Raw genomic sequence first — 56,111 nt, 5'->3', positions numbered from 1 at the left:
CTGCTGTGTCAGCAGCTGAAAGCCAAGAGTGAGACCACCGATGCGGAACCTGGCGCCCGCGTTGTCGTTCTGCTGCCCGTGAATGGGGCGCGCTAAAAGGACAGGTTTCAGTATGACCGGGCGTGCGCTCGATGTGTTGATCGTGGAGGACGAGATGCTCCTCGCGATCGAACTCGAACATCTTATCGAGGAAGTGGGCTGCCACTCGCTCGGCTGCGCCATGAGCTCCGACGAAGCCGTCGATCTCGCCGAGAAGCTGCACCCAGACCTCGCGCTCGTGGACGTCCACCTCAGCGACGGACCGACCGGCGTCGAGGTGGCCCGCAAGATATCGAGCGACTGCGGCGGCGTGGCCCTGTTCATGACCGCCAACGTCAAGCGCCTGCCCGACGACTACGCCGGGGCCTGCGGCGTGATCGGCAAGCCCTATTCCGAGCACGGCGTTCGGACCGCCCTGTCGTACCTGACCTACTGCCTGCAGGAAGGCCATGCCCCCGGGCCCGTCCCGGTGGGCCTGACTCTGGCCCCGGCCTACGCCCAGCTTTGGGGTCTCGGCAACCTGCCCCGGATCGCCTGATGGCGACACCCCCGGTCGCCGCGGTCGTCGGCACGGCCGCCGCCCTGCTGTCGATCACCAGCTTCGCCCCGCAGATCGTCAAGATCTGGAAGGAAAAGGACGCCTCGTCCGTTTCGCTGCGCACCTACATCGTCACGGTGACGGGCTTCGCGTGCTGGATCGTCTACGGGAGCCTGGTCAAGGCTTGGCCGGTGATCGCCTCCAACGCCGCCTGCCTGCTGATGTCCGGCGCGGTGCTGGTCATGAAGTGGCGGTTCGACCACAAGGCCTGAGCCCCCCCTTTTTGATGACAGGGGGGGCGGGGTCCGCTATCGAGGCGCGCCTATTTCCGCATCCCAACTTGCTTGAGGGACAGTCGCCTTGACCGAAGCCGCCGAGGAAGCCGGCTGGGCCACCGCCAAGACCCTGGCCGAGGCCCTGCCCTACATCCAGATCTACGACCGCGAAACGGTCGTGATCAAATACGGCGGTCACGCCATGGGCCAGGAAGACGTGGCCAAGGTCTTCGCCGCCGACGCGGTGCTGCTGAAGCTGCTGGGCGTCCATCCGGTGGTGGTGCACGGCGGCGGTCCGCAGATCAGCCGCATGCTGGACAAGGCCGGCGTCAAGTCGACCTTCGTCGACGGCCTGCGCGTCACCGACGAGGCCACCATGGAAGTGGCCGAAATGGTCCTGTCGGGCGCGATCAACAAGGAAATCGCCAACTGGATCACGCTGGCCGGCGCCGAGGCCGACGTCCGCGGCGTGGGCCTGTCGGGCAAGGACGCCCGGATGATCACCGCCGAGAAGGTGACCCGCACCAAGCGCGATCCCGACAGCAATATCGAGCAGGTCGTCGACCTGGGCTTCGTGGGCGAGCCGACCAAGATCGATCCGCACATCATCCAGGCGCTGCTGACCTCGGAGACCGACTACATCCCGGTGATCGCCCCGATCGGCGTCTCGACCGAGGGCCAGACCTACAACATCAACGCCGACACGGTCGCCGGCGCCCTGGCGGGCGCGCTGAAGGCCAAGCGGATGCTGATGCTGACCGACATCGCCGGCGTGCTGGACGGTGAGGGCAACCTCATCCGTCAGATGACGATCGACGAGGCGCGCGGCCTGATCGAGAGCGGCGTGGCCAGCGGCGGCATGATCCCCAAGCTGGAAAACGCCATCCACGCCGTGGAATCGGGCGTCGAGGCCGTCGTCATCCTGGACGGCCGCCGCCCGCACGCCATGCTGGTCGAGCTGTTCAGCGAACACGGCGCGGGCACGCTGATCTCCCGCTGATGTCGGCTGACCTTTCCCACGTCGACACCTGGCTGTTCGACCTCGACAACACCCTGTACCCGCTGGAAAGCGAGTTCATGGGCCTGATCGAGGCCAGGATGACCGACTTCGTCGCGCGCATGACCGGCCTTCCGCGCGAGGAGGCCCGGGCGCTACAGAAGCGGTACTTCACCGAACACGGCACCACCCTGTCCGGACTGATGATCAATCACGGCATGGAGCCCAAGGCGTTCCTGGACGAGGTGCACGACGTCTCAATGGACTGCCTGGTCCCGGACGCCGCCCTGCGCCAGGCGATCGCCCGGTTGCCGGGGCGGCGACTGATCTTCACCAACGGCTCGCTGGGCCATGCCGAGCGCGTGCTGGGTCATTTGAACCTGCACGACCTGTTCGACGACCTGTTCGCGATCGAGACGGCAGACTACCTGCCCAAGCCGGCCCTGGCGACCTTCGACAAGATCACCAAGCTGCACGCCGTGCGCCCGCCCCAGGCGGCCTTCTTCGAGGACAGCGAGAAGAACCTGGTCCCGGCCGCCCGGATGGGCATGACCACGATCCTGGTCGGGCCGCACGCCAAGGACTCGACCTCGGAACACGTCCATTTCCGCACCCATGACCTCGCCGCGTTCCTGAACGCGGCCCGCCTGCAAGGAAGCCCGCAATGACCGCCGTGAGCCCCCCTTCCATTTCTTTGGCCGACCTCCAGACCGAGATCGAAGCCGCCTGGGAAGCCCGCGCCGAGGTCTCGGCCGCCACCGCCGGCCCGGTCCGCACCGCCGTCGAGGAAGCCCTGCTGCTGCTCGACAGCGGCAAGGTCCGCGTCTCGGAGAAGGTCGACGGCGCGTGGGTGACCCACCAGTGGCTGAAGAAGGCCGTGCTGCTGTCGTTCCGCCTGAATCCCAACACCGTCATGCGCGCCGGCACGCTGGGCGGCGCGGTCGGTCCGTGGTGGGACAAGGTTCCGAACAAGTTCGACGGCTGGGACGCCCCGCAGTTCGAGGCCGGCGGCTTCCGCGCCGTACCCGGCGCCATCGTCCGTCGCGGCGCCCACATCGGCAAGAACGTCATCCTGATGCCGTCGTTCGTGAACATCGGCGGCTATGTCGACGAAGGCACGATGGTCGACACCTGGGTCACGGTCGGCTCGTGCGCCCAGATCGGCAAGAACGTCCACCTGTCGGGCGGCGTCGGCATTGGCGGCGTGCTGGAGCCCCTGCAGGCGAACCCGACCATCATCGAGGACAACTGCTTCATCGGCGCCCGCTCGGAAGTCGTCGAGGGCGTGGTCGTGGGTGAAGGCAGCGTGCTGTCGATGGGCGTGTTCATCAGCGCCTCGACCAAGATCGTCGACCGCAAGACCGGCCAGATCCACATCGGCAAGGTCCCGCCTTACAGCGTCGTGGTCCCGGGCAACCTGCCCGACCCGAACGGCGGCCCGGGCCTCTACTGCGCGGTGATCGTCAAGACGGTCGACGCCCAGACGCGCTCGAAGACCAGCATCAACGACCTGCTGCGGGATTAAGGGTTCCGCACCGCCAGGTGCCAGAGATAGACTCGCCGCCCAACGACTTCGTAGAGCACGCGAAAGCTCGGCGATCGTGGCGTCCGTGGCGATACGACAATGAAGATGTCCCGCCCCTCGAAGGCGGGGCATTTTTCGTTTCCGAAAGGCGTACGACGCAGCATCCATTCGAGATTCTGCACGCCTTCGTCGATGAAGGGGAACTGGCGTTGCAGCGCGAAGACCGCCTCCTCGAAAAGCTCTGAGTGGCTGATCGAGAAAGGCGGTTGATCAGAAGGGTCTCGCACCCGCATGGGCGTTCGCCGTCTCTAGAGCCCACGCCCTATCGGTTTCCGTAATCTCGACCGGCACGAGCTGGAGCGCTGTGAAGTAAGGGATCACCTCACCCAATTCTGCGGCTTCCCAGGCGGCATTGTGGCTGATCTCGCTGATTTGCTTGGCCGTTTTGCCGCGCACGAAATCAGCGACCTCTCGCAAAAGCTCCTGCTCACGGCTTGAGAGCCGGATCGCCGCGAATGGAGCGACCGCAACATAATCCTTCTTGTAGAAGCCGTGATACTCAGCTTCGCGCACGGAGAGGCGTCCTTCGCGGGCGAGTTCGTCCACGGCGGACGTGAGATGCCGGGCGGTCGGACCGAATTTCTGTTTCAGATAATCAACGCCCGTCAGCGGTCTCCCTTCCTCGAGGAAGTTCATCATGTCCGCGAAGTAGAGCATCTTATGAAGCTTCACGTTGCCCAACTCTTCCGGCGGGCAATACGTGGTCAGAAGGAGGATAGCCTCCTTAAATTTCTCTCGGTCGAACTGAACTGGGGTCGCAGGCACGATCATTCTCCGAATCGGAGTTGATGCTTCTCGATTCTCGGCGTCAATGGAACAAAACAAGAACTATTGAACGATCTGTATTGCGCACTCTTGCTGGCAGGTCAAGCACCGCGTTGGAGAGCGCTTCCTAGCGGGTCGCTTCGTGGACCTGGCGCTTGCTGTCGGCCGCGCCTTCCTTGACGTCCTGCTTGAGCTCCGTGCCGGCTTCCTTGGCCTTGTCGCCGGCCTTTTCGCCCAGTTCCTGGGCCTTGTCGGTGGCGTCGCCAGCGGCTTCCTTCAGCTCCGCGCCGGTCTCCTTGGCGCTTTCCTTGATCGCCGTACCGGCTTCCTTGACGTCCGGGTCGTTGGCGATGTTGTGAGCGGCGTCCTTGATGTCGGAGGCGGCGGCTTTCGCGCCTTCCTTCACCTCGGTGGCGTGTTCCCGCGAACAGGCCGCGAGGGTCAGGGCCGCGCCGGCGGCGGCGATCAGCATCAGCTTGGAACGCATGGTCGGGCTCCCAATGGAGGTTCAGTAAGTCGGCTGCATAACGAAGCCCCAAGGCCAAGGTTCCGTCTCGGCCCCCTTGCTCTGGGCTTTGCGTGAAGCCGCTTAGACCGCTAAACCCCCGCCATGCGCATCGCCTTCCTCGGCACCCCGGACTTCGCCGTCACGTGCCTCGCCGAACTCGTCGCCTCGGGCCACGAGATCGCCTGTGTCTATTCCCAGCCCCCGGCCCCGCGCGGGCGCGGCCATGAGCTGAAGCCCTCGCCGGTCCACGCCTTCGCCGAGGGCCTGGGCCTGCCGGTCCGCACGCCGGTCTCGATGAAGACGGCCGAGGAGATCGAGGCCTTCCAGGCCCTGGCGCTGGACGCCGCGGTCGTGGTCGCCTTCGGCCAGATCCTGGTCAAGGCCGTGCTCGACGCGCCGACATACGGCTGCTTCAACCTGCATGCCTCGCTGCTGCCCCGCTGGCGCGGCGCGGCCCCCATCCAACGGGCGATCATGGCCGGCGACCAGGTCACCGGCGTCCAGGTCATGCGGATGAGCGAGGGTCTCGACGAAGGTCCGATCCTGATGTCCGAGCAGGTGCGGATCGACAAGCTCGAGACCGCCGGCTCGCTGCACGACAAGCTGGCCGCTGTCGGCGCGCGCCTGCTGCCCGTGGCCCTGGCCGCCGTCGAGCGCGGCGGGGCGATCGAGACTCCGCAGGCCGAAGAGGGCGTCACCTACGCCAAGAAGATCAAGGCGGCCGAGGCCCGCATCGACTGGACCCGCCCCGCCGGCGAGGTCGACGCCCATATTCGCGGCCTCTCGCCGTTCCCCGGCGCCTGGTTCGAAGCGCCGTCGGACAAAGGCCCCGTCCGCGTCAAGGCCCTGCTGTCGCGTCCGGAAGACCAGGACGGCGCCCCGGGCGTCGCGCTGGACGACGGCCTGCTCATCGCCTGTGGTGAAGGCGCCGTCCGCCTGCTCAAGGCCCAGCGCGAAGGCAAGGGCGTCCAGGACGCCGAGACGTTCACGCGCGGCTTCCCGATCCCCGCCGGAACCGTGCTGGCCTGATGCCCCGCTACCGCCTCCTCGTCGAGTATGACGGCCGGCCCTACAACGGCTTCCAGGCCCAGGCCGTGCTGCCGTCGGTGCAGGGCGCGATCGAGACGGCGGTAAAGGCGTTCAGCGGCCAGGACGTGCGCATCGCCGCCGCCGGCCGCACCGACACCGGGGTCCACGCCACCGGCCAGGTCGTGCATGTCGACCTTGAGAAGGACTGGCCGGCCCAGACCGTGTTCAACGCCCTCAACGCCCACCTGACCCGCGAGGCGGTGTCGATCCTCTCCGCCGAGCTCGCCGAGGAGGGCTGGCACGCCCGCTTCTCGGCCAATGAACGTCGCTACCTCTACCGGATCCTCAACCGCCGCGCCCCGCCGGCGCTCGATAAGGGCAAGGTCTGGCACGTGAAGAAGGACCTGGACGCCGACGCCATGCAGGCCGCCGCGCAAGCTCTGGTCGGCCTGCATGACTTCACGACCTTCCGTGACATGCACTGCCAGGCCAAGAGCCCGGTGAAGACGCTCGACGTCGCCCGCGTGCGCCAGGCCGGCGAGGAGATCCATCTGGACTTCGAGGCCCGCAGCTTCCTGCATCGGCAGGTGCGGTCGATGACCGGGACCCTGGTCGAGGTCGGCGCCGGGCGCTGGACGCCGGACGATGTCAAGGCGGCGCTGGAGGCCAGGGATCGCCGCGAATGCGGACCCGTGGCCCCGGCCGATGGGCTGTATCTGGTGGGCGTGGGGTACGGCGCCTAGTGTCCCGATTCCGAAGTTCGCAAGCGTTTGTGGCAAGCTCCGACGAGCTTCGGAATCGATAAGGACACTAGTAAGTTTATGTTTCTAGTGTGCTTTTTTGGATTTTAAGTTCGCTCAGAGCCTGATCCAAGTGCGGGCGAACTTCAAATCCAGCACACTAGGCGGCCTTGGCGCCCAGCGCCCGCATCCTGGCCAGCCATCGCGCCCGGCCGGCCGGTCCGATCGACTCGACCCCGCCGATGATCGAGCTGCGGATGGGCCGCACGCCGGCCAGCATCAGGATGCCTTTCTCGATCGCCTTCACGCCATGGGCGCCGAAGACCAGGCGAAACACCGGGCCGGGCATGCCCATGGTGACGACCAGGCGCGCCGAGCGGCCCTTGAGCTTGGAGATCCAGCCCCGCTCGCCGATGGCGAAGCCGAAGCCGCCGCGAAACACCTGCTCCAGGAGCGCCTTCAGCTTGGCCGGAACGCCGCCCAGCCACAGGGGAAACAGCAGCACGATATGCTCGGCCCGCTCGATGTCCTGTTGCAGGGCGCGAATTTCGGCCGGCGGCTGTCCCTGTTCGAACTCCGACTGGCCGAGCAGGTAGGGGACATCCATCCCTCCCAGGTCGACGCGTTTCACGGTGTGGCCGGCCTTCACCGCGGCGTCGGCATAGGCGCTCGCCAAGGCGCCGCCGAAACGATCGGGGCTTGGGTCGGGGTGCCCGACCAGGATGAGAATACGCCGGCTCATGACGATCAGGGTGGCCCAGGCGCGAACCGGCGCCCTTGAGCCGCGTCAAAGTCTCTACAGCACCGAGCAGTTGGTGATCTGGCTGAACGCTTCCAGCGCCGCCGTGCCGACGACCGAGGTGCCGAACCGGTCCAACTCCGGCGACCACACCGCCACCGTCGCCTTGCCTGGGATCACCGCGACGATGCCGCCGCCCACGCCGCTCTTGGCCGGCAGGCCGACGCGGTAGGCGAAGTTGCCGACGCTGTCATAGATGCCGCAGGTCAGCAGCAGCGAATTGAGCCGCCGGGTCAGGCGCTCGGGGAACACCGTCTCCTGGGCCACCGGCGAGAAGCCGCCCGCCGCCAGGGGCAGGAAGGCCCGGGCCAGCTGGCGACAACTCATGGTCAGGGCGCACTGGCGGCAATAGGCGGCCACCACGCCCTCGGGCTCGTGGGTCAGGGTGCCCTTGCCGCGCATCAGGCTGGCGATAGCCCGGTTCTGCCAGGCATGGGCCAGCTCCGAGGCCGCCACCGCCCCGTCGATCTCCAGCCGCTCGTCGCACAGGAAGCCGGCGAAGTCCCGGACCAACGCGGCCGGATCGCGCGTGACGTCCAACAGCACATCGGTGATAGCCAGGGCGCCGGCGTTGATGAACGGGTTGCGCGGCGCCCCGCCCTCGGCTTCCAGCAAGGAGAGGTGGTTGAACGGCGTGCCCGACGGCTCCTTGCCGACCCGGGTCCAGGTCTCGTCGCCCAGGCGGTTGAGCGCCAGCCCCAACGCGAAGACCTTGGTGATGCTCTGGACCGAAAAGCCCTCGTCGGCGTCGCCGATCACGTGCTCGCCGCCATCGACCGTGCGCACGGCCATGCCGAACTTGCGCCCCGGCACGGTCGCCAGTTCCGGGATGTAGTCGGCGGCGCGGCCCTTGCCGAAGTGCGGCTTCACCAGCACCGCCACCTCGGCCAGCACGTCGGGGATCGAGAGCGCCTTCATGTCGACGCGCCGGCTCTTAAGCGAAGGCCGCGAAGTAGCGGTTGATCAGCGCCTCGTAGGCGCCCGCCAGCTGGCGGATCTCCTCGACCGGGACCCGCTCGTCGACCTGGTGCATGGTCGAGCCCACGAGGCCGAACTCGACCACCGGGCACAGGGCGCGGATGAAGCGGGCGTCGCTGGTGCCGCCAGTCGTCGACAGCTCGGGCACCCGGCCCGTGGCGTCGCCGACGGCGGCCACGATCACGTCGGTGAAGGCGCCTGGCGCGGTCAGGAAGGCCTCGCCGCTGATCTTGCACAGCGCCTCGACCCGGCCGGAGAAACCCTCGGCGGCTTCGCGGCACTCGCTTTCGATCCAGGCCGCCAGATCCTTACCCTGGTGGGCGGGATTGAAGCGGATGTTGATGCGCGCCTTGGCGCTGGCGGGAATGACATTAGTGGCGGCGTTGCCGACATCGACCGTGGTCACTTCCAGGTTCGAGGGCTGGAAGCCCGTATAGCCCTCGTCCAGCACTCGGCTCTGCAGGCGCGACAGGATGTCGACCATCACCGGGATCGGGTTGGCGGCGCGATGCGGATAGGCCACGTGGCCCTGCACGCCGTCCACGGCGATCCAGGCGTTGATGCTGCCGCGCCGGCCGATCTTGACCATGTCGCCCAGCAGGTTCGCCGAGGTCGGCTCGCCGACGATGCAGTGGTCGATGGCCTCGCCCTCGGCGGCCAGGGCCTCGACCACCTTGACCGTGCCGTCCTCGGCCACGCCCTCCTCGTCGCCGGTGATCAGGAAGCTGATCGAACCGGCGTGCTCTGGGACCTTGCCCACGGCGGCGACGAAGGCGGCGATGGCGCTCTTCATGTCGACCGCGCCCCGGCCGTAGAGGACGCCGGCCTTGATCTCGGCTTCGAACGGACCGGCGGTCCAGGCCGCGTCGTCGCCGACCGGCACCACGTCGGTGTGGCCGGCGAAACAGAGGTTGGGCCTGGCCGTTCCGCGCCGGGCGTAGAGGTTCTCGATCTCGCCGAACGTCATGCGCCGGCAGGTGAAGCCGAGCGCTTCCAGCTGGCGCTGCAGCGTATCCATCGCGCCCGCGTCGGCCGGGGTCACCGAAGGGCGGCGGATCAGGGCTTGAGCAAGCTCTACGGCGTCGATGCTGACGGAAACGGGCGCGGGGCTGGTCATGGTGCGGGGTTTAGGCTTCCCTCCGGCGGGACGCAAACCCGGCAAACTTCTTCCAAGGTCCTTGATGCCCAAGATCGATATCGCCTCGGCCCCGACCCGCGTCGGCACGGCCTATCCCGCGCCGTTCAACGCGCCCTGCCTGCAACGCCATCGCACCAAGCTGGGCGACGCGGTCGGGCTCGACCAGTTCGGCGTCAACCTCCTGCGCCTGCCGCCTGGCGCCTGGTCCAGCCAGCGCCACTGGCACACGGCCGAGGACGAGTTCACCTGGGTGGTCGAGGGCGAGGTCGTGCTGGTCGACAACGACGGCGAGACGGTGCTGCGGGCCGGCGACTGCGCGGGCTTCAAGGCCGGGGTGGCCAACGGCCACTGCTTCCAGAACCGCTCGGACAGGGACGTGCTGCTGCTGGAGATCGGCTCGCGGCGGCCGGATACGGACGGCTGCGACTATCCCGATATCGATCTCGTTCTGCGGGAGGGGGAGGATGTCTACCGTCACCGCGACGGGACGCCGTATGAGACGGATCAGGGGCGGAAGCGGTAGGGGCGCGCAAGTCTGCGATGAATGGTTGTCGAGCATGCTCCCTCTCCCATAGGGAGAGGGCTGGGGTGAGGGGTTACGAGGTTTGACGGAGTGCCGGCACCCCGTCAAACCTCGTAACCCCTCACCCTCCCACCGCTTCGCGGCGGGCCCCTCCCTCTCCCTAAAGGAGAGGGGTTCTAGAGCCCGCTCAGCCCTGCGATCGTCTCACCGTGAGATGTAAGGAGGGCTCCCTTCCGCGAGGAAGGACGCTCGAAACCCAGACATAATCCCCCGTCATCCCGCGCTTCATGCGCGGGACCCATGGTTCAGCTCTCGCTTGAGAGGACACCTTGCCCCGCACCTGCGGCGGACAGATGGGTCCCGCGAACACGTCGCGGGATGACGGCTATCTCTGGATTTCCAGAAAAAGCCGCCCCCTAAGCCGCCCGGCGCGCCTTCTTCACCTTGGTGATGGCGCGGTCGCGGCGCAGGCGCGACAGGTGGTCGATGAACAGCACGCCTTCCAGGTGGTCCATCTCGTGCTGGATGCAGACGGCGAACAGGCCCTCGGCCTCCTCGACGACGGTCTCGCCCTGGTAGTTCATGTAGCGGATGGTGACCTTGGCCGGACGCTCGACCTCGTCGAAATATTCCGGCACCGACAGGCAGCCTTCCTCGTAGCCGAGGGTGTCTTCCGAGGTCGACAGGATCTCGGGATTGACGAAGTAGCGCGGGGCCGGCTCCTCGCCCTCGCGGGCCAGGTCCATGGTGATCACCCGCACGGGCTCGCCCACCTGCACGGCGGCCAGGCCAATGCCCGGGGCGTCGTACATGGTCTCCAGCATGTCATCCATCAGCGCGCGCAGCGCGTCGGTGACGGTCTCCACGGGCGCGGAGATCTTCTTCAGCGTCGCCAGGTCGGCGGCGTTATCGACGGTGAGGATGCGACGGATAGCCATGGTCCCCCTCAGGTAGTGGGGTCATTTCCGAGCGTCAAGGTGGGAGATTGTCCCACGTCCAGCTTGGTGATGGGGCGGACGGCCGTCTCGATGGCCTCTAGTTCGTCCATCGACTTGCCGTGGTCGACCTTCAGCTTTTCGAACTCGCGGGCCTTGGGCAGGACCCGGCTCTCCAGCGACCCGACGAAGGCGTTATACTTGTCGACCGCCGCCGACAGCGAACGGCCCACGCCCGCGACGTGGCCGCCCATGTCGGCGATGCGCTTGTAGAGCTCGCGCCCCAGGGCGGCGACCTCGACGGCGTTCTTGGCCTGCTCCTCGACCCGCCAGCCATAGGCCACGGCCTTGCAGAGCGCGAACAGGGTCGAGGGCGTGACGATGATCACCCGCTTGTCCATCGCCTCGGTCATCAGCTCGGGCGCGCGCTCCAGCGCGGCGGTCAGGATGCCGTCGCCGGGCACGAACATGGTCACGAAGTCGGGCGAGATCTCCAGCGCGTCCCAATAGGCCTTGGCCGACAGCTGCTGGACGTGGGTGCGCAGGCTGGCGGCATGGCGGACATAGGCCGCCTCCCGCGCGATCTCGTCGCTGGCGTCCTGGGCCTCAAGATAGGCGGTCAGCGAGCACTTGGCGTCGATCACGAAGGCGGCGTTCTTGGGCATCCGCACCACCACGTCGGGGCGCAGCCGGCCGGAGTCGAGCTGGACCTGCTCGGTGAAATCCACCCCGTGCTTGAGGCCGGCCATCTCCAGCACGTTGCGTAGCATCTGCTCGCCCCAGCGGCCTTGGACGCCGGCCCCGCGGCGCAAGGCGGCCGACAGCTTGCGGGCCTCGGTCTGGGTGGCGGTCGAGGCTTCCAGCAGTTGGGCGATCTGGGCCTTGAGGCCGCCGGTCTCTTCCGCGCGGGCCTTCTCGACGGCGGTGACCTGAGCCTCGAACTTGGCCAGGGTCTCGGCCACCGGCTTCAGCTGGGCCTCCAGCCGGGCCTGGGTGAGGTTGTCGCGGCTCTTGGCGTTCTCGTCGGCGCGTTTGATCAGCTGTTCGGCGATGGCGTTGGCGCTCTGGGCGGCCTGGGCCTTGATCAGCTCGATCTGGGTGGCGGTCTGGTCCTCCAGAAGGCGCGTGCGCTCCTCGGCCTGGGCGACCTTCTCGTTCAGCATCCAGGCCTGGGCCTCGGCCTTGGCGGCCCGGCGCTGAGCTGCGAACGCCCAGAGGGCGCAGGCGATCGTCGCCAGGGCGAAGACGATGGCCAGGATCAGGAACGGATCTGAAAAGTTCATGCTCCGTTCTTAGCGGGAGTCGGCCCAAAACGGAAGGCGGCCGGGCTCTTCGCCCGGCCGCCGCCTGGATCAGTCGTCGCCGTCGGCGAGATCGGCGATCATGCCGCTGATCGGTTCGCCGCCGAAGCCGGTGACGTTGTGGCCGCGGTCGACCACGCCGACCTTGGCCGGGTGCGGCGCTTCGGCTTCGGTTTCCGGAGCCTTGTCCTCGGGCGTGCTCATGTAATCAGTCCCTCCACTGGCGCGCGCCGGCGACCGGCCGAACGCGACGATGCGGAGCTTGGCGCGGGAAGGCCAAGCTGTCAGCCGGTTTCCAGGGCGATCCCCAGGATTTCGCTCAAGCTGGACGTCTGGCGCGCAGGGCTTGGGCGATGGTGCCGTCGTCGAGCCAGTCGAGGTCGCCGCCGACCGGGACGCCGCGCGCCAGCATGGTCACCGGCACATTGGTGCGGGCCAGGCGGTCGGCGATGTAGTGGGCGGTCGTCTGGCCGTCGACCGTGGCCGGCAGGGCCAGGATCACCTCGGCCACTCGCTCCTCATCTGGGCCCTCGGCCACCCGGGCCGCCAGCTCGGCGATGCGCAGCGAGTCCGGCCCGACCCCGTCCAACGCCGACAGCAGCCCGCCCAGCACGTGGTAGCGGCCCTTGAACGAGCCGCCGCGCTCCATGGCCCAGATCGAACCGACCTCCTCGACCACGCACAGCAGGCGGCCGTCGCGCGAGCCGTCCGAGCAGATGGCGCAGGGATCGGTGACGTCCAGCGAGCCGCAGACCGAGCACGCGCGGACCTTGGCCTGGGCGTCGGCCATGGCGGCCGCCAGCGGCGCCAGCAGCGTGTCGCGCTTCTTCAGCAGGGCCAGGGCCGCCCGCCGGCCCGAGCGCGGCCCCAGCCCCGGCAGCTTGGACAGCAGAGCGATCAGGCGCTCGATCTCGGGTCCGGCGGAGGCGGCCATCAGGTCCTTTGCGAAGGCGGTGCTTCACCCACGCCCTTCGACAGGCTCAGGGTGAGGGTGATTGTCGAGTCGGTGGATATCCTCATCCTGAGCGTGTCGAAGGACGAGGATATCGGTTCCGCCAACCTAGAACTTCATCCCGGGCATGCCGCCCATCAGGCCCGCCATCGGGCCGGCGGCCTCCTGCATCATCTGGGCCTGCTTGGCGTCGAGCTTCTTCTTGGCGTCGGCGTGGGCGGCGACGATCAGGTCGGCGATGACCTCGCCCTCGCCCGGCTCGATCAGGCTCTCGTCCAGCACCACCTTGGCCAGTTCGCCGGTGCCCTTGAGGGTGACGGTGACCATGCCGCCGCCCGAGGTTCCCTCGACGGTGCTCTCGGCCAGACGCGCCTGGGCGTCCGCCAGTTTCTGCTGCATGGCCTGGGCCTGCTTCATCAGGCCGCCGAGGTCTTTCATGGTCTCAATCTCCAACCTTGGTTGTCATCCCGGCGAAAGCCGGGACCGCCGGACAGACCGGCGCTTGCCGTGGTCCCGGCTCGGCGCGCTGCGCGCTTGGCCGGGATGACAGCCTCTATCGTCAGCCCTCTTCCTCGTCCGGCTCCAGAGGCGGGGTCTCGGGGGTGAGGAGCTTGCGGATCTCGACGATCTCGGCGCCGGGGAAGGCCGACAGCACCGAGGCGACGAACGGATCCTTCTTGATCTCGGCCAGCGCCTCGCGCTCCTCGCGCTTCTGGCGCTCCATCAGGCTCTCGGCCCCGCCGCCGCCCTCGGCGGCCACCAGCCAGGGCTGGCCGGTCGCTTCCTTCAGGAAGCGGACCAGGCGGCCGGCCAGGTTGCCGGGCGCGCCGGGCGCGGCCTCGAAGGTGATGGCGCCGGGCCGGAAATTGATCGGGCGGACATACTGCTCGACGTCCAGCCGCAAGCCGATGTCACGCCGCGCGGCGATCAGGGCCATGACGTCGTCGAACGAGGCCACCACCGGCATGGCCAGGGCCCCGGGCGCGGCCATGGTCATGGGCGCATGGGCGGCCGAGCTCGCGCCGCCGGCCGAGCCGCCGCCCATCGAGACACCGCCGCCCGAACCGCCGCCGCCAATTCCGCCGGGCGGCGCGCCGTCGCGCAGGGCCTTCAGGGCTTCTTCCGGGCCGGGCAGGTCGGCGGCGTAGCACAGGCGGATTAGGGCCATCTCGGCCGCGGCCATGGCGTCGGGCGCGCGGCGCACCTCCTCGTGGGCCTTCAGCAGCATCTGCCACAGGCGCGACAGCGTGCCGGCCGAGGTATGGGCCCCGATCGCGGCCAGACGGGCGGCCTGCTCCTTGGGCATCGACAGGGCGTCCGGCCCCAGGGCCTTGGCCACCGCCGCGCCGTGGCAGTGGTCCAGCACGTCCAGCATCACCACCGTCGGATCGGCCCCGAAGCCCCAGAGGGCGCGGAAGCCCTCCAGCGCGTCCTTGGTCTTGCCGGCCATGACGTTTTCAAAGAGGGCGATGGTCTGGCCGCGATCGGCCAGGCCCAGCATGTCGCGGACGATGGTGGCGGTGACCGTGGCCCCGCGATCGCTCTGCACGATGGCCTGGTCCAGCAGCGACAGGCCGTCGCGCACCGAGCCCTCGGCCGCTCGGGCGATCAGGGCCAGGGCGTCCATCTCGATCCGCGCGCCTTCCTTGGCCGAGATCTTGTCGAAGTGCTTGACCAGCACGTCCGGCTCGACCCGGCGCAGGTCGAAGCGCTGGGTGCGGGAGAGGATCGTCACCGGCACCTTGCGGATCTCGGTGGTGGCGAAGATGAACTTGGCGTGCGGCGGCGGCTCTTCCAGCGTCTTCAGCAGGGCGTTGAACGCCGCCGTCGACAGCATGTGCACTTCGTCGATGATGTAGACCTTGTAGCGCGCCTCGACCGGGGCGTAGCGCACCCCGTCCAGCAGCTCGCGCATCTCGTCGACCTTGGTGCGCGAGGCGGCGTCCAGTTCCAGCACGTCCATGTGCCGCCCCTCGATGATCGAGCGGCAGTGATAGCCCTCGACGGTCAGGTCGACCGAGGGCCCCTTGACGGTGTCGGTCTCGTAGTTGAGCGCCCGGGCCAGCAGGCGCGCGGTCGTGGTCTTGCCGACGCCCCGCACGCCGGTCAGCATGAAGGCGTGGGCGATGCGGCCCGTGGAGAAGGCGTTGGCCAGGGTGCGGACCATGGCCTCCTGGCCGATCAGGTCCTCGAAGGTGCGCGGGCGGTATTTCCGCGCCAGCACGGTATAGGCGTCGCCCTTCTCGCTCTCGGGCGGAGACTCGACCACGGGACGCGCCTCCGCGACCGGCGCGGGCGCTGGCGCTTCGCCGAAGATGTCGGCGGTGTTCTCGTCGCGCTCGGCCAAGTCTTCCTTGGGGGGAGCTTCGTCCCACGGCGGCGCGGAATCAGGCGAGAGATCGTCGAGGTCGGCCATGGACAGTCCGGTAACGCCGCCCTCGTCCTTCGACAAGCTCAGGATGAGGGCTACTGACAGGGACTGGTCCCAAGGATGAGCCGAGGGCAGTCCAAATCCTCATCCTGAGCTTGTCGAAGGACGAGGGTTTGGTCCAGCGACCATTGCGGCCTCGCTGTAGAGCGATGACGATTTCAGGAAAAGGGGAAGGGTGGAGACCGACAGCGACCCAGAGCTGATCTCGTTGTGGCTGCTGCCTCTCGGCCCTGACCAAGTTGGCGAGGACTCCGTCCGCGCCGATCTCCGAGGCCTATATCGCGACTCATCGCGGCGGATGCAAGGCGCATGACGCACATGCGACGTCGTGACGAACAATCACGCTCGCGCTAGAGAGTCGAAATGGCTCTGTCGATCATCACCAACACCTTCGCCGGCAACCCCCTGAACCGCGACAGCGAGCGGCGGGGGGACGAAGCCTGGCTGGCCGAAAGGCTGGCCGACCCCGAGTCGCTGGCCGTGGCGCTGTGGAACGGCAAGCCGCTGGTCGAGGACGTCCTTGGCGAAGACGGAAAGCCCGTCGGCGTCCAGATCGCCTATCTGCGCGCCGACATGGCCCAGGACCTGGCCGGCGGGAACGAGAAGCTGCTCTATCTGGGCCTGTGGAAGGACATCGCGGTGTTCGCGGTCGATATCGACACCGCCGCAGACCCGGCCGAGGGCCCGCTGCAGGGCCTGGGCCGGTTCGAGGAACTGCGCGGCGCGGCCGCGACCCTGCCGCCGGCCGACGCCGGGATTCTCGCGACCGCCAAGTCGATGTTCGAATGGCGTCGCCGCCATCGCTGGTGCAGCAACTGCGGCGAGAAGAGCGAGGTCGCCGACGGCGGCTGGAAGCGCATCTGCCCCGCCTGCGACGCCGAGCACTTCCCCCGCACCGACCCGGTGGCGATCATGCTGGCGGTCCATGACGGCAAGTGCCTTCTGGGCCGCCAGGCGGCCTGGCCCAAGGGCATGTTCTCGGCCCTGGCCGGCTTCCTGGAGCCCGGCGAGACCATCGAGGAGGCCTGCGCCCGCGAGCTGAAGGAGGAGGCCGGGCTGACCGCCACCGCCGTCCGCTACCATTCCAGCCAGCCCTGGCCATGGCCGGGCTCGCTGATGATTGGCCTGATCGCCGAGGTCGACAGCGCCGAAGCCGCGCCCGACCAGACCGAGCTGGAGGAAGTCCGCTGGTTCTCGAAGGACGAGGCTGTCCGGCTGATCAAGGGCGAGATCGAGGGCGTGTTCTGCCCGCCGTCGCTGGCGATCGCCCATCAACTGATCAAGGCGTGGAGCGAGGAGTGACGCTCCAGACGCCCCCCCGACAACGGGGGAGCATCGTCCAGGCCGCCCTTATCTAAACGGCGGCTCGTCGAAGGCTCGCAGCTTACGCGAGTGCAGGTTCGGGCCCTCGGCGTGCAGCAGCTTGCAGGTCAGGATCCCGATCTGCAGGTGCTGGCTGATCGCCCGCTCGTAGAAGGCGTTGGCCTGGCCGGGCAGCTTGATCTCGCCGTGCAGCGGCTTGTCCGACACGCACAGCAGCGTCCCGTACGGCACCCGGAAGCGATAGCCCTGGGCCGAGATGGTCGCGCTCTCCATGTCGATCGCCACGGCGCGGCTCTGGTTGAAGCGCAGGGCCGAGAGGCTGTGGCGCAGTTCCCAGTTGCGGTCGTCGGTGGTGACGACGGTGCCGGTGCGCAGGCGCTTCTTCAGCTGGTCGCCGCTGTCGCCGCTGATCGCCTTGGCCGCGTCGTAGAGGGCGCGCTGCACCTCGGCGATCGACGGCACCGGGATCTCCGGCGGCAGCACGGCGTCCAGCACGTGGTCGTCGCGCAGATAGGCGTGGGCCAGCACATAGTCGCCGATGGTCTGGGTGTCGCGCAGACCGCCGCAGTGGCCGATCATCAGCCAGGCTTGAGGGCGCAGCACCGCCAGGTGGTCACAGATGGTCTTGGCGTTGGACGGGCCGACGCCGATGTTGAGCAGGGTCACGCCCGCGCCGCCCGGGGCCATCAGGTGGTAGGCCGGCATCTGGTGCTTGCGCCAGGTCGACTCCGCGATCGCCAGTTCCGGATTGACCGTGTCGGCGGTGATGGTCAGGCCGCCCGAGCAGGACAGGGCCGTATAGGGGCTGCCCTCCTGCTGCAGCTGCTCGATGCCCCAGCGGACGAACTCGTCGACATAGCGGTGATAGTTGGTGAACAGGATGAACTGCTGCACGTCCTCGGCCGGGGCGCCGGTGTAGTGCTTGAGGCGCGCCAGCGAGAAGTCGGTGCGCAGGCCGTCGAACAGCGACAGCGGGCGGGTCTCCTCCAGCGCCGGGTTCCAGACGCCGTCGGCGATCTCGTCGCCGATGAAGGCCAGGTCCGTGGTCGGGAAGAAGCGGGCGATGTCCTCGCTGCGCACGTCGGCCTGGTTCAGGTCGATCGTGGCGTCCAGCACGTAGGGATAGGGGATCTCCTGGCTGGAGCGGTCGACCTCGATCTCGACGTCGAAGTCGTCCATCAGCAGGCTGAGCTGCTCGACCAGATAGTCCTTGAACTGGGCCGGCTTGGTGACCGTGGTCGAATAGACGCCGGGGCGGCTGACGCGGGCGTACGAGCGGGCCAGCTTGGGCGGCAGGGCCTCCGGGTCATAGGTCAGGCGCAGCTCGGGATAGGCGAACGTGCCGTCGAACCGCGTCTGCGGGTCCGGGCGGGTTCCGTTTTCGAGATAGGCGCGCAGGGCGGTCCGCAGAGCGTCGACGGCGCGTTCGTATTCGTCATTGAGCCGTTCGACGACGGCGATTGCTTTTTCTTGGTTCGACATGGGTCCTTATAGCGACGTTTTGCGACGTTGGCGAGACGCCGGCCGGGCCGAATGGGAATGATTTATTACTTAGCGAAGGTGAGGAAGTCGCGCGGACTTCCGTCTTCAGTATGAGCCTAATTCTTCGGCTTGGTTTGCCGGAAGCTAGGCCCTGTCATCGCAAGGGCATGGACGAACCGGCGCCGGTCGGCCACAAGGGCTGAAATGCTCAAGGAGGGGCGAATGGCGGCGCGAGCGTTCTCGCGCGTCGTTCCTTCCGAACACCAGAACAAGGCCGTCGACGTCGAGACAGACGCCAGGGGGATTCATGAACAAGCGCTTCGCCTATCTGATCATCGCGTCCATGATCCTGGGGGTCATGGTCGGCTGGGCCTGTAATCAGTTCCTCGATCCGGCCCAGACCGAAGAAGCGGTCAAGTGGTTCAAGATGGGAACCGACCTCTTCCTGCGGCTGATCAAGATGATCATCGCCCCGCTTGTGCTGACGACGCTCGTCGCGGGCATCGCCCACATGGAGGACGCCGCCGCCGTGGGCCGGATCGGCGCCAAGACCATGGCCTGGTTCATCAGCGCCTCGGCCGTATCGCTGCTGCTGGGTCTGCTGATGGTGCACCTGTTGCACCCGGGCGCGGGCCTGAACCTGACCGAGCTCTCCAGCGCCGCCAACGCCCCGGCGGCCTCGACCGAAACCTTCACCCTGCAGGGCTTCCTGACCCATCTGGTGCCGGCCTCGATCTTCGAGGCCATGGCCAAGAACGAGATCCTGCAGATCGTGGTCTTCAGCCTGTTCGTCGGCACCGCCGTCGCCTCGCTGGACAACAAGGCCCCGCACATCCTGGAACTGGCCGAGCAAGGCGCCCAGGTGATGCTGAAGGTCACCGGCTTCGTCATGAAGCTGGCCCCGCTGGCGATCTTCTGCGCCCTGGCCTCGACCATCGCCACCCAGGGCCTGTCGATGCTGGCCGTCTACGGCAAGTTCGTGCTGGGCTTCTACGCCACCATGGGCACGCTGTGGCTGCTGCTGTTCGTCGCCGGCTTCCTGGTGCTGGGCAAGCGGGTGATCCCGCTGTTCGGCGTGATCCGCGAGCCGGCCCTGCTGGCCTTCTCGACCGCCTCGTCGGAAGCCGCCTATCCGCGCATCCTCGACAGCCTGCCCAAGATCGGCGTGCGCCGTCGCATCGTCTCGTTCGTCCTGCCGTTGGGCTATTCGTTCAACCTCGACGGCTCGATGCTCTACTGCACCTTCGCCACCATGTTCATCCTGCAGGCGCACGGCGTGCACCTTTCGGTCCAGCAGCAGATCTTCATGCTGCTGCTGCTGATGGTGACGTCCAAGGGCATCGCCGGCGTGCCGCGCGCCTCGCTGGTGGTGATCATGGCCACCCTGACCTATTTCGGCCTGCCGGAAGCCTGGATCGCCCTGGTGCTCGGCGTCGACCACCTGCTGGACATGGGCCGCTCGGCCACCAACGTCGTCGGCAACAGCGTCGCCGCCGCCGTGGTCGCCAAGTGGGAAGGCGAGCTGGACGAGATCCAGCCCGACACCGAGCCCGCCAAGGCCTAAAGCCCTTCCAGCACGGCTTCGATCACAGCCCGCTCCCCGAGCCCGTCAGGTTTCCAACCTGGCGGGCTTTTTCGTGTACAGTTTCAAATGTACAGTAAAAACTTGACAAGGCCCCGGCGAGGTCCAATCTCTTGAGGCGAGGGGCCTTTGAGGACGATGACGTCATGAGCAAGATCACCCACATCGCGCGCTCGGCGCTGATCGGGCTCGCTCTGACCGGCATGGGCGCCGCGGCCGCTTCGGCGGCGCAAGGCGACGTCCCGGTCAAGGCGGCCAAGCCCGCCCGCCAGTGCTTCTACCTGTCCGACTGGCGCGGCTGGACCGCGCCGGACAAGAACACCCTGTACATGAAGGTCCGCGGTCGCGACGTCTATCGCGTCGACCTGGCGTGGGGCTCCAACCAGCTGACCTGGCCGGGCACGCATCTGGTGTCGATCGTGCGCGGCCCCGACAGCGTCTGCGGTCCGCTGGACCTGGATCTGCGCGTCGGCGACGGCCTGGGCATGGCCATCCCGATCCGGGCCAAGACCATCACCAAGCTGACGCCGGAAGAGATCAAGGCGATCCCGAAGAAGTATCAGCCGTAAGGCCGCCGGGCGCCGCCCTCCGTCGGCCCTGACGCCCAGGAAGCGAAACAACAAAGGGCGGGACCCGGCTTCCGGATCCCGCCCTCTGCTCACGCCCCTCGTGAAGCGATCACTGCGCCGGCGTCAGGTCCGTGCGCTTCTTCATCATCTCGTCGAAGCTGGTCCAGACGCCCTCGGCGCCGTGCCATTGGCCCTTGGTCGCGGCCTTGGAATATTCCGTGGCGCGCGCCTCGAAGAAGTTGGCGTGCTCGACGCCCGACAGCAGCGACTGCAGCCAGGGCAGCGGGTTTTCCTTCACGCCGTACACTTCCGGCAGCTGCAGCTGGCGCAGGCGCCAGTCGGCGATGAAGCGGATATAGGCCTTGATGTCTTCGGGGGTCATGCCCTGGATTTCGCCGGCCTCGAAGGCCAGGTCGATGAACTTGTCCTCCAGCCCGACCACGTGCTTGCAGCAGTCAACGATGTCGTCGGCCACGCTCTTGGTCACCGCGCCGGTTTCCTTGTTGAAGGCGTGGTACAGCTTGATGATGCCGTCGCAGTGCAGGCTCTCGTCGCGGATCGACCACGAGACGATCTGGCCCATGCCCTTCATCTTGTTGAAGCGCGGGAAGTTCATCAGCATGGCGAACGAGGCGAACAGCTGCAGGCCTTCGGTGAAGCCGCCGAACATGGCCAGGGTGCGGCAGATGTCGGCATTGGTGTCGACGCCGAAGGTCTGCATGTAGTCGTGCTTGGCCTTCATGGCCTCGTATTCCATGAACGCCGAGAACTCGGTCTCGGGCATGCCGATGGTCTCGAGCAGCAGGGCGTAGGCCGCGATATGGATCGTCTCCATGTTCGCGAACGAGGCCAGCATCATCTTCACTTCGGTCGGTTTGAACACCCGGCCGTAGCGCTCCATGTAGTTGTCCTGCACCTCGATGTCGGACTGGGTGAAGAAGCGGAAGATCTGCGTCAGCAGGTTCCGTTCCTTGTCGTTCAGCTTGACGGCCCAGTCCTTGAGGTCCTCGCCCAGCGGCACCTCTTCGGGCATCCAGTGGACCTGCTGCTGGGTCTTCCAGAAGTCGTAGGCCCACGGATAGCGGAACGGCTTGTAGCCGCCCGACGGGGTCATCAGGCCGGGCAGGATGAGCGACGACGGAGCAGACATGGCGGGCCTCGGGAGCGAGAATCGAGCGGACGGGGTAGGCTTAAGGCTACGGCAGGCCGACGCCCGACGCACCCTGATAGTGACCCACTACATTTAGTGTGACAATGGGCCGCGCCCACAACATAGGGGATGATTTGTGGAGAAACCGTTCACGATTTTCAGCGCTCTCGGCTCGGGCGGCGTGCCCGTCGAGGCGGCTATGTCCTTGATCGGCCTGCCCTATGAGATCGTCGAAGCCCCGACCTGGGAGGGCGAGGCCGAGCAGGCCAAGGTCGCCGCCATCAATCCCCTTAAGCAGATTCCGGCCCTCGTCACCCCCGACGGCGAGACGATCACCGAGAGCGCCGCCATCCTGATCTGGCTGGCCGACCGCTATCCGGAAGCGCGGCTCGGTCCCGCGCTCGACGATCCTACGCGGGCTCAGTTCCTGCGCTGGATGACCTTCATACCGGCCTCGATCTATTCGCTGTTCTGGATCAGCGACGAACCCTCGCGCCTGGCCGGCCCCGACGCCGGGCTCCAGGCCAGGATCAAGGCCGCGATCAAGGAACGGATCGTCGACTGCTGGGCGATGATGGAAAGCCAGATCACGCCCTTCAGCGAGAAGATTGGGGGGCGGTATCTGCTGGGCGACGAGCTGAGCGTGCTAGACCTCTATGTCACGGTGCTCAGCCGCTGGGGCCCGCGCCGCGTGCGGTTCTACGAGGCGGCGCCGCGGATGAGCGAGGTGGTCAGGCGGGTGGATGCGGATCCGAGGTTGGTAGAGTTCTGGGCGGAGCGGTTCCCGTTCTTCGAGGGCTGGGAACGGTTGGGGCAGCAGGGGTGAGGGGCTAACTGCTGCGTCGCTGGGCCTCCGCCACCGCGCTCCACATCCAGGTTGTACTGCTCTGAATATCTGCATCCCCCCAATGGATCACTGCTCCATTGGATACCATCGAGAGGTGGCCGATGAGGTTTGAAGCCTCATCAACCAAACCGTGAATGTGATCGTATTGCGGGCGTTGTGGCAGTACGTCGAAACGCAGATCGTGGGCGATGTTCTCGTCTCGAAAGCCTCTGACTAGCCGAACGCGATTTGGCTCCTCGTTCTCAAGCCTGGAGAGCGCTTCGAGGAAGCTATGATAGCGCGCCGTCAGGCGATCGCGATTTTCAGCGCCAAGTTCATTCCAGTCTTCGCTTTCCTCTAGCAGCCGATGCGTGACGCCCGGCAGAGCCAGAAGCTCTCGACAGACGGAAAAACTCATTCGATTTTGCACAAGGATATGCCCGCGCCCTGGCGCGTCGAACACGCGGGACACCATCATAATCTGCGCATCTAGCGTTGCTCGTTCGTACACGTGAGCCGCAGGGGATGCAGGACTATCAGCGACGTCTTGTCGAGCTTCGTGACGGTTAAACGCCCGCCATGTCTCATTTACCGCCCGAGCCCAAGCAACGGCGTACATAATGCGCTTCGTCGCATGACGGAGACGGCTGATCGCTTCATCTAAGCTGTTAGATGATCTCAGAGGTGGCCGCGCCAAGCAGTTCTCCTAACCAATCTTGCACGTACTGGAGTACGGCCGAGCCCCTGTTTGCCCGCCACGACCACCGGTCGGGTGCGATCCTTGAATCTCTTGGAGGCTGCAGCGTGCCGGTCTGGACAGGTCAGTCAAGGACGGCCCTCCGGGCCGCCGCGCGCGGCCGGTCGTAGACCGGTCCTTGAGTGACCTGTCCAGACCGGCGATCGTCTCGCCGTGAGATGTAAGGAGGGCTCCTTCTCCGGGGAGAAGGAAGCGACACACCCCCAAACCCCGTCATCCCGCGCTCTATGCGCGGGATGACGGCGCGGCATGAACTTACCCCTTCGACCGCCACAGCTCCGCCCCGCCGCAACCTCGTCCCCCAAAAGCCGCCCTTTACGCGGCCACGCTTCCCCGCTATTCACCGCGCCGATGCAAGTCCGCGCGACCATGATTATTACCCCGAAAACGACCCGCCTCGGCGGGGCGTGGTCGGGTCTGTGCGCGAACTAGCGAGCATCCCCAACCAGCCCCGCCGATGCGCGGGGCCGGTTCTCACACCCTTGAGAGCTCCAAGCCCGCGCCTCCGCACTTTTCAGGAGACGTAGACCCGTGAGCTTCAAGTTTTCCCGAGCCAACCCGCCCCGCGTCGGCGTCGTCGGCGCCACCGGCCTGGTCGGCGGCATGATGCGCGAGCTGCTGGCCGAGCGGGACTTCCCGTTGGCGGACCTGCGCCTGTTCGCCTCGGCCCGCTCGGCCGGAACCAAGGTCGACTTCAAGGGAACCCAGGTGGTGGTCGAGGACGCCGCGACCGCCGACTTCGCCGGCCTGGACATCGTGTTCTTCTCGGCCGGCGGCGGCACGTCGCTGGAGCTGGCCCCGCGCGCGGCGGCGGCCGGGGCCGTGGTGATCGACAACTCCTCGGCCTGGCGCTCCGACCCGGACGTCCCGCTGGTGGTGGCCGAGGTCAATCCGCACGCGCTGGCCAATATCCCCAAGGGCATCGTCGCCAACCCCAACTGCACCACCATGGCCGCCATGCCGGTGCTGAAGCCCCTGCATGACCACGCCGGATTGAAGCGCCTGACCGTCAGCACCTACCAGGCCGCCTCGGGCGCCGGGGTGGCGGGCATCCAGGTGCTGGGCCAGCAGTTGAACGCGGGGCTGGACGGCGACATCGAGGGCCTGGCCCGCTCGCCCGACGCCGCGCCCCTGCCCGCCCCGGTCAAGTGGGCCGTGCCTCTGGCCTATAACGTCGTGCCGCTGAACTATCGCGTGGTCGAGGACGGCTACACCGAGGAAGAGGTCAAGCTGCGCGACGAGAGCCGCAAGATCCTCGAGATCCCCGGCCTGCCGGTGTCGGGCACCTGCGTGCGCGTCCCGGTGTTCACCGGCCACTCGCTGTCGATCAATGTCGAGTTCGAGCGGCCGATCTCCGCGGCCGAGGCCGCCGCGCTGCTGGCCGCCGCCCCGGGCGTGGTGCTGGACGAGGTGCCCAACCCGCTGGCGGCGACCGGCCAGGATCCGGTGTTCGTCGGCCGCATCCGGCCCGACCCGACCGTCGCGCATGGCCTGGCCCTGTTCGTGGTCGGCGACAACCTGCGCAAGGGCGCGGCGCTGAACGCGGTGCAGATCGCCGAGGTGATGCTCGACCGTTGAAACCTGTCATCCCGGCCAAGCGCGAAGCGCGCCGAGCCGGGACCGCCGGGAACTCCGAGCCTGTCGCGGTCCCGGCTCTCCGCTTCGCTGCGGCCGGGATGACACGTTAGTTTTGGACCGCTCGCCCCATCGGCCAGTCCACATCGACCTCCGCCGCCAGGAAGTCAATGAACGCCCGCACCCGCGCCGGCAGCGGACCCGCGTGGCCGACATAGACGGCGCTGACCGTCTCCAGCTCGCCGGAATTGAAGTCGTCCAGCACCGGGACCAGCCTGCCCGCCCGGATGTGATCGACGATGTGGAAGATGCCCAGCTTGGTGATCCCCTGCCCGGCCAGGGCCAGGTGCGTGGCGCTTTCACCGTCTCCCACCATGGCGCGGCCGTGGGCGGGATAGCAGACCCGTTCGTTGCCGATCTTGAAAGGCCACTCGTCGCACTGGCGCGAGAAGTTGAAGGTGATCAGGTCGTGATCGGCCAGGTCGTCGGGATGCCGCGGCGTCCCGCGCCTTGCCAGATAGTCGGGCGAGGCGACCAGCACGGTGCGGCTGTCGCCCAGCTTCCTGGCCACCAGTTGCGAGGGCCGCATCGGCCCCACCCGGATCGCCAGTTCGGTCCGCTCGTCCAGCAGGTCGATCACCTGGTCGGTCAGGGTCACGTCGACCTGGACCTCGGGGTTCAGGGCCGTGAACTTCGGGACCACGGGCAGCAGGTGGTGCAGGCCGAACGGCACGTTGGCGTTGATCCGCAGCCGGCCGCGCGGCACGGCGCAGGCGGCCACCGAGCGCTCGGCCTCGTCCAGGTCGGCCAGCACCCGCAGGGTCCGCTCGTGGAAGGTCAGGCCCTCGGCGGTCAGCTGCAGCTTGCGGGTCGAACGGTTGATCAGCCGCGAGCCGAGCCGCGCTTCCAGCCGCGCCACCAGCTTGCTGACCGCCGACGGGGTCATCGACATCGCCTTGGCGGCGGCCGTGAAGCCGCCCTCCTCGACGACGCGGGCGAAGACCTCCATCTCCCCCGAGCGATTGATCTCCGAGCGCGCCATTGTGCCCTCATTTCACAAGTAAAGTTCCTTCATCCAATCTAATTCATCGAACATGCCGGCGCTATCTGGGGGTCCGAACCCAATACGAGAGCCGTCATGCCCCTCGCCCTCTATGCCCTGACCGTCGGCGCCTTCGGCATCGGCGTCACCGAATTCATCATCATGGGCCTGCTGATGCAGGTTTCCGCCGATCTCGGCGTCTCGATCCCGACCGCCGGCCTGCTGATGACCGGCTACGCCCTGGGTGTCTTCGTCGGCGCGCCGATCCTGACCCTCGCCACGCGCCGCCTGCCGAAGAAGACCACCCTGCTGGTGCTGATGGCGATCTTCACCCTGGGCAACATCCTGGCCGCCATCGCCCCGACCTACGGCATCCTGATGGCCGCGCGGCTCGTGACCGCCCTGGCGCACGGCACGTTCTTCGGCGTCGGCGCGCTGGTCGCCGTCTCCCTGGTGGCGCCCGAGCGCAAGGCCTCGGCGATCTCGATCATGTTCACCGGCCTGACCCTCGCCACCCTGCTGGGCGTGCCGTTCGGCGCGTGGCTGGGCCTGGCCTTCGGCTGGCGGATGGCCTTCTGGGCCGTGGCCGCCGTCGGCGCCCTGGCCTTCGTGGTCCTGGCCGTGCTGGTTCCCAGCGCCAGGGAGACGGCCGAGCCCGCCCCGCTGCGCGAGGAGTTCGCCGTGCTGGCCCGTCCGCAGGTGCAGCTGGGCCTGGCCATGACCGTGCTGGGCTTTGGCGGGGTGTTCGCGGTCTTCACCTATATCCAGCCGATCCTCACCCAGCTGGCCGGCTTCTCGCAGGCCGCCGTCTCGCCGATCCTGCTGGTGTTCGGCGCGGGCCTGGTGGCCGGCAACCTGGCGGGCGGCCGCTGGGCCGACAAGAGCCTGAACGCGGCCCTGGCCGGGACCCTGATCCTGCTGACGATCGTGATGGGCGCCTCGGCCTTCGCCTTCCACAGCCAGGTCGGCGCGGTGATCGCCGCCTTCCTGCTGGGCGCGGCCGCCTTCGCCACCGTCGCGCCGCTGCAGATGCGGGTGCTGTCTCAAGCCGGCGGCGCGGGCCAGGGCCTGGCCTCCAGCCTGAACATCGCCGCCTTCAACCTGGGCAACGCCTTCGGCGCCTGGCTGGGCGGGGCGGTGATCGACCACGGCCCGGGCCTGGCCGCCGTGCCCCTGGTCGCCGCCGTGGTGCCGCTCTCCGCGCTCGCCCTGGCCGCCTTCAGCCTGAGCCTGGAGCGTCGGACAGCACTGGCAGCGGCCTGAATAGGCAGGGGCGGGGCTTGCTGCTAAGCACCGGCCATGCTGACCGATCCGTTCTTCTACGCGGTGGCGATTCCCGCCGTGATCCTGCTGGGCCTGGCCAAGGGCGGCTTCGCCGGGATCGGCGTGGTGGCGGTGCCGGTGATGGCCCTGGCCGTCTCGCCCGTCATGGCCGCCTCGATCACCCTGCCGATCCTGCTGGTTCAGGACGTGGTCAGCGTCTGGGCCTTCCGGAAGAGCTGGGACAAGGGCCTGCTGATCCTGATGCTGCCGGCCGCCGCGGTCGGGATCTTCCTGGGCTGGGCCCTGGCCGCCTTCGTCAAGGAGGCCGCCGTGGAGCTGGCCGTCGGTCTGATCTCGGTGGCCTTCGCCCTGCAGCGCCTGTGGGCCGAGCGCGCCGTCAAGGCCGCCGCCCAGGTCGAGGCGACTCCAGGCCGGCCGTGGCTGGGCGCCCTATGCGGCGCGGCGGCCGGCTTCACCAGCCAGATCGCCCACGCCGGCGGCCCGCCGTTCCAGATCTACGTGCTGCCGCGACGCCTGCCGCGCGACGCCTTCATCGGCACCAGCGCCATCTTCTTCGCCGTGGTGAACTGGATGAAGGTGCCGGCCTACGCCGCCCTGGGCCAGTTCACGCCCAAGGTGCTGGCTACCGCCGGGGTGCTGCTGCCCCTGGCCATCGCCTCGACCTGGGGCGGGGTCTGGGTGGTGCGCCGCGTTCCGGCCGAGGGCTTCTACAAGGTCATCTACGTGTTGCTGGTCGCGGTCGGCGGCAAACTGGTGTTCGACGGGGCCAGAGGCCTTCTCTTTTAGAGGGGCCTCTTTTTTCTGACGCCTTGCGTGGTCCCCGTCCTTTGACGAGCTCAGGATGAGGACCAAAATCGCTTCAGTAGAAAACCTCATCCTGAGCCTGTCGAAGGACGGGGCTTTTCGGTTCCGCTGATTTTTACCTCGATCGTGTCGCCGACGCCCTTTCGCGGCCACGATGATCGACGCTTATATGTCACGGAACGAACCTAGCGTTCGGACGTACTGCATTTCGTATCGAGCGGGCCATGACGACCACCACGACCGACATCATCGCCACCGAGGTCGCCACGCATTATCCGACCCCGGCCGCCAAGTGCGCCGACCTGGTGGTGCACCTGGCCGGCCTAGCCTGCGCCCTGCTGGGCGGCGGCATCCTGCTGGGCCTGGCCTTCGGGATCGGCAATCTGCAGCAGGTGGCCGCGGTCAGCGTCTATACCGTCGGGCTGATCCTGATGCTGTCGCTGTCGACCGCCTATAACTTCGCCAAGGCCCGCTGGCGGCCGCTGCTGCGCCGCTTCGACCACGCCGGCATCTTCGTGATGATCGCCGCCTCCTACACGCCCTTCACCACCCAGAACCTGCACGGCTGGTGGGCGATCGGCATGACCACGGCGGTGTGGACCGTCGCCGGCGCTGGCGTGCTGGCCAAGCTGTTCCTGCCGGGCCTGGACAAGCGCTTCTGGGTCGGCCTCTACCTCGCCCTCGGCTGGCTGGTGCTGGTCGCCATCAAGCCGATGATCGACGGCCTGTCCTGGGTGGCCCTGCTGCTGCTGGCCATCGGCGGCCTGGTCTATTCCACCGGCACCATCTTCTACCTGATGCAACGGCTTAAGTTCCGCCGCGCCATCTGGCACGGCCACGTCATCGGCGGCGCGGGCCTGCACTACGCGGCCGTCCTGGTGGGCGTGGTGCTGGCCGGCGCGCGCTAGAGGCGCTCCTTGGAAAAGGATCCCGCCGGCAAGATCAACCTCCAGGGCTTCTTCAAGGACAGGAAGGCCACCGATCCGCTGCGCGGCAAGCGCCTGCCCGCGCCGACGTCGGAGCGCCACGTCGAGGCCCAGGGCTTCCCGGGCGTGCGCCTCTCGGTCGACCAGGCCGACGACGCCCTGAAGAGCGCCGCCGACCGCCTGGCGCCGCTGCGCTCGCTGATCGGCCGCGACGAGTTCAACATCCTGGCCCTGTCCGGCGGCGCGTCCGGCGGCGCCTATGGCGCGGGCGTCCTGGCGGGTTTGACCAAGGCGGGCCGCCGCCCCGACTTCGCCATCGTCACCGGCGTCAGCACCGGGGCCCTGATCGCGCCCCTGGCGTTCCTCGGCCCGGCCTGGGACGAGCGCCTGACCGACGCCTATGTCGGCGGCCACGCGGCCGAACTGCTCAGCTTCCGCCGCCTGGGGACCGCTCTGGGCCCCAGCATCTTCAAGGGCGAGAGCCTGGACGCCCTGGTCGAGACCTTCGTCGACCAGGAGATGGTCGACGCCGTCGCGCTCGAGCACCTGAAGGGCCGGCGCCTGCTGATCGCCACCACCAATCTCGACAGCCAGCGGGCCGTCGTCTGGGACATGGGCGAGATCGCCAACCACGGCGGCGACGCGGCCCTGAAGCTGTTCCGCACCCTGCTGGTCGCCTCGTCCTCGGTGCCGGGCATCTTCCCGCCCAAGCTGATCGACGTCGAGGTCGACGGCCAGCATCACCAGGAAATGCACGTCGACGGCGGCGTCGCCGCGCCGCTCTTTCTGATGCCCGACGCCCTGCTGCACTGGCGCAACCTCGGCCCCCGCTTCCGGCGCGGCCGGGTGCATGTGATCGTCAATACGGTGCTGGATCCCTCGCCCCAGTCGACCCCGCCCGGCGTGGCCTCGATCATGGCCCGCAGCTTCGACACCATGCTGCGGTTCTCGTACCGCCAGGCGCTGAGTCTCGCCGCCGGCTTCTGCTCGCGCCACAACCTGCCGCTCAGCGTGGCCTCGATCCCCAACAGCTTCGAGGGGACCAACCTGCTGAAGTTCGAGACCGACCTGATGCGCCGCATCTACGACGCGGGGCGCCAGCAGGCGCTGGAGGGCACGGTGTGGACCAGCGCGGTCGAGGAGCAGAGCCTGTGGCGCGGCCTGTTCAAGAAACAGCTCCCCGCCCCGTCCAGCAGCACGGGCGTGATCATCCGCGACGAGCCGGGCCCGGTCGGCATCACGGCGCCGCTGGAGCCCTAGGTTTCCCGGAGACGGCCGCTGAACGCCGTTCAGCCACGGTTCACACGGCCAAGCTCTATGCTCGCCCGACACCAGGGGAGCTTTCGGATGCCGAGCCTATCGATGCGAAGCCTTATCGTCGGGGTGGCTGTCGCTGGGGCGCTGACCACGGTCGGCTGCGCGACCATCAGCAAGGAGCAGTGCCTGAGCGGCGACTGGGGCGCGGTCGGCTACGGCGACGGGGTGGACGGCCGCCCGATGAGCCGCCTCGACGCCCACGCCAAGGCCTGCGCCAAGGTGGGGGTGACGCCGGAGCCCGTCCCCTATTTCGCGGCGCGCGCCGAGGGGCTGAAACGCTACTGCACCGAACCGAACGGCTTCCGGGTCGGCCGCGAGGGCAAGGCCTATGCCGGGGTCTGCCCGCCGCCGGTCGAGGCCGAATTCCTGGGCGGCTACGCGGACGGCGAGCGGGTCCACGCGGCGACGCAGCGGCTGGAGTCGGCGCGGTCGGATCTCAGCTCGGCCGATGCGCGCGCCGACAAACGCGCCCGCCAGGCCGACGGGGTCGAGGATGAGTTGCGCAATCCCAAGCTCACCGACGAGCAGATCCGCGAACTGCGCGATCGTCTGAACCGGCTGCGTCGCGAGCGTCGGGAGGCGATCGAGGACGGCCGCCGCGCCGACGCGGCGATCCGTGACGCCGAGCGCGAGGTCGACGATCTCAGAGCCCGCTTCTCGCCCCGCTACGGCGGCTGGTGAGCGCCCCTAAGCCTTCTTCAGGTGCCGGGCGCGCAGCTTTTCGACATTCGGCGGATCGGCGCGGAAGTCCGACGCCAGGCCCAGGCGGGCGTTGCACGACGGGCAGCGGACCGAGTCCTCATCGGGGATGTCCGTCGGCGGATCGAAACGCGTACCGCAAGGCTTGCACTTCCAGTCGCCGGTTGGCGCGGGAGCCGGCGGCGGCGGGGCCGCATGGGGCGTGAACACGGTGGCGCGGGCCGACGGCTTGACCATACGCTCGAGCGGCGGCGGCCCGCCGGGCGCGGCGACCGCGCTCTTCAGGCTCAGGGTCTTGCGGCGCGGGGGCTCGCTATCGCTCATGATCTCGCTTGGCGGCTGGTGGAAGGGACGGCGCTAGCTGCATGAAAGCGGCCCGGAACACAAGCCTAATAGGCCTTTGGCCCGCTCGCCAGCAGCTTGAGCGCGCCTACCACTGGGGCTTGAGGCTGAACGACAGGGCCACCACGTCGTCTTTCTGGGTGGCCAGACCCATGATGCCTTCCCTGGCCTTGATCGCGCGGTGGATGTAGCCCAGCGAGGCCTGCATCGGCCCGCGGCGCCAGGCGATGCCGGCCTGGCTGTCGCCGATCAGCTTGCTGGTGGCGTCCTGGGTCAGGCCCGCGCGGCTCCAGTCGCCGTTCTGGCCGCGCAGCATGTTCAGGCCCACGGCCCGGCCGCTGGCGGCGGCGAAGATGTACCAGCGTCCGCGCGTCCCGAAGGCCGCATTGCCGTCCTGGACGCCGAGGGCGTCGTTCACCCGGGCGCCCATGTTCTTCTTCTTGCCCAGGCGCACGGTGGCGCCGGCCTCGGCCGAGCCGCCGGCCCCGCCATAGCCGATGCCGGCGTGCGGCGTGACGTCGAGGGCGAACCTGCGGCCTTCCAGCGACATGGCCGAGGGCCAGCCGCGCGTCACGGTCACGTCGACCTCGCGCAGCGCGTAGCCGTCCTCGTTGTCGGGGCGGACCAGGGTCAGCGGCGCATAGGCGGCGGTCGGCGCCATGCCGGCCATCGAGACGCGGACCGAGTCGATCGGACCGCCGGCCTTGGCCTGGTGGCTGAAGGCGTTGGAGCGCCAGGTCACGGGACCCGCGCCGTCATAGAAGCGATCGGCGTCGAGGATGCGGGCGTCGCCGGCCAGGGCGGCGGGCGACAGCGTAAAGCCGCCCTCGACCTTGCCCTGGGGCGCGTCGAGATCGCGGGCCGCGAACCCCGTGGCGCTTTCGGGATCGAGCGGACGCAGGCTCTCGGGCTTTACCTGAAAGGAGATCGGCGCGAGGGGCTTGGGAGCCGGCGCGGGCGCGGCCTTGCCGACCTTCTGAGCCGCGCAAGCGACGCCGGCGTGGCCGGCCGCCATGCCCGCGATCACGGCCATCAGGCAGAAAACGGTACGCTCCCCAGCGACCCGCATCACGGATTCCCCAATCCAATCGGACACTCAGCCTACGCCCGTTTCCCCGCGTGTCCATCGCGGCGAAAACGCACAGGGTCTGAACCCGTTGTGACAGACCAAGGTTCCCGGAACGTGAAACGGCGGCGCGATTTCTCGCGCCGCCGTCATTTTCACAGATCCTGGTCGCCGGGCTTACCGACGGGCCGTCGCCTACTGACAGGCAAGGCACTCGTCGTAGTCGGTCTTTTCCGGGACGTCGAAGCCGCCCGCGCCCGGGACCGCCGCGACCTTGTCCTCGGCGCCGGCATAGGCCGCGCGCTGCACCGACTTGGAGCGCAGGTAGTAGAGGCTCTTCACGCCCCGCTCCCAGGCCTGCCAGTGCAGCATGTGCAGGTCCCACTTGTCGACGTCGCCCGGCAGGAAGATGTTGACCGACTGGCTCTGGCAGATTTCCGGCGTGCGGTCGGCGGCCAGCTCGACCACCCAGCGCTGGTCCAGCTCGAAGGCGGTCTTGTAGACGTCCTTCTCGTCCTGGCTCAGGAAGTCCAGGTGCTGGACCGAGCCTTCCTGTTCCAGGATCGAACCCCACACCGCGTCGGTGTTCTGGCCCTTCTCCTCGAGCAGCTTCTCCAGATAGGGGTTCTTCACCGCGAACGAGCCCGACAGGGTCTTGTGGGTGTAGATATTGGCCGGGATCGGCTCGATGCCCGCCGAGGTGCCGCCACAGATGATCGAGATCGAGGCGGTCGGGGCGATGGCCAGCTTGTGCGAGAAGCGCTCCTTGGAGCCGCGATCGGCGGCGTCCGGGCACGGGCCCTTCTCTTCGCCCAGGGCGATCGAGGCCTTGTCGGCCTCGCGGCGCAGGTGCTTGAACATCCGCATGTTCCAGCTCTTGGCCAGGGCGCTTTCGAACGGCACGTTCTGGCTCTGCAGGAAGCTGTGGAAGCCCATCAGGCCCAGGCCCACCGAACGCTCGCGCATGGCGGCGTAGGCGGCGGTCGAGGCCGCGTCCGGGGCGCGATCGATGAAGTCCTGCAGGACGTTGTCGAGGAAGCGCATGACGTCCTCGATGAACGTCGGGTGGTCGCGCCACTCCAGATAGGTCTCGGCGTTGACCGACGACAGGCAGCAGACGGCGGTGCGCTCCTGGCCCAGGTGGTCGGTGCCGGTGTGCAGCATGATCTCGCTACACAGGTTCGACTGGCGCACCTTCAGGCCCAGCTCGCGCTGGAACGAGGGCATGGCGCGGTTCACCGTGTCGGAGAAGATCAGGTAGGGCTCGCCGGTTTGCAGGCGCAGCTCCAGCACCTTCTGCCACAGGGCGCGGGCGTCGACTTCGCGCAGGACCTCGTTGGTCTTGGGCGAGCGCAGGCCGAACTTGGTCCCGTCACGCACGGCGTGCATGAAATCGTCGGTGATGGAGAGGCCGTGGTGCAGGTTCAGGGACTTGCGGTTGAAGTCGCCCGACGGCTTGCGGATCTCGAGGAACTCCTCGATCTCCGGGTGGTGGATGTCGAGATAGACGGCGGCCGAGCCGCGACGCAGGCTGCCCTGCGAAATCGCCAGGGTCAGCGAGTCCATCACGCGGATGAAGGGGATGATGCCCGAGGTCTGGCCCTGGCCCTTGACCTTCTCGCCGATCGAGCGGACGCCGCCCCAGTAGGTGCCGATGCCGCCGCCGTTGGCCGCCAGCCAGACGTTCTCGTTCCAGACGCCCAGGATGCCGTCCAGGCTGTCGTTGACGGCGTTGAGGAAGCAGCTGATCGGCAGGCCGCGATCGGCGCCGCCGTTCGACAGCACCGGGGTGGCCGGCATGAACCACAGGCGGCTCATATAGTCGTAGACGCGCTGGGCGTGGTCGGCGTCGTCGGCGAAGGCCGTCGACACGCGGGCGAACATGTCCTGGTAGGACTCGCCCGGCAGCAGGTAGCGGTCTTCCAGCGTGGTCTTGCCGAAGTCGGTCAGCAGGGCGTCGCGCGAGCGATCGACCAGCACCTTCTGCACCAGCGCCAGCTGCGGGCGCTTGGCGGGCTTGATCGCGGCCAGACGGGCCTCGTTCCGGATGTTCGTCTTCGCCGCTTCACTGCCGTTCATGACCAAATCCATTGCTCAATCAGCGTGTTCCGGAGAAGGGACATGCCCCGGTCAGCCGCTATATCTTGTGGCTGAGGAGCCCCCTCAACCCACATATGGGGCCACAGTGGTGAATGACTCGTCAACGGCCGCGCCCTGAGTTTTTCGTTAACAACCTGTGAACGCCCCGAACTTGTGAGGCAGGATCAAGGGGTTGCATAGGCGAACTTTTTTCACCCGCGACAGGACGCCGCAAGGCGCTCCAGGACATCCGCCCCCGGACAACGTCGTTCGTTAACAGGAGGGCCACAAGGGATGGTGGTCGGCGGTGGACGGCGCTCGCGAGCTCGCCTCTCGCGCGACCGCCGCTAAAGCCCAGCAAACCGGGCCTTCAGGCCGGATATGGGGTCGGCGGCCGCGCCGCCAAGCGTCGCCGGACGGCTCAAATGGCGCCCGCTCGGCGCCAGACATAGAGAAAGGGCCCGGCGTTGCCGCCGGGCCCTCCCAAGTCTTCAGTCGATTCGATCTTAGAAGTTGATCGAGATCGTGGAACGGCGGTTCAGCGGTTCCTTCACACCGTCGCCGGTGGCGACGGCCGGAGCGCTTTCGCCCTTCCAGTCGACGCCGAGCACGGCGGCCGGGACACCTTGCGAGACCAGGGCGTCAGCGACGGCCTTGGCGCGGCGTTCCGAGAGCTTCACGTTGTACTTCGGCGAACCCGACGTGTCGGTATGGCCGACGACGATGATCTTCGTCGCGTGACCGTCGTTCGAGTACTTCGCGGCTTCCGTGACCACCGATTGCGCTTCCGGCGTCAGGACCGATTGGTCGAACGGGAAGTACACGATGAACTCGCGGGCCTCATACTGCGGCGGCGGCGGAGGCGGCGGCGGCGGGGGAGGCGGCGGAGGCGGGGGCGGAGGAGGCGGCGGCGGCGGCGGCGGCGGCGGCGGCGGCGGCGGCGACGCGAACGAGTAGCGGAGACCCACGGTCACCGACTGGTCCCGATACTGGCCAGCGAACGCGCCCGGCTGCAGAACGCCCGAGCCGCTCGACTGCCACGTGTGGTCTTCACCGGTCAGATAACGATAGGTGAAGTCGATCTTCAGCTTGTCGGTCGCCTTGATCGAGGCGCCGGCCAGCAGTTGCCAGGCGACGGCCATATCGTCGTCGTCGACCGTCAGGTTCTGGATCGCGGGGTTCGCGGCCGTGTACGGGCCCGGAACGGCGCTGAACTGGCCCAGGGCCTTGACATCCAGACGGTTGATGCCGACGCCGGCGCCGACGAACGGGTTCAGCCAGGAGTCCGGAGCGAAGTCATAAATGACGTTCGCCATCAAGGTCCACGAGTCGATCGAGCCGCTCGGAGCGCCGCAGGTCGGAGCCGCGACGGTGCGGGTCACGCCGGGGGTGCAGAGCGCGATCGGCTGAGCGCGAGCAGCGTTGCCGCGGACGCCCGTCAGGTCGCCGGGGCGATAGCCGCCTTCGACTTCAGCGCGGACGTGCGGGTTGAATTGGTAGCCCAGGCGGACAAAGCCGGTCCAGTCGCTGTCCGACTTCCAGGCATAGTGATAGTGAGCACCGTCCGGAGCGTTGGTGTCCGACTCGGTCTTCAGGCTTTGCGGCCAGTGATAGCCGAGGTCGACCGCGCCGTACCAGCCGGTCTCTTGGGCCGAAACGCCCGACGCGGCGAACACCGCGACCAGAGCAGCTCCTGCCAGGAGGTTGAGTTTCATCGTTGAAGAGCCCTCTATTGCCCTGCCCAGGCCGGATACCGACCGAGCACTGTTATACCAAGGCGAACGCCACGGGAAAGTGTCAGCAAAGACACACTCGTCAGGTTTCGCCCCCCTGCCCTTTGCTCAGGAAAGCCAAACAAGACCGCCCCTCAGAAATCAACTTCCGAGCGTGCCCGCCGACATCCACTGCAGATAAGCGTCAGCTCCGCTGGGTTCGCACGTGAACAGGTCGCGCGCAAGGGCTTGAAGGCGGGAAACGATCAAGCATTCGCAAAGCGTCGCCTAAAAACCGCACATTTCAACCTCTTCAGTCAGGTCCTGGAGAACGTCAACCTAATCCAGAGTGGTCCGGTACCGCGCCATGGCCAGGCCGGAGATCGCGACGACAAACAATCCGAGCGCGGAAAGACTTGGCCAAAGCTCGGCGGCGTCCAGCCCCTTGAGCAAGGCGCCGCGCACGACTCTGAGAAAGTGCGTCACCGGGATCACGCCGCCCAGGGCCTGAGCCCATTGCGGCATTCCCCGGAACGGGAACATGAAGCCCGACAGCAGGATCGAGGGCATGATGTAGAAGAATGACATCTGCATCGCCTGCAGCTGGGTGCGGGCCACGGTCGAGATCAGGAAGCCCAGGGCCAGCGATCCGATGATGAACAGCAGGACGCCCAGGCTCAGGGCCAGCCAGCCCCCAAGAAGATCAGAGCTTCCCATCGGCACGGCGAACAGGGCCTTGGCCAGGACCAGGATCACCACCGTCTGGATCACGCCGACGGCGACATAGGGCGTCAGCTTGCCGATCATCACCTCGATCGGCCGGGCCGGCGTGGCCAGCAGGCTCTCCATGGTGCCGCGCTCATATTCCCGCGTGACGCCCAGCGCGGTCATCATCACCAGGGTCATCGACAGGATCACGCCCAGCAGGCCCGGCACGATGTTGTAGGCGGTGATGGCCTCCGGATTGTAGCGGCGGTGGATCACCACCTCGAACGGGTCGCCGCCCGCCGCCCCTTGGCTCCTTGGGGCGACCGCCCCCACCAGATCGCGCGTCAGGGCCGTCCGGGGCAGGCTGGACAGCGCCGCGAGCGCCCCGCCGGTCGCGGCGGGGTCCGAGGCGTCGGCCTCGACCAGGATCTGGGCCGCGTCGCCGCGCACCACGCGCCGCGTGAAGTCGGCGGGTATCGTCAGGGCGAACTGCGCCTCGCCGCGCGCCACGGCTTCGTCCAGCTCCCGGGGGGACGTCGCCGTGCGGACGATCTCGAAATAGCCGCTGTTGACCAGGGCCGAGAGAGTCGAGCGCGCCATCGGCCCCTGGTCCTGCACCAGCACCGCCATCGGCAGGTTCCGCGGGTCGTTGTTGATGGCGTAGCCGAACAGCAGCAGCTGCACGATCGGCATGACCAGGATCATGGCGTAGGTCAGCCGGTCGCGGGTGAGCTGGATGAACTCCTTGATCAGCACCGCCAGGATGCGCGCGCCGGAGAGCCGCCTCCCCCTGCCGCCTCGGGCGCTCATTGGAAATTGTCCGACGACTGATCCATCAGCCGGATGAACACGTCCTCCAGGGTCGGCTGGACCTCGATCCATTCCAGGGGCGGCTTGCGATAGGGCGCGATGGCCGCCTCCAGCGCCGCGCGGTCGGTTCCGCTGACGTGCAGGGCCGACCCGAACGGCGCGGCCATCAGCACGCCGGGCGCCGTGGCGAGATCCCCGGCCAGGCGATCCGCGCCCAGTCCTTCGGCCGTCTGCCCCTCGGCGCGGAACGTGATGAGGCCGCTCTCGGCGATCACCGCTTCGGCCGTGCCCCGCGCCATCAGCTTGCCGTAGGCGATGTAGGCGATGTCGTGGCAGCGCTCGGCCTCGTCCATGTAGTGGGTCGAGACCATCACGGTCAGGCCCTCGGCCGACAGGGCGTGGATCTCGTCCCAGAACTCGCGCCGCGCCTTGGGATCGACGCCGGCGGTCGGCTCGTCGAGCAGCAGCAGCCTGGGTTCGTGCATGACGCTGGCGGCCAGGGCCAGGCGTTGCTTCCAGCCGCCCGACAGGCTGCCGGCCAGCTGCTTCCTGCGGGCGGTCAGGCCCAGGCGGTCCAAGCTGTCCCTCACCCGCTCGCGGCGACGGTCCAATTCGTGGACCCGGGCCACGAAATCGAGATTCTCCTCGATCGACAGGTCCTCGTAGAGCGAGAACTTCTGGGTCATGTAGCCGGTCTGGCGCTTGACCGCCTCGGCGTCCTTGCGGAAGTCGAGACCCAGAACCCGCCCCTCGCCGCTATCCGGGGTCAGCAGGCCGCACAGCATCCGCAGGGTCGTGGTCTTGCCCGAGCCGTTGGGTCCCAGGAAGCCCGTGATCTTGCCCGCCCCGACCTGGATCGCCAGGTCCCGCACCACGTGGCGCGGGCCGAAGCTCTTGTTCAGCCCCCGGACATCGACGGCCAGGTCGCTCACCGGCCATCCCCCTTGGACGAGCCGTCCAGAGGAACTATGTCGACCGGCTGGCCCGGCGCCAGGGCCGGACCGGGCTCGGGCTTCGCCTCGACCAGGAACACCAGGCGCTGGCGGGCCTCGCGGCTGTAGATCACCGGCGGGGTGAATTCCGACCGAGGGCTGACATAGTTGATCCGCGCCGAGCGCTCGGCCCCGCAGCCGTCGCACGAGAAGCGGACGATCGTTCCCGGCCGATAGCGCGCCACCTCGGCCTCGGGCGCGAAGAAGCGTAGCCGCACGCGGTCGTCGGACAGCAGGGCCACGACCGGCTGGTTGGCGGCCGCCCATTCGCCGGGCTGGTAGAAGACGTCCTGCACCCGGGCGGCGGCCGGGGCCTTGGGGCTGATCTGATCCAGACGCGACTGGGCGGCGGTCAGGGTCTCGCGGGCCGAGGCGACGGCGGACTGGGCCGCGGCCACGGCGTCCGGCCGCGCGCCCAGCCCGCCGACGGTCTTGCGCCGCGCCACGGCCGCGGCGTTGGCGCGGGCGGTGTCGAGCGCGGCCTTGGCCTGGTCGAGACGCGCCGGCGCATAGATGCCCTTGGCCACCAGCGGCGCGATGCGGTCATAGTCCGACCGGGCCTGGCGGATCTGAGCCTCGGTGGCGGCGCGCTCGGCGTCATAGACGGCCAGTTCCTGCGGGCGCTGACCCTTCTCGGCGTCGCGCAGCTGAGCCTGCGCGATCGCCACCTGGGCGGCGGCCTGGTCGCGGGCGGCGGTCAGCTGGGCCGCGTCCAGGGCGAACAGCGGCTGGCCGGCTCTCACCCGATCGCCGCGCTGGACGGCCACCGTGCTGACCAGGCCCGCGTTCGCGGCCCCGACATACAGCGTCTCGCCCTCGACATAGCCCGACAGCCGGTGCGGCCGATGGGCGTCCGGCCCCAACAGTCGCCAGCCCAGGAAGCCGGCCAGACCGACGCCCGCCACGACGGCGACGATACGGCCAGGAGAGGGGTGGGCCGCGGGCTTCAAGACTTGCCCTCCAGGCGCGGCGTCAGGCCCAGCAGCACCGTGTCGGCGTGCTGGGCGATCAGCGCCTCCAGATCGACGGGGGGCGCGCCGACGGGGGTGAAGGTTTCGCGCCAGATCACGCCGGTCAGGATGGGCCCCATGATGCTGAAGGCCTGCAGGCGCGGGTCGCCCGGCCGGACCTCGCCGCGCTCCTGGCCCCGTCGGATCGCGTTTCCGATCGCCGTCAGGGCGCGGCTGACCACCTCGTCGTGCCAGACGCGGGCCAGCTCCGGGAAGTTTCGCGACTCGCCGATGACCAGCTTGGCCACCGCCCCCAGCCTCGTGGTCGCGATCACCGAGGCGAGGCGGGCGAACATCAGGCGCAGCATGTCGGGAAAGGGGATCGTGGCCTGGGCCAGCATGGCCTCGACCATGTCCAGGTTCGGGGCCACCGCCTCGCGGACCACCGCGCGGAAGATGTCCTCCTTGGTCTCGAAATAGAGATAGAGCGCGCCCTTCGAGACGCCGGCCCGGGCGGCGATCTCGTCCAGCTTGGCGGCGGCGAAGCCCTTCTCCGCGAACACCTCGAACGCCGCCTGGACGATCTCGCCCGGCCGCGCCTCGGCGCGTCGACGCCATTTGGGATTTCCGGCCTGCATGCCTGTTCGCCTTTAATGACCCAGAAGTCATTAGAGGCGAACAGGCCGAAACTCAAGCCTTCGCGGTCACCAGCCAGCAGGCCGAGTTCATCTCGGCGACGCCATCCTTCACGTAAGGCTCCAGCGCCTTCGTCACCGCTGCTCCAACCGTCTCGCGCACGGCCTCGTCCTGGCCAGCCAGGATCGGGTTCAGCGGACCGACGCGCAGGCTCATGGTCAGCAGTTCCTCGGCGCTGACCGGCGTCGGGTCGTCCAGCGGATCAACCACCACATCGCGCCAGCCGCTCTGTTGCAGGATCGCCAGCACCCGGTCCGGATCGGCGAAGCCGAAGCGGCCCGGCGCGTCCTTCTCGAACTTCGGGAGGCTCGGCAGGAACGGCGCGGCGGCCGCCAGCGGGACCGTCGTGATGGCGTTGTCCTCGGGCCCGCGCCAGCAGGCGAAGGCCAGGCGGCCGCCGGGCTTCAAGGCCGCGCGCAGATTGGCGAAGGCCGCGACGGGATCGGGGAAGAACATCACCCCGAACCGCGAGACGATGGCGTCGAATTTGGCCTCGAAGGCGTGGGTCTGGGCGTCGGCCTGCAGGAAGTCCACGCCCTCCAGACCATCCTCGCCCGCCCGGCGTCGCGCCAGCGCCAGCAGCGCCGGCGAGATGTCGACGCCGACCGCCCGCCCTTCCGGACCCACTCGCCAGGCCGCCTCGAAGGTGGTCGCGCCCGCGCCGCAGCCGACGTCCAGCACCGCCTCGCCCGCGCGCGGGTCGGCGGCGTCGACCACCGCCCGGGCGATGGGCCGGTACATCCGGTCCAGCAGCCCCTGCTGCTCGACCCACACTTGCCCGGCGCGGTCCCAATAGGCCGCCATGTCCTGGTCGCTCACGCGCGTCTCCCTGTTGTTGCGATCGTCGTCTTCCCCGCGCATCCTGCAAGTTAAAGCGCACTTGAGGTCAAGCGGTGTTCGAGATTGATATTTCGGAATTGGCGAAACGGACCGGCGTGCGCGCCTCGGCCCTGCGGTTCTACGAGGAAAAGGGGCTGATCGCCTCGACCGGCCGGCGGGGCCTCAAGCGGCTGTTCGCCCCGGCCGTGATCGAGCGGCTGTCGCTGATCGCCCTGGGTCGGGCCTGCGGCTTCTCGCTGGACGAGATCGGCGGGATGCTGGACGGCCCCAAGCGAACCGGCCGAGACATCGACCGCGCGGCCCTTCGCGCCAAGGCCGTCGACCTGGACCGCCGCATCGAACAGCTGACCCGACTGCGCGAGGGCCTGGCCCACGCCGCCGACTGCAAGGTCCCGCTACTGATGGACTGCCCGCATTTCCTGCGCCTCGTGAAGGCGGCGGGCCATCACCGCCGGGGGTACCGGGCGGAAGCGGTGTAGCGTCTTCTCACAGAGAGGCGTCGCGCAGACGCCGGCGGCGGCCGCCCAGGGCGTCGGGGCGGTTCAGTTTCTTGCGGTACTCGTCGCGGCGCGCGTGGATCGAGGCGATGACCAGGCCCATCGGCACGCCGATATCGACCAGCACGGCCTCGGACAGCTGCAGCGAGGCCTCGATGGTCTCGGGCACGGCGTCGGTGGCGCCCAGCTCGTAGAGCCGCGCGGCGTGGTGGGCGTCGCGGGCGCGGACCACGATCGGCACGTCCGGCCGGGCCCCGCGCGCGGCGGCGACCACGGCTTCGGCCACCTCGAAGGCGTCCATGGTCACCACCACCGCCTTGGCCGTGGCCAGGCCGCAGCGCTCCAGAAGCTCGATCCGCGAGGCGTCGCCATAATAGATGCGCTCGCCGTTGCGCCGTCCCTGCTCGACCAGACGCGCGTCGCGATCGACGGCGATCCACGACAGCTCGTGGCGGCCCAGCATGTCGCCGACCAGCTTGCCGACCCGGCCATAGCCAACGACTAGCACCTGGCCGGCCGGCTCGGGACCGACGCGGTCCGGCTCGCGCGGCGTGGACGGCGGGGTTTCGCTGATCGGCAGCGGCGCGCTCTTGCGGCCCAGATAGCCGCCCAGCGCCGCCAGGGCCGGGATCAGGAACATGGTCAGGGTGGCCGAGACCAGCACCGCCTGGCCCAGCGGCCGCGACACCACCTCGGCGTCGATCGCCTTGTCCAGCAGCACGAAGGCGAACTCGCCGCCGGCCGCCAGGATCAGGCCGGCCTCGATCGCCGCGCGCCGGTTCAGGCCCATGGCCAGGCCGCCGACGAAGACCACGGCCGTCTTCAGCAGCATCAGGCCGACGGCCGTGGCCAGGATCGCCACCGGCTGGGCGGCCAGTAGGGAGAGATCCAGGCGGATGCCCAGCGAGACGAAGAACAGGCTCAGCAGCAGGCCCTTGAACGGCTCGATCTTGACCTCGACCTCGTGGCGATACTCGGTCTCGGCCAGCAGTATGCCGGCGACGAAGGCGCCCAGCGCCATCGACAGGCCCGAGAGCGCGCTGACCAGGCCCGCGCCGATGATCACCAGCAGGCAGGCGGCCATGAACATCTCTTCGCTCTTGGCCTTGGCGACGGACTTCAGCATGGGCCGCAGGGCCAGGCGTCCGACCAGCACGATCGCGCCCAGACCGACGGCGGCCGGCGCCAGGGCCAGCAGGTCCTTGACCTGGAACGATCCATGGCCGCGGCCGAGGATGGCCAGGGTGATCAGGATCGGCGCCACGGCCAGGTCCTGGAACAGCAGCACCGAGAAGGTGGCGCGGCCGGCTTCGGAATGCAGGCGGCGACGCTCGGCCAGCACCGGCACGGCGATGGCGGTCGAGGACAGGGTCAGGGCCGCGCCGATGGTCAGGGCCGCCACCGGGCTCTGGCCCAGCAGCATGGCCACCGCGCCCAGGCCCAGCGAGCAGGCGATCACCTGGATCGCGCCCAGGCCGAACACCCATCGGCGCATCAGCCGCAGGCGCTCCCACGACAGCTCCAGCCCGATCATGAACAGCAGGAACACGACCCCGAACTCGGCCAGCTGGGCGATTTCATCGGGATTGTCGACGGTGACGTAGTCCAGCCACGGGGCGTAGGGGATGAACCGGCCCAGGCCGAACGGCCCCAGGATGACCCCGGCCAGCAGATAACCCAGGATCGGATTGATTTTCAGCCGCTTGAAGAGCGGCGCGACGATACCGGCGGTCGCCAGGAACAGGACCAGGTCCTTGTAGCTCTCTGGGGAAACCTCGTGCGCCACGCGCCCTCCTGCGTTGTTTAAGTTGGCCTCTTGAGGCGCACGCCCGGCCCCGCCGCGTTCCCGTCGGTTGTATCCGCCACGATCAGCGACACCCCGCCGGCTTCGATCGCATCGATCAGGAGGCGTTCGGTGCTATGGTGCAAGGCGTGACGCTCGGTCTCGAAGTCCTTGACCGTGCTGCGCGAAACGCCCGCCCGATCGGCGAGTTCGCCTTGGGACCAATTGATCAGCCCGCGAGCGGCCCGGCATTGCGCCGGGAGGAGAATTTTTGCGTGCGGCATCTGGCGTACCCGGGCTTCATCACCCATATTGGTTGAGTACGCTCGAAAAGGATGACCGTCAAGGAGAACTCGTGCATCACACCTCGCTGATCGCCACCATCGTCGCGGGCCTGGGCCTGGCCTTCATCTTCGGCGCCATCGCCAACCGGCTGAAGCTTCCCGTGCTGGTCGGCTATCTGCTGGCCGGCGTGGTGGTCGGGCCGTTCACGCCCGGCTACGTCGCCGACCAGGAGCTGGCGCCGCAGCTGGCCGAGATCGGCGTGATCCTGCTGATGTTCGGGGTCGGTCTGCACTTCTCGCTGAAGGACCTGATGGCGGTGAAGAACATCGCCATCCCCGGCGCGGTCGTGCAGATCGCGGCGGCGACGGCGATGGGCCTGGGCCTGGCGGTCTTTCTGGGCTGGAGCGTCGGGGCGGGGATCGTCTTCGGCCTGGCCCTGTCGGTCGCCTCGACCGTCGTGCTGCTGCGCGCGCTTCAGGAGCGACGGCTGATCGAGACGGGACGCGGCAAGATCGCGGTCGGCTGGCTGATCGTCGAGGACCTGGCCATGGTGCTGGCGCTGGTCCTGCTGCCCGCCCTGTCCGGCATGCTGGGCGGCGAGGCGCCGGCCAACCAGGCCGCTTCCGGTTTCCTGGGCGGCGGCGTCCTGGGCGCCTTCGCCATCACCATCGGCAAGGTCGTGGCCTTCGTGGCCCTGATGCTGATCGTCGGTCGCCGGGTGATCCCGTGGATCCTGCACCGCGTCGCCCACACCGGCTCGCGCGAGCTGTTCCGCCTGGGCGTGCTGGCCATCGCCCTGGGCGTCGCCTTCGGCTCGGCCGCGCTGTTCGGCGTGTCGTTCGCCCTGGGGGCCTTCTTCGCCGGCATGATCATGGCCGAGAGCGAGCTCTCCCAGCAGGCCGCCAACGAGACCCTGCCGCTGCGCGACGCCTTCGCCGTGCTGTTCTTCGTCTCGATCGGCATGCTGTTCAACTATCAGGTCCTGCTGCAGCAGCCGCTGGCGGTGCTGGCCACCGTGGCGATCATCATCATCGGCAAGTCGATCTTCGCCCTGGGCATCGTCCTGGCCTTCCGCCGCCCGATGAGCACCGCCCTGACCATCTCGGCCAGCCTGGCCCAGATCGGCGAGTTCTCGTTCATCCTGGCGGGCCTGGGCGTCTCGCTGAAACTGCTGCCGCCCGAGGGGCGCGACCTGATCCTGGCCGGGGCCATCCTGTCGATCCTGCTCAACCCGCTGCTGTTCGCCCTGCTGGACCGCGTGCTGCCCAAGATGATCGCCAAGGAGCGCAAGGCCGCCGGCGAGCCGCCGATCCTGGCCGCCGCCAAGCCGCACGCCCTGCTGGTCGGCTACGGCCGCGTCGGCAAGCTGGTGGCCGAGGGCCTGAAGGCCATGACCCCGCTGGTCGTCATCGAGGACGACCCCGAGCGCGCCGAGGAACTGCGCAAGGCCGGCTATGAGACGATCGGCGGCAACGCGGTCAAGCCCGAGGTCCTGCTGAAGGCCGGCCTCGAAAAGGCCACCCACCTGTTCGTCGCCGTGCCCAGCCCGTTCGAAGCCAGCCGCATCATCGAACAGGCCCGCGCCGCCAACCCCAACTGCGAGATCGTCGCCCGGGCCTATACCGACGCCGACGTCGCGCTTCTCAAGCAGATGGGCGCCACCCACGCCCTGATCGGCGAGGAAGAGATCGCGCGCGGCATGCTCCTGCGCGCGCCGAAGAAGAAGCCGGCGGCGCAGACCGGACATCACTAGCGTCCGCCAGCCAAGGGCTTCATAGGGCTGACGCCCGACCATCACTGAGGAGGAGCGCCCATGTCGCGTCCGTTCGCCATCGCCCTGACCGCCATCCTGGCCGCCGCCGTCGCCGCCCCGCTGGCTCACGCCGGCGACTACAAGCTCGGCGCCCTGACCATCCGCCAGCCCTGGAGCCGCCCGGCCCAGGCCGGCATGAACGGGGTGGGCTTCATGACCATCGACAACGCCGGCAAGACGCCGGTGACCCTCAGGCGCGTGGAAACCCCGGCCGCCGCCTCGGTCGAGATCCACCAGTCGGCCATGGTGGGCGGCGTCATGACCATGCGCGAGCTGGACAAGGGCGTGGTGATCCCGGCCGGCGGTCAGGTCGCCTTCGCCCCCGGCGGCTACCACCTCATGATCCTGTCGCTGAAAGCGGCCCAGACCGTGGGGCAAAAAGTTCCCGTGACCCTGGTCTTCGACAACGGCCGCAAGGCGCGGGTCGACCTGACCGTCCAACTGGTCCCGCCGTCCGGCAGGCAGGCTCCCGCCATGGCCGAACACAAGCACTGACCGCTGTAAAAATGGGGTACATGAATTTTTTTTAAGGGAGCAAATATTCCGCGTCCGTGCAGATTGCCGCCAGAGCCTGTCCGGTTCCGATGAAAATCGGAAACGGATAAACAGGCTCTGCCTCAAATACTTGGAGCGTGGCGGCCGCCGAAACCGCTCACACTTTCGGCTGCCACGCTCCAGCTCACACCAACGGATGCGACTTTCCATGAAACGAGTTTGGTTCGGCGCCGCGGCGATCGCGGCGTTGTCTCTGTCGGCCTTCGGGGCGCAAGCCCATGAGGAGCACCCCTGCGTCAACGACGCCTGCACGGTGCAATCGCTTCTCCCGGCGCTCGCCGAGGGCGTGGCCTCGGGCGACGTCACCTCGCTGGAGTCGCCGCGCTACGGGACCTGGGGTTTCGACCTCTCGGGCATGGACACCTCGGTGAGGCCGGGCGACGACTTCTACAAGTTCGCCAACGGCGCCTGGGACGCCAGGACGGTGATCCCGTCGGACCGCACCCGCTACGGCAATTTCGACAAGCTGGCGGAACTGTCGGAAGCCCGCACCAAGGCCCTGATCGAGGCCGCGGCCGCCGACAAGGCCGCCACCGGCGACAAGGCCAAGATCGGCGCCGCCTACCGCGCGTTCATGGACGAAGCCGCCATCGAGAAGCTCGACGCCGCGCCGATCAAGCCGTGGCTGGCCGGCGTGCAGAAGGTCAAGACCAAGGACGAGTTCACCGCCCTGATGGGCAAGAGCTCGACCACGCCCTATTCGGCCCTGATCGGCCTGGGCGTCTCGACCGACGCCAAGAGCCCGAACGCCTACGCCGTCTACGCCGCGACCGGCGGCCTCAGCCTGCCCGACCGCGACTACTATCTGGACGCCAAGTTCGCCGACAAGAAGACGGCCTATCTGGCCTATGTCGAGAAGATGCTGACCCTGGGCGGCTGGGAAAAGCCGGCGCAGAACGCCAAGGCCATTGTCGATTTCGAGACCAAGCTGGCCGAGGCCTCGTGGAGCCGGGTCGAGCGTCGCAACCGCGACAAGACCTACAATCCGGCCACCCTGGCCGAACTGCAGGCCCAGACCCCGGGCTACGACTGGAACCGCTACCTGGTCGGCACGGAACTGCCGAAGATCGGCCGCGTCATCGTGACGACCAACACCTCGTTCCCGAAATACGCCAAGATCTATGCCGACACCCCGATCGAGACCCTGAAGGCCTGGCAGGCGTTCAAGGTGATCGACGGCGCGGCGCCGATGCTGTCCAAGCGCTTCGTCGACGCCAGCTTCGAGTTCCGCAACAAGACCCTGTCGGGCCAGCCCGAGCAGCGCCCGCGCTGGAAGCGCGGCGTCGCCCAGGTCAACGGCCTGCTGGGTGAAGCGGTCGGCAAGGAATATGTCGCCGCCTACTTCCCGCCGGCCTCGAAGGCCAAGATGGTCGCCCTGGTCGGCGACATCCGCACCGTGCTGAAGACCCGCATCGAGGCGTCGGACTGGATGGGCGCCGAGACCAAGGCCAAGGCTCAGGACAAGCTGGCCAAGTTCACCGTCAAGATCGGCTATCCCGACAAGTGGCGCGACTATTCCAAGCTGGAGATCAAGGAAGGCGACGCCTATGGCAACGCCCTGCGCGAGGCCGCCTGGGACTATCGCCACGACGTCGAGCGCCTGAACCAGCCGGTCGACAAGACCGAGTGGGGCATGACCCCGCAGACGGTCAACGCCTACTACAACTCGGTCAACAACGAGATCGTGTTCCCGGCCGCCATCCTGCAGGCCCCGTTCTTCCATCCGGACGCGGATCCGGCCGTCAACTACGGCGGCATCGGCGGCGTGATCGGCCACGAGATCGGCCACGGCTTCGACGACCAGGGCCGCAAGTCCGACGGCGACGGCGTGCTGCGCGACTGGTGGACGGCGGAGGACGCCGCCAAGTTCGACGTGCAGAAGAACAAGCTGGGCGCTCAATATTCGGCGTTCGAGCCCTTCCCGGGCATGCACGTCAACGGCGACCTGACCATGGGCGAGAACATCGGCGACCTGTCGGGCCTGGGCTTTGGCCTGGACGCCTACCACGTGTCGCTGCAGGGCAAGCCCTCGCCGGTCCTGGACGGCTTCACCGGCGACCAGCGCGTCTATCTGGGCTGGGCCCAGGTGTGGCGCCAGAAGTCGCGCGATGACGCGCTGAAGCAGCAGATCGCCAGCGACCCGCACTCGCCGGCCGTCTACCGCGTCAACGGCACGGTCCGGAACCAGCCGGGCTGGTACGCCGCCTTCGACGTCAAGCCGGGCGACAAGCTGTACGTCGCCCCGGCGGACCGCGTGAAGATCTGGTAGGTCCGCCTACGGATCACTGACCAAGGGAAGGGCCGCCGGATCGACCGGCGGCCCTTTTCTGTGACCCGTCTTCGGGACGGCCGGAGAGGTCCCAGCCTAGAGATTGTATTCCGGCTTGCCGTACTGGCCGACCAGGTCGATGGCGAAGGTCGCCCCGTCCGAGACGTCGGTCAGGTAGGCGTTGTGGGCATTGGCGAACTGGCCGACGTCCTCGGTGGCCGCCGCCGCGAGCAGGAAGCCGACCATCGCCGCCTTGGTCCCGATGCCGTTGGGACCGTCATTGCCGTAATAGGCCAGGTAGTCGACGCGGGTGTCGATCAGGGTGTGGACCTTCTCGTCCGTCGGCGTATTGCCGAAGATCATGTGATAAGCTTCCTTGGTCGCGTCGAAGAGGCTCATCGCCCCGTACTTGGCCGCGAAGGCGTCCTTGCCCTCGCCGTTCTTGCCCAGATTGACCGCGAAGTTGATGAAGCGGTTCACGGTGTTGAACTGGGCGTAGTAGTCGCTGTTCAGATTGGTCGGGTTCGGACCGACCGGCGACAGCAGAAAGTCCATGCCGCCTTCGCCCGGCGTGTGGCCGGTGAAGAACTGGTAGCTCAGATTGGCCACGCCGGCGGTGCTGTCGGCCAGGTTGACGATGGCCTTCAGCGCGACCGCCTCGGTCATCTGCCCACTGACGACCTTGTCGGTCAGTCCCTGGACATAGGCGCGGTCGGCGTCGCTGGCGGGGCTGTAGCGCTGGATATTGTCGAAAGCGTTGGTCAGCCGCACCAGGGTGTTGGCGCCCTTGACCACCAGATCGTTCCATTGCGCCAGGCTCAGGCCCGTGACCTTCTCGACGCGGATCGACCCGCCGTCCCAGGTCAGGGTCGTACCGCCGGCGCCGTCGCTGGCCATGGCCGTGAACGCCTTGCCGTCCAGGTCGAAGCGGTCGCCGTCGGCGGCCGAGAAGTCGCGGATCTTGTCGGCGCCCTGGCCCGCGCCGGAGAAGGCGAAGCGGTCGGCGCCCCTGCCGCCCCACAATTCGTCATTGCCGGTCCCGCCGATCAGGATGTCATTGCCGTCGTTGGCGTAGAGGAAATCGTCGCCCGCGCCGCCGTCCAGCTGGTCGTCGCCATCGGTGTTCAGCGAGACGGCGTCCTGGTCTCCGAAGAGCGTGTCATTGCCGTCGCCGCCGATCAGGCGATCGTGACCGCCGCCGCCGGACAGATTGTCGAAGCCGCCCTGGCCGCGCAGCACGTCGTTGCCGAGGTCGCCGTACAGGAAATCCTGGCCGCCGCCGCCATAGACCGCGTCGTGGCCGTCGCCGGCGTGGATCTTGTCGGCGCCCTCGCCGCCCTTGATCCGGTCGGCGAACCTGCCGGTCCAGATCTCGACCGCCTCGACATTGACGATGCCGCCGCCGCCGGCGATCTGCTGCACCCCGGCCGCGCCGGCGTCCAGGATCACCGACTGGTTGATGGCCTGCAGGTTCACATAGGCGAAGTCGCCCTGGTCCGCCGGGTTGGTCCCGCCGTCGAAGCGGTCGCCGATCCCGCCGTACAGGCGGTCATAGCCGGCGCCGCCGCTCAGGATGTCGGCGAAGGCGTCGGAGTCGTTGGTCCCGCCGGCGTACAGATAGTCGTCGCCGTCGTCGCCCAGCAGGGTGTCCGCGCCGTCGCCGCCCCAGATCTGGTCGTTGCCGGCCAGGCCGCTGAGCTGGTCATTGCCCTTGCCGCCGCTGAGCTGGTCGGCGCTGGCCGTACCCTGGATGATATCGTCGGCGTCGCCGCCCGTGAAAACCGCCACGTGTGCCTCACTGTCTTGGGGATGAAAGGGGGGCGGTGGGGGCCGCCTGCCCTCGCAGAGCCATGCAATCGGCGCGTGCGGGACTCCCTTGCGACGAGTGGGACGGTCAAATCGACCAGGCGCGATCAGCGTACGACGAAAGGGCAGCGGCCTCGCCGGGCCGCATCGGCGTCCAGCCCGCGGGGCGCCTGGAAAGGCAAAAGGGGCCGCCGGTCACCCGGCGGCCCCCTGGACCCTGAACCTCACGCCGCGCGGCCGAGGCCGCGCGGGCGCGGATCGTCAGCCGAACGTCCCCCAGGCGTGGCCGTCGCCGTAGACGCCCACAAGGTCGACATTGAGCTTGGCGTCGCCGTCGGCGAAGTCGTTGAGGAAGGCGGTGTTGGCCGCCGCGTAGCGCCCGGTGTTCTCCAGCACCGCCGCGGCCAGCAGCCAGCCGATGATCCCGGCCTTGGCGCCCTCCGCCGAGCCCGCGAAAAGCTCGAAATAGTGCAGGCGGGTCATGCCCTGGCCGACCTGATCGTAGAGCAGGTGCTGGACCTTGTCGTTCGTCAGGGTGACCCCGAAGATCTCCTTGTAGGCCTTGGTCAGGGTCTGCTCGACGTTCAGCGCGCCATAGTTGGTCTCGAACCAGTCATGGGCCTGGCCCTGGGGCGAGGCCAGGTTGACCGCGAAGTTGATGTAGCGGTTATCGGCATTGAACTTCTGATAGTAGGCGTCGCTCAGGTCGCTGGCGTTGACGGTGTCCGCCGCGTGCAGCAGGTACGTCAGCCCCGCCGCCGTCGGCGTCTTGCCGGTGAAGAACGCGTAGGTCATCACCGCCACCGACGTCGTCCCGGCCACCAGCTTGTTCAGGTCGGTGACCGTCGAGCCGTCGACCATCTTCAGCGTCTCGACACCGAGGATGGTGTCGTCGCCCTCGAAGCTTGTGGCCAGCAGGCCCGCGCCGTTGTGGGTGAAGATGTAGTCCTTGAGGTTGCCGCCCATCAGCACGGTGTCATTGCCCACGCCGCCGTCCATCAGGTCGTTGCCGTCGCCGCCGAACAGCGTGTCGTCGCCGGCGTCGCCATAGAGCTTGTCGTTACCGCCCTTCGATCCGACGGTGTCGTCGCCGCCGCCGCCGTGCAGGATGTCGTCATCGGCGCCCAGCACGATGTACTGGCTTTGGTTGTCGCCGAAGACCACCTGGGATCCGTCGCCGCCGCCGACCTTGACCGCCCCGACGATGGTCACGAAGTCGATGTTGTTGAGATTGATGACCGTGCCGGACGGCAGCTTGGTGACGTCGAGCACCAGGGCCGTCATGACGCCGTCCGTGGTCGGGCCGCCGTCGAAGGTGAGGGGGGTGTCCGACGGGGCTCCCGGCGACACGGTCGGGGTCACCGACTGCACCAGGATGCGCGAGTCGCTGGTCAGGCTGGAAAGGAAATCGCCGCCGGCCCCGGTCTGGCTGTTGTTTCCGCCCGCGGCCACGATAGCCGTGATCAGGTTGCTCAAAGAGCTTCCCGCTGTTTCCGGCTTGTCGCTGCCGGTGACGGTCATGCTGAAGCCCACCGGCGCCGACACCGACAACAGCGACTGGCCGTTCTCGGTAAATAGCGGAATGTCGGCGGTCTGGTCGGTGGCCGAGGGCGTGACCGGCGCGATGACCGTCGTCTGGGTCACCGAGCCATCGGCGTTGGCGGTCTTGGTCACCTCCACCGGCGCGCCGTCGATCACCGTACCGGTCGTGGTCGACGGCGGCGTGCTGCTGCCGACAGTGACCGTCGTCGAGGCGACGGACTCGGCCGCCCCGTGACCATCGGTGTAGCTGGCCGAGACACTGATCGCCTTGCCGACGTCGGCGCCGGTGAGCACGAGCGTGGCGTTCGTCGCGCCGACGATGTCGGCCCCGCCCGCCTTCCACTGGTAGTGGATGGCGCCGACGCCATCGGCGTCGGCCAGGGTGTTGCTGGCCGTCAAGGTCTGCCCATCGACCGCCGCGCCGGCGATCACCACCGCGCCGGTCGGGAGGTCGTTGACGTTGGCGACCGTCGCGGTGGCGGCGCTGGTCGCCGACTCCGAGAAGCCCTGTCCGTCGGTGTAGCTGACCACCACCTGGACCGTGGCGCCGACGTCGGCGTCGCCCAGCGTATAGGTCGCCTGGTCGGCCGCGCCGATGCTGACATAGCCGCCGCCCGTGTCGCGCCGCCAGTCGTAGTGCAGCGTCCCCAGGCCATCGCCGTCGGCCAGGGTCGAGACCGCGGTCAGGACCTGGTCCTCGGTCGCCGTCCCCGTGATCGACGCCCCGCCGGTGTGCGGATCATTGACCCCGGCGATGTTGGCGGTCGCGACGCCATTGACCGTCTCGGCCGCGCCCTTGGCGTCGGTGTAGCTGACCACCACGCGGATCGCCTTGCCGACGTCCGTGTCGCCCAGGGTGTAGGTCGTCGCGTCGGTCCCGACATCGTCGTAGCCGGCGCCATTGGACCTTTGCCACTGATAGTGCAGCGTCCCCAGGCCATCGCCGTCGGTCAGGGCCGCGGTGTTGACCGTCAGCACCTGGCCCTCGGTCGTCGCGCCGGTGATCGTGACCGCGCCGGTCGGGAGGTCGTTGACGGCGGTGATGTTGACGATCACCGCGCCGCCGGCCTGGGACGTGGGACCAGAGCCCTGACCGCCGCCGGGCGAGCCGTCATCGAGCAGATAGTTGAGCGTCACGCTGGGCGGCGGCGCGTCGCTGCCATTGGTGTAGGTGATATGGTTGATGACGTCATTGACCCGCGCCGTGGTGGCCGATGCGCCCGAGCTGGTGAAGCTGATCGTCAGCGCGCCGCCGCTATTGGTGAACGTGGCGAAGGTCAGCCCGCCGACCTGCAGGTCGCCGCCGGAGACCGTGAACGCCCCCCCGCTGGCGAAGGCGAAGCTGTCGGCGGGGTTGGCGGAGGCGCGCTGCACCGTGAAGCTGGCGCCGCCGTAGTCGCCATTGCCGCCGTTGCGGGCGTCCAGCTCCAGGTCGGACACGGCCAGCGAGCCCAGCAGCGTCGCCGCCGTCTGCTCGGTCGCGCCGACCGCGGTGGCCGTGGCCGGCACGACGGGGGTGTCGTTGGCCGCCGTGATGGTGGTGGTCAGGGTCAGGCTGGTGTCGCTGAAGCGGGTCTGACCGCCGTTGACGCTGACGTCCAGGAGCGCGCCGGCCGTCACCGCGCCGCCCGAGCTGTCGATCAGATAGGCGGTCAGGGCCGGCGTCGTCCCGTTGTAGTCGGCGGCGGGCAGGAAGCGGACCAGCGTGCCGGCCGCCAGCGCCAGGGCGGCGCTCTCGGTGGGCGCGCCGATCGTGACCCAGGCGCCGTTGAAATACTGCCAGACGCCTTCGCTGGTGGCGGCGTTGCCGGTAATGGCGACGCCGGCCAGGGTGTCGCCGCCGTCGATATCGGTGAAGTGCGCGCCGAAGATCGTCGAAACGCTCTGGCCGGCAGGCGCGGCGGTGTCTTCGTCGACGGCCGCCAAGGTGGCCGAGCCGGTCGGGATCGGAGCGTCGTTGGTCGCGGTGACCGTGACGCCCAGCGTCATGGCCGCGCCGTACTGGGTCGAGCCGCCCGTGACGGTCAGGTCGGCGGTCGCGCCGGTGGTCACCGCGCCCGCCGAGTCCTCGATCATGTGGACGGTCAGGCTGGGCGGCGAGCCCGCATAGTCGGCCGCCGGCGCGAAGCGCACCAGGGCGCCGGCGTCGAGGATCAAGGCCGAGGCGGTCGAGACGGCCGGCAGGTCATGCCAGACCGCGCCGTCATAGTACTGGTAGACCCCCTGGGCCGCGGAAGCCGTGTTGGCCGTCACCGCCACGCCCGCGAAGGCGTTGGCCGAGCTGCCGCCCGACACCGTGTCCTTGGCGTCCGAGAAGTGGCCGCTGAACAGCGAGCTCACCGTCTGGCCCGCGCCGGGCGCGGAGTCCTCGCCGATGCTGGTCAGGGTGACGGTCGCGCCGCCGGTGGTGACCGGCGCGTCGTTGACCGCCGTGACGCCGTGGTCCAGCACCACCGTTCCGGCGCTGTAGACCGTCGAGCCGCCGCTGGTGGTGGTGTCGACGATCGCGCCGTTGGTCAGCGCGCCGCCGCTGGCGTCCACGACCCGCGCCGTCAGGGTCGGGGCCGCGCCGTTGAAGTCGACGGCCGGCGCGAAGCGGATCGCCGTCGAGGCGGCCAGCAGCACCGACGCCGCGCCCGAGGCCGCGCCGACGTTCACCCAGGTCGCGCCGTTCCAGTACTGCCACTGGCCCGCGCCGCCGGCGGAGCCGTTGGCGACGATGGCGACGCCGGCGAAGGCGTCCGAATCGGTGTCGCTGTACTGGCCGCCGAACAGGGACGAGACCGTGTTGGTCAGGGCCGCATTGGCGACATCCTCGGCGGTCGCCGCCAGGGTTTCCGTGCCGTCGCCACCCACGGTCGGGGCGTCGTTCACGCCGAGGACGGTGATCGCGTAGCTGTCGCTGTCGCTCTTGACGCCGTCCGCGCCGGAGCCGCCGCCATCGCTGGTGACGACGGACAGGGAGTCCGTCCCGCTGAAGCCATTGTCGCCGAGATAAACGAGGCCGTTCGACGCCGCCAGGGTGTTGTTGATCGCCGCCTGCGTGCCGGTGATCGTGACGCTGGCCGTGCCATTGCCGGTAATGCCGCCCGCGGTCAGGCCGTTGGCGACATTGGTCCGCAGGGTGAGCACGCCGTTCGACACGCCGAGCGTCATCGTCATGGTCTGCGACGCCAGGGCGTCGACGTCGCTGATCTGCAGGCCGGTGATGGCGATGTTCGCGCTTTCGGCGCCCGTGGCGCTGGTGACCGCGCTGTTGACGGGCGCGTCGTTGGCGCCGCTGATGTTGAGCGTGGTCGTGCCGGTGTTGACCGTCGACCCGGCCATGTCGGGCGTGCCGTCATTCAGCGTCCAGGTGATGGTGCGGCTGGTGTTGGCGCCGTGGTTGGTCGGGTTGTCGCCCGTGGCCCAGTAGCTGACGCCGGCCAGGGCCGTCTGGTAGTGAGCCAGGGTGTCGTAGCCCGACAAGGTCAGGGTCTCGGTCGCCGCGTTCCACGACACGGTGATGTTGGTGGTGGCGATCGTGCCGGTGATCTGGCCCGATGATCCGTAGCCCAGGTGATCGTCGGCGGCGCTGGTCTCGCCGGTCGCGAACGTGCCGCCGGTGATCCGCACCGTGGCGCTGGTCAGGTAGCCCCCGTCGCTGTCGGCGACGGTCGGCGCGCCGGTCAGCAGCGTGGTCTTGGTCGCCGCCTGTTCGACGGCCGCCACGCCCGTGCCGCTCAGGCCGCTCAGCACCGGCAGCTGCGCGAAGGTCAGGCCTTCGATATTGGCGCCGGTGTGGGTGAAGCCCGGCGAGAGGCTGTCGATCAGGGTGGCCGTCGTACCCGCGCCGTCCAGCTGGAAGACGTAGATGACGTCGTCCGTGTGCGAACCGTCGGTTTCCTCGCTCTCGATATAGAGCTGGCGCAGGTTCGGATCGAACGTCATGTCGCCGGGATAGAAGGTATTGCCGCCCGGCATGCCGACCAGGGTCACCTGCGTCGCCGTGCCGTTGGAGGCGTTCTCGCTGATGTACCAGAGCGCGTTCTCGGAGGCCGTGTAGTTGCCGCCGCCGGACGGGTTCTGGGAGTGGGTCACGAAGTAGACGAGGTCGGTGCTCTCATCGACCTCGATATCGCCGAAATAGGTGCTGCCGTCCGGGAACTGCGACTGGGCGACCAATTGGGTATGGACGTTCGGGTTCGACAGATCGAGACGGAAGACGCCCGCCGCCAGGCCATCGACACGCTCGGTATAGAACAGTCGGCCGATCGAGGAATCGAGCGCCATGTCCTGCGGATCGAGGACGGAGAAGCCGCCTTCATCGGCGCGGTTGTCGCTCGCCGCCGTGGTCAGGAAACCATTATCCGTCACCACGCCGGCCGCGTCGTAGCTGTAGACGCGGATTCCGGTGATGGCGCCGTCCGGCGTGCCGGCTCCGTCCTGGGAGCCGACATAGATCTTCCGGTTGACCGCATCGACCTCGATCGTGTTGACGATGGCGGCGGTCGGGAG

At 68.2% G+C, this 56,111-nt stretch carries 51 protein-coding genes, 1 other RNA gene and 2 pseudogenes (2 of these 54 running past the window's edge); 24 read left to right on the top strand and 30 right to left on the bottom strand.

Annotation, left to right across the window (positions count from 1 at the left end; genetic code table 11):
- The 6 genes and pseudogenes from lovK to dapD all read left to right on the top strand — a co-directional run.
- Positions 1-96, top strand: a pseudogene (gene lovK / locus AC1RJ9_RS04640) (photosensory histidine protein kinase LovK) (its annotated part extends 540 nt beyond the left edge of the window); the annotation flags it as partial.
- 16 nt (positions 97-112) lie between these two features.
- Positions 113-577, top strand: a complete 465-nt coding sequence (locus AC1RJ9_RS04635; protein WP_492836405.1) for a response regulator — start codon at positions 113-115, stop codon at positions 575-577.
- Positions 577-849, top strand: coding sequence for a SemiSWEET family sugar transporter (locus AC1RJ9_RS04630; protein ID WP_492836403.1), 273 nt, complete (start codon positions 577-579; stop codon positions 847-849). The genes AC1RJ9_RS04635 and AC1RJ9_RS04630 overlap by 1 nt, the downstream gene beginning before the upstream one ends.
- A gap of 88 nt (positions 850-937) precedes the next feature.
- A complete protein-coding gene (argB, locus tag AC1RJ9_RS04625) occupies positions 938-1,852 on the top strand; it encodes an acetylglutamate kinase (RefSeq protein ID WP_492836401.1) in 915 nt (304 codons plus the stop codon).
- Entirely contained in the window at positions 1,852-2,517 is a 666-nt protein-coding gene (locus AC1RJ9_RS04620; RefSeq protein WP_492836399.1) for a pyrimidine 5'-nucleotidase, read from the top strand. Before argB ends, AC1RJ9_RS04620 begins: the two co-directional genes overlap by 1 nt.
- Positions 2,514-3,374 carry a 2,3,4,5-tetrahydropyridine-2,6-dicarboxylate N-succinyltransferase gene (gene dapD, locus AC1RJ9_RS04615; protein WP_492836397.1) on the top strand — a complete coding sequence of 287 codons (861 nt, stop codon included), beginning with the start codon at positions 2,514-2,516 and terminating at the stop codon, positions 3,372-3,374. The genes AC1RJ9_RS04620 and dapD overlap by 4 nt, the downstream gene beginning before the upstream one ends.
- Here the strand turns inward: dapD and AC1RJ9_RS04610 are convergent.
- From AC1RJ9_RS04610 to AC1RJ9_RS04600, 3 genes are all read right to left on the bottom strand, one after another.
- Entirely contained in the window at positions 3,371-3,667 is a 297-nt protein-coding gene (locus tag AC1RJ9_RS04610) for a hypothetical protein (protein ID WP_492836395.1), read from the bottom strand. The two genes, dapD and AC1RJ9_RS04610, sit on opposite strands and share 4 nt — an antisense overlap.
- Entirely contained in the window at positions 3,645-4,205 is a 561-nt protein-coding gene (locus tag AC1RJ9_RS04605) for a Panacea domain-containing protein (RefSeq protein WP_492836393.1), read from the bottom strand. Before AC1RJ9_RS04605 ends, AC1RJ9_RS04610 begins: the two co-directional genes overlap by 23 nt.
- 121 nt (positions 4,206-4,326) lie before the next feature.
- Entirely contained in the window at positions 4,327-4,686 is a 360-nt protein-coding gene (locus AC1RJ9_RS04600) for a cell surface protein (RefSeq protein WP_492836391.1), read from the bottom strand.
- A gap of 123 nt (positions 4,687-4,809) precedes the next feature.
- Here AC1RJ9_RS04600 and fmt point away from each other — a divergent pair, with 123 nt between their 5' ends.
- A complete protein-coding gene (fmt, locus tag AC1RJ9_RS04595; protein ID WP_492836389.1) occupies positions 4,810-5,736 on the top strand; it encodes a methionyl-tRNA formyltransferase in 927 nt (308 codons plus the stop codon).
- Positions 5,736-6,479 carry a tRNA pseudouridine(38-40) synthase TruA gene (gene truA / locus AC1RJ9_RS04590; protein ID WP_492836387.1) on the top strand — a complete coding sequence of 248 codons (744 nt, stop codon included), beginning with the start codon at positions 5,736-5,738 and terminating at the stop codon, positions 6,477-6,479. Before fmt ends, truA begins: the two co-directional genes overlap by 1 nt.
- A gap of 157 nt (positions 6,480-6,636) precedes the next feature.
- Here truA and AC1RJ9_RS04585 read toward each other — a convergent pair whose 3' ends face one another.
- The 3 genes from AC1RJ9_RS04585 to dapE are packed head-to-tail and all read right to left on the bottom strand — an operon-like array spanning position 6,637 to position 9,370.
- The gene (locus tag AC1RJ9_RS04585; RefSeq protein ID WP_492836385.1) at positions 6,637-7,218 is read right to left on the bottom strand and encodes an NAD(P)H-dependent oxidoreductase; all 582 of its coding nucleotides are present in this window, start codon (positions 7,216-7,218) and stop codon (positions 6,637-6,639) included.
- A 54-nt stretch (positions 7,219-7,272) separates the two neighbouring features.
- Positions 7,273-8,193 carry a glutaminase gene (locus AC1RJ9_RS04580; RefSeq protein ID WP_492836383.1) on the bottom strand — a complete coding sequence of 307 codons (921 nt, stop codon included), beginning with the start codon at positions 8,191-8,193 and terminating at the stop codon, positions 7,273-7,275.
- 16 nt (positions 8,194-8,209) lie between these two features.
- Positions 8,210-9,370 (bottom strand): succinyl-diaminopimelate desuccinylase, encoded by a 1,161-nt coding sequence (gene dapE, locus AC1RJ9_RS04575; RefSeq protein ID WP_492836381.1) that lies wholly within the window; start codon positions 9,368-9,370, stop codon positions 8,210-8,212.
- Between the two features lie 64 nt (positions 9,371-9,434).
- Here dapE and AC1RJ9_RS04570 point away from each other — a divergent pair, with 64 nt between their 5' ends.
- Together AC1RJ9_RS04570 and AC1RJ9_RS04565 are read left to right on the top strand one after the other, a co-directional pair.
- Entirely contained in the window at positions 9,435-9,914 is a 480-nt protein-coding gene (locus tag AC1RJ9_RS04570) for a cupin domain-containing protein (RefSeq protein WP_492836379.1), read from the top strand.
- 17 nt (positions 9,915-9,931) lie between these two features.
- Positions 9,932-10,078 (top strand): annotated as a pseudogene (locus AC1RJ9_RS04565) (hypothetical protein).
- Positions 10,079-10,330: 252 nt separating this feature from the next.
- Here AC1RJ9_RS04565 and def read toward each other — a convergent pair.
- From def to ffs, 7 genes are all read right to left on the bottom strand, one after another.
- Positions 10,331-10,852, bottom strand: coding sequence for a peptide deformylase (def, locus tag AC1RJ9_RS04560; RefSeq protein ID WP_492836377.1), 522 nt, complete (start codon positions 10,850-10,852; stop codon positions 10,331-10,333).
- Between the two features lie 8 nt (positions 10,853-10,860).
- Positions 10,861-12,132, bottom strand: a complete 1,272-nt coding sequence (locus AC1RJ9_RS04555) for a DNA recombination protein RmuC (protein ID WP_492836375.1) — start codon at positions 12,130-12,132, stop codon at positions 10,861-10,863.
- Positions 12,133-12,201: 69 nt separating this feature from the next.
- Positions 12,202-12,354: a hypothetical protein gene (locus AC1RJ9_RS04550; RefSeq protein WP_492836373.1), complete on the bottom strand. Its 153-nt coding sequence runs from the start codon at positions 12,352-12,354 to the stop codon at positions 12,202-12,204.
- Positions 12,355-12,469: 115 nt separating this feature from the next.
- Complete coding sequence (gene recR, locus AC1RJ9_RS04545; protein ID WP_492836371.1) at positions 12,470-13,084, bottom strand: recombination mediator RecR; 615 nt, start codon at positions 13,082-13,084, stop codon at positions 12,470-12,472.
- Positions 13,085-13,210: 126 nt separating this feature from the next.
- Positions 13,211-13,540 carry a YbaB/EbfC family nucleoid-associated protein gene (locus AC1RJ9_RS04540; protein ID WP_125157003.1) on the bottom strand — a complete coding sequence of 110 codons (330 nt, stop codon included), beginning with the start codon at positions 13,538-13,540 and terminating at the stop codon, positions 13,211-13,213.
- Between the two features lie 121 nt (positions 13,541-13,661).
- A complete protein-coding gene (locus AC1RJ9_RS04535) occupies positions 13,662-15,518 on the bottom strand; it encodes a DNA polymerase III subunit gamma/tau (protein WP_492836369.1) in 1,857 nt (618 codons plus the stop codon).
- A 186-nt stretch (positions 15,519-15,704) separates the two neighbouring features.
- Positions 15,705-15,805, bottom strand: an RNA gene (gene ffs / locus AC1RJ9_RS04530) — signal recognition particle sRNA small type.
- 91 nt (positions 15,806-15,896) lie between these two features.
- On the opposite strand from ffs, the gene nudC reads away from it, so the two are divergent.
- A complete protein-coding gene (gene nudC / locus AC1RJ9_RS04525; RefSeq protein WP_492836367.1) occupies positions 15,897-16,835 on the top strand; it encodes an NAD(+) diphosphatase in 939 nt (312 codons plus the stop codon).
- Positions 16,836-16,883: 48 nt separating this feature from the next.
- Here nudC and AC1RJ9_RS04520 read toward each other — a convergent pair whose 3' ends face one another.
- Positions 16,884-18,338, bottom strand: coding sequence for an AMP nucleosidase (locus tag AC1RJ9_RS04520; RefSeq protein ID WP_492836365.1), 1,455 nt, complete (start codon positions 18,336-18,338; stop codon positions 16,884-16,886).
- A 307-nt stretch (positions 18,339-18,645) separates the two neighbouring features.
- On the opposite strand from AC1RJ9_RS04520, the gene AC1RJ9_RS04515 reads away from it, so the two are divergent.
- Positions 18,646-19,902, top strand: coding sequence for a dicarboxylate/amino acid:cation symporter (locus AC1RJ9_RS04515; protein ID WP_492836363.1), 1,257 nt, complete (start codon positions 18,646-18,648; stop codon positions 19,900-19,902).
- Between the two features lie 164 nt (positions 19,903-20,066).
- Positions 20,067-20,489 (top strand): DUF6491 family protein, encoded by a 423-nt coding sequence (locus tag AC1RJ9_RS04510; protein ID WP_492836361.1) that lies wholly within the window; start codon positions 20,067-20,069, stop codon positions 20,487-20,489.
- A gap of 109 nt (positions 20,490-20,598) precedes the next feature.
- Here AC1RJ9_RS04510 and AC1RJ9_RS04505 read toward each other — a convergent pair whose 3' ends face one another.
- Positions 20,599-21,639, bottom strand: a complete 1,041-nt coding sequence (locus AC1RJ9_RS04505) for a ribonucleotide-diphosphate reductase subunit beta (protein WP_492836359.1) — start codon at positions 21,637-21,639, stop codon at positions 20,599-20,601.
- Between the two features lie 136 nt (positions 21,640-21,775).
- Between AC1RJ9_RS04505 and AC1RJ9_RS04500 the strand changes: the two genes are divergently transcribed.
- Entirely contained in the window at positions 21,776-22,465 is a 690-nt protein-coding gene (locus AC1RJ9_RS04500; RefSeq protein ID WP_492836357.1) for a glutathione S-transferase family protein, read from the top strand.
- 4 nt (positions 22,466-22,469) lie between these two features.
- On the opposite strand, the gene AC1RJ9_RS04495 is transcribed toward AC1RJ9_RS04500, so the two are convergent.
- Positions 22,470-23,162 carry an AbiU2 domain-containing protein gene (locus AC1RJ9_RS04495; RefSeq protein WP_492836355.1) on the bottom strand — a complete coding sequence of 231 codons (693 nt, stop codon included), beginning with the start codon at positions 23,160-23,162 and terminating at the stop codon, positions 22,470-22,472.
- Positions 23,163-23,753: 591 nt separating this feature from the next.
- Here AC1RJ9_RS04495 and AC1RJ9_RS04490 point away from each other — a divergent pair.
- Entirely contained in the window at positions 23,754-24,800 is a 1,047-nt protein-coding gene (locus tag AC1RJ9_RS04490) for an aspartate-semialdehyde dehydrogenase (RefSeq protein ID WP_492836353.1), read from the top strand.
- A gap of 106 nt (positions 24,801-24,906) precedes the next feature.
- Here AC1RJ9_RS04490 and AC1RJ9_RS04485 read toward each other — a convergent pair whose 3' ends face one another.
- Entirely contained in the window at positions 24,907-25,839 is a 933-nt protein-coding gene (locus tag AC1RJ9_RS04485; RefSeq protein ID WP_492836351.1) for a LysR family transcriptional regulator, read from the bottom strand.
- Positions 25,840-25,935: 96 nt separating this feature from the next.
- Between AC1RJ9_RS04485 and AC1RJ9_RS04480 the strand changes: the two genes are divergently transcribed.
- From AC1RJ9_RS04480 to AC1RJ9_RS04460, 5 genes are all read left to right on the top strand, one after another.
- Positions 25,936-27,102: an MFS transporter gene (locus AC1RJ9_RS04480; protein WP_492836349.1), complete on the top strand. Its 1,167-nt coding sequence runs from the start codon at positions 25,936-25,938 to the stop codon at positions 27,100-27,102.
- A 36-nt stretch (positions 27,103-27,138) separates the two neighbouring features.
- On the top strand, positions 27,139-27,909 hold the full coding sequence (locus AC1RJ9_RS04475; protein WP_492836347.1) for a sulfite exporter TauE/SafE family protein: 771 nt from the start codon (positions 27,139-27,141) through the stop codon (positions 27,907-27,909).
- Positions 27,910-28,151: 242 nt separating this feature from the next.
- Positions 28,152-28,835, top strand: a complete 684-nt coding sequence (trhA, locus tag AC1RJ9_RS04470) for a PAQR family membrane homeostasis protein TrhA (protein WP_492836345.1) — start codon at positions 28,152-28,154, stop codon at positions 28,833-28,835.
- A gap of 9 nt (positions 28,836-28,844) precedes the next feature.
- Positions 28,845-30,113: a patatin-like phospholipase family protein gene (locus tag AC1RJ9_RS04465; RefSeq protein WP_492836343.1), complete on the top strand. Its 1,269-nt coding sequence runs from the start codon at positions 28,845-28,847 to the stop codon at positions 30,111-30,113.
- Positions 30,114-30,215: 102 nt separating this feature from the next.
- Positions 30,216-30,851, top strand: coding sequence for a DUF2799 domain-containing protein (locus tag AC1RJ9_RS04460; RefSeq protein WP_492836341.1), 636 nt, complete (start codon positions 30,216-30,218; stop codon positions 30,849-30,851).
- 6 nt (positions 30,852-30,857) lie between these two features.
- Here the strand turns inward: AC1RJ9_RS04460 and AC1RJ9_RS04455 are convergent, their stop codons facing one another.
- The 9 genes from AC1RJ9_RS04455 to AC1RJ9_RS04415 all read right to left on the bottom strand — a co-directional run bounded on the left by AC1RJ9_RS04455 (position 30,858) and on the right by AC1RJ9_RS04415 (position 41,085).
- A complete protein-coding gene (locus AC1RJ9_RS04455; RefSeq protein WP_492836339.1) occupies positions 30,858-31,193 on the bottom strand; it encodes a hypothetical protein in 336 nt (111 codons plus the stop codon).
- 106 nt (positions 31,194-31,299) lie between these two features.
- Positions 31,300-32,280, bottom strand: coding sequence for a lipid A-modifier LpxR family protein (locus tag AC1RJ9_RS04450; RefSeq protein WP_492836337.1), 981 nt, complete (start codon positions 32,278-32,280; stop codon positions 31,300-31,302).
- Positions 32,281-32,472: 192 nt separating this feature from the next.
- Entirely contained in the window at positions 32,473-34,362 is a 1,890-nt protein-coding gene (locus AC1RJ9_RS04445) for a ribonucleoside-diphosphate reductase subunit alpha (protein ID WP_492836918.1), read from the bottom strand.
- 500 nt (positions 34,363-34,862) lie between these two features.
- Complete coding sequence (locus tag AC1RJ9_RS04440; protein WP_492836335.1) at positions 34,863-36,071, bottom strand: OmpA family protein; 1,209 nt, start codon at positions 36,069-36,071, stop codon at positions 34,863-34,865.
- Between the two features lie 336 nt (positions 36,072-36,407).
- Entirely contained in the window at positions 36,408-37,586 is a 1,179-nt protein-coding gene (locus AC1RJ9_RS04435; protein ID WP_492836333.1) for an ABC transporter permease, read from the bottom strand.
- Positions 37,583-38,518, bottom strand: coding sequence for an ABC transporter ATP-binding protein (locus AC1RJ9_RS04430; protein WP_492836331.1), 936 nt, complete (start codon positions 38,516-38,518; stop codon positions 37,583-37,585). Before AC1RJ9_RS04430 ends, AC1RJ9_RS04435 begins: the two co-directional genes overlap by 4 nt.
- Positions 38,515-39,528, bottom strand: coding sequence for an HlyD family secretion protein (locus AC1RJ9_RS04425; protein ID WP_492836329.1), 1,014 nt, complete (start codon positions 39,526-39,528; stop codon positions 38,515-38,517). Before AC1RJ9_RS04425 ends, AC1RJ9_RS04430 begins: the two co-directional genes overlap by 4 nt.
- Positions 39,525-40,166: a TetR/AcrR family transcriptional regulator gene (locus AC1RJ9_RS04420; protein ID WP_492836327.1), complete on the bottom strand. Its 642-nt coding sequence runs from the start codon at positions 40,164-40,166 to the stop codon at positions 39,525-39,527. Before AC1RJ9_RS04420 ends, AC1RJ9_RS04425 begins: the two co-directional genes overlap by 4 nt.
- A gap of 52 nt (positions 40,167-40,218) precedes the next feature.
- On the bottom strand, positions 40,219-41,085 hold the full coding sequence (locus AC1RJ9_RS04415; protein WP_492836325.1) for a class I SAM-dependent methyltransferase: 867 nt from the start codon (positions 41,083-41,085) through the stop codon (positions 40,219-40,221).
- 32 nt (positions 41,086-41,117) lie between these two features.
- On the opposite strand from AC1RJ9_RS04415, the gene AC1RJ9_RS04410 reads away from it, so the two are divergent.
- Entirely contained in the window at positions 41,118-41,543 is a 426-nt protein-coding gene (locus AC1RJ9_RS04410; RefSeq protein ID WP_492836323.1) for a helix-turn-helix domain-containing protein, read from the top strand.
- Positions 41,544-41,550: 7 nt separating this feature from the next.
- On the opposite strand, the gene AC1RJ9_RS04405 is transcribed toward AC1RJ9_RS04410, so the two are convergent.
- Together AC1RJ9_RS04405 and AC1RJ9_RS04400 are read right to left on the bottom strand one after the other, a co-directional pair.
- Entirely contained in the window at positions 41,551-43,347 is a 1,797-nt protein-coding gene (locus tag AC1RJ9_RS04405; protein ID WP_492836321.1) for a cation:proton antiporter domain-containing protein, read from the bottom strand.
- Positions 43,348-43,364: 17 nt separating this feature from the next.
- Positions 43,365-43,628 carry a helix-turn-helix domain-containing protein gene (locus AC1RJ9_RS04400; protein WP_492836917.1) on the bottom strand — a complete coding sequence of 88 codons (264 nt, stop codon included), beginning with the start codon at positions 43,626-43,628 and terminating at the stop codon, positions 43,365-43,367.
- A gap of 71 nt (positions 43,629-43,699) precedes the next feature.
- Here AC1RJ9_RS04400 and ybaL point away from each other — a divergent pair, with 71 nt between their 5' ends.
- The 3 genes from ybaL (at position 43,700) to AC1RJ9_RS04385 (ending at position 48,266) form a co-directional block, all read left to right on the top strand.
- Positions 43,700-45,382: a YbaL family putative K(+) efflux transporter gene (ybaL, locus tag AC1RJ9_RS04395; protein WP_492836319.1), complete on the top strand. Its 1,683-nt coding sequence runs from the start codon at positions 43,700-43,702 to the stop codon at positions 45,380-45,382.
- Between the two features lie 60 nt (positions 45,383-45,442).
- On the top strand, positions 45,443-45,937 hold the full coding sequence (locus AC1RJ9_RS04390) for a copper chaperone PCu(A)C (protein ID WP_492836317.1): 495 nt from the start codon (positions 45,443-45,445) through the stop codon (positions 45,935-45,937).
- 208 nt (positions 45,938-46,145) lie between these two features.
- Positions 46,146-48,266 (top strand): M13 family metallopeptidase, encoded by a 2,121-nt coding sequence (locus tag AC1RJ9_RS04385; protein WP_492836315.1) that lies wholly within the window; start codon positions 46,146-46,148, stop codon positions 48,264-48,266.
- Positions 48,267-48,362: 96 nt separating this feature from the next.
- On the opposite strand, the gene AC1RJ9_RS04380 is transcribed toward AC1RJ9_RS04385, so the two are convergent.
- Entirely contained in the window at positions 48,363-50,054 is a 1,692-nt protein-coding gene (locus tag AC1RJ9_RS04380; RefSeq protein ID WP_492836313.1) for a calcium-binding protein, read from the bottom strand.
- A gap of 279 nt (positions 50,055-50,333) precedes the next feature.
- A protein-coding gene (locus AC1RJ9_RS04375) for a hemolysin-type calcium-binding protein (protein ID WP_492836311.1) crosses the window boundary here: on the bottom strand, positions 50,334-56,111 show its 3' portion. Its footprint extends 339 nt past the window's final position; the window shows 5,778 of its 6,117 coding nt (coding positions 340-6,117); the start codon falls outside the window, past its right edge; it ends in the stop codon at positions 50,334-50,336.

It is taken from the genome of Caulobacter sp. GW822-FHT07D08 (assembly GCF_058798735.1).
This window is presented reverse-complemented; position numbering and strand designations above follow the sequence as displayed.

What these genes read in the sequence shown, in the direction of transcription:
- AC1RJ9_RS04580 (WP_492836383.1), bottom strand. Translation starts at nt 8,193, where the DNA reads ATGAAGGCGCTCTCGATCCCCGACGTGCTGGCCGAGGTGGCGGTGCTG.
- AC1RJ9_RS04540 (WP_125157003.1), bottom strand. Translation starts at nt 13,540, where the DNA reads ATGAAAGACCTCGGCGGCCTGATGAAGCAGGCCCAGGCCATGCAGCAG.
- AC1RJ9_RS04385 (WP_492836315.1), top strand. Translation starts at nt 46,146, where the DNA reads ATGAAACGAGTTTGGTTCGGCGCCGCGGCGATCGCGGCGTTGTCTCTG.
- AC1RJ9_RS04620 (WP_492836399.1), top strand. Translation starts at nt 1,852, where the DNA reads ATGTCGGCTGACCTTTCCCACGTCGACACCTGGCTGTTCGACCTCGAC.
- AC1RJ9_RS04600 (WP_492836391.1), bottom strand. Translation starts at nt 4,686, where the DNA reads ATGCGTTCCAAGCTGATGCTGATCGCCGCCGCCGGCGCGGCCCTGACC.
- AC1RJ9_RS04585 (WP_492836385.1), bottom strand. Translation starts at nt 7,218, where the DNA reads ATGAGCCGGCGTATTCTCATCCTGGTCGGGCACCCCGACCCAAGCCCC.
- AC1RJ9_RS04570 (WP_492836379.1), top strand. Translation starts at nt 9,435, where the DNA reads ATGCCCAAGATCGATATCGCCTCGGCCCCGACCCGCGTCGGCACGGCC.
- AC1RJ9_RS04630 (WP_492836403.1), top strand. Translation starts at nt 577, where the DNA reads ATGGCGACACCCCCGGTCGCCGCGGTCGTCGGCACGGCCGCCGCCCTG.
- AC1RJ9_RS04555 (WP_492836375.1), bottom strand. Translation starts at nt 12,132, where the DNA reads ATGAACTTTTCAGATCCGTTCCTGATCCTGGCCATCGTCTTCGCCCTG.
- fmt (WP_492836389.1), top strand. Translation starts at nt 4,810, where the DNA reads ATGCGCATCGCCTTCCTCGGCACCCCGGACTTCGCCGTCACGTGCCTC.
- AC1RJ9_RS04435 (WP_492836333.1), bottom strand. Translation starts at nt 37,586, where the DNA reads ATGAGCGCCCGAGGCGGCAGGGGGAGGCGGCTCTCCGGCGCGCGCATC.
- dapE (WP_492836381.1), bottom strand. Translation starts at nt 9,370, where the DNA reads ATGACCAGCCCCGCGCCCGTTTCCGTCAGCATCGACGCCGTAGAGCTT.
- AC1RJ9_RS04415 (WP_492836325.1), bottom strand. Translation starts at nt 41,085, where the DNA reads ATGCGCGGGGAAGACGACGATCGCAACAACAGGGAGACGCGCGTGAGC.
- AC1RJ9_RS04420 (WP_492836327.1), bottom strand. Translation starts at nt 40,166, where the DNA reads ATGCAGGCCGGAAATCCCAAATGGCGTCGACGCGCCGAGGCGCGGCCG.
- AC1RJ9_RS04475 (WP_492836347.1), top strand. Translation starts at nt 27,139, where the DNA reads ATGCTGACCGATCCGTTCTTCTACGCGGTGGCGATTCCCGCCGTGATC.
- AC1RJ9_RS04520 (WP_492836365.1), bottom strand. Translation starts at nt 18,338, where the DNA reads ATGTCGAACCAAGAAAAAGCAATCGCCGTCGTCGAACGGCTCAATGAC.
- trhA (WP_492836345.1), top strand. Translation starts at nt 28,152, where the DNA reads ATGACGACCACCACGACCGACATCATCGCCACCGAGGTCGCCACGCAT.
- AC1RJ9_RS04515 (WP_492836363.1), top strand. Translation starts at nt 18,646, where the DNA reads ATGAACAAGCGCTTCGCCTATCTGATCATCGCGTCCATGATCCTGGGG.
- AC1RJ9_RS04390 (WP_492836317.1), top strand. Translation starts at nt 45,443, where the DNA reads ATGTCGCGTCCGTTCGCCATCGCCCTGACCGCCATCCTGGCCGCCGCC.
- dapD (WP_492836397.1), top strand. Translation starts at nt 2,514, where the DNA reads ATGACCGCCGTGAGCCCCCCTTCCATTTCTTTGGCCGACCTCCAGACC.
- AC1RJ9_RS04480 (WP_492836349.1), top strand. Translation starts at nt 25,936, where the DNA reads ATGCCCCTCGCCCTCTATGCCCTGACCGTCGGCGCCTTCGGCATCGGC.
- AC1RJ9_RS04550 (WP_492836373.1), bottom strand. Translation starts at nt 12,354, where the DNA reads ATGAGCACGCCCGAGGACAAGGCTCCGGAAACCGAAGCCGAAGCGCCG.
- AC1RJ9_RS04605 (WP_492836393.1), bottom strand. Translation starts at nt 4,205, where the DNA reads ATGATCGTGCCTGCGACCCCAGTTCAGTTCGACCGAGAGAAATTTAAG.
- AC1RJ9_RS04460 (WP_492836341.1), top strand. Translation starts at nt 30,216, where the DNA reads ATGCGAAGCCTTATCGTCGGGGTGGCTGTCGCTGGGGCGCTGACCACG.
- AC1RJ9_RS04485 (WP_492836351.1), bottom strand. Translation starts at nt 25,839, where the DNA reads ATGGCGCGCTCGGAGATCAATCGCTCGGGGGAGATGGAGGTCTTCGCC.
- AC1RJ9_RS04400 (WP_492836917.1), bottom strand. Translation starts at nt 43,628, where the DNA reads ATGCCGCACGCAAAAATTCTCCTCCCGGCGCAATGCCGGGCCGCTCGC.
- AC1RJ9_RS04440 (WP_492836335.1), bottom strand. Translation starts at nt 36,071, where the DNA reads ATGAAACTCAACCTCCTGGCAGGAGCTGCTCTGGTCGCGGTGTTCGCC.
- AC1RJ9_RS04635 (WP_492836405.1), top strand. Translation starts at nt 113, where the DNA reads ATGACCGGGCGTGCGCTCGATGTGTTGATCGTGGAGGACGAGATGCTC.
- def (WP_492836377.1), bottom strand. Translation starts at nt 10,852, where the DNA reads ATGGCTATCCGTCGCATCCTCACCGTCGATAACGCCGCCGACCTGGCG.
- AC1RJ9_RS04510 (WP_492836361.1), top strand. Translation starts at nt 20,067, where the DNA reads ATGAGCAAGATCACCCACATCGCGCGCTCGGCGCTGATCGGGCTCGCT.
- truA (WP_492836387.1), top strand. Translation starts at nt 5,736, where the DNA reads ATGCCCCGCTACCGCCTCCTCGTCGAGTATGACGGCCGGCCCTACAAC.
- recR (WP_492836371.1), bottom strand. Translation starts at nt 13,084, where the DNA reads ATGGCCGCCTCCGCCGGACCCGAGATCGAGCGCCTGATCGCTCTGCTG.
- AC1RJ9_RS04455 (WP_492836339.1), bottom strand. Translation starts at nt 31,193, where the DNA reads ATGAGCGATAGCGAGCCCCCGCGCCGCAAGACCCTGAGCCTGAAGAGC.
- AC1RJ9_RS04505 (WP_492836359.1), bottom strand. Translation starts at nt 21,639, where the DNA reads ATGTCTGCTCCGTCGTCGCTCATCCTGCCCGGCCTGATGACCCCGTCG.
- AC1RJ9_RS04535 (WP_492836369.1), bottom strand. Translation starts at nt 15,518, where the DNA reads ATGGCCGACCTCGACGATCTCTCGCCTGATTCCGCGCCGCCGTGGGAC.
- AC1RJ9_RS04450 (WP_492836337.1), bottom strand. Translation starts at nt 32,280, where the DNA reads ATGCGGGTCGCTGGGGAGCGTACCGTTTTCTGCCTGATGGCCGTGATC.
- nudC (WP_492836367.1), top strand. Translation starts at nt 15,897, where the DNA reads ATGGCTCTGTCGATCATCACCAACACCTTCGCCGGCAACCCCCTGAAC.
- AC1RJ9_RS04610 (WP_492836395.1), bottom strand. Translation starts at nt 3,667, where the DNA reads ATGCGGGTGCGAGACCCTTCTGATCAACCGCCTTTCTCGATCAGCCAC.